At 41.8% G+C, this 40,967-nt stretch carries 40 protein-coding genes and 1 pseudogene (1 of these 41 only partly in view); 21 read left to right on the forward strand and 20 right to left on the reverse strand.

All coding sequences use genetic code 11. The features are described from left to right. The 3 genes from L6773_RS12835 to L6773_RS12845 all read left to right on the forward strand — a co-directional run. Positions 1–285, forward strand: partial view of an alpha/beta fold hydrolase gene (locus tag L6773_RS12835; protein ID WP_237854830.1) — the final stretch only. Its footprint begins 666 nt before the window's first position; 285 of the gene's 951 nt are visible here — the last part of the coding sequence; its start codon lies off the left edge, out of view; the stop codon is at positions 283–285. Positions 286–492: 207 nt separating this feature from the next. Next, positions 493–1,026: a hypothetical protein gene (locus tag L6773_RS12840; RefSeq protein WP_237854831.1), complete on the forward strand. Its 534-nt coding sequence runs from the start codon at positions 493–495 to the stop codon at positions 1,024–1,026. 590 nt (positions 1,027–1,616) lie between these two features. Beyond that, positions 1,617–2,072, forward strand: a complete 456-nt coding sequence (locus tag L6773_RS12845) for an SRPBCC family protein (protein ID WP_237854832.1) — start codon at positions 1,617–1,619, stop codon at positions 2,070–2,072. Positions 2,073–2,311: 239 nt separating this feature from the next. On the opposite strand, the gene nuoH is transcribed toward L6773_RS12845, so the two are convergent. The 10 genes and pseudogenes from nuoH to L6773_RS12890 all read right to left on the reverse strand — a co-directional run bounded on the left by nuoH (position 2,312) and on the right by L6773_RS12890 (position 12,738). Continuing rightward, positions 2,312–3,313 carry an NADH-quinone oxidoreductase subunit NuoH gene (nuoH, locus tag L6773_RS12850; protein WP_237854833.1) on the reverse strand — a complete coding sequence of 334 codons (1,002 nt, stop codon included), beginning with the start codon at positions 3,311–3,313 and terminating at the stop codon, positions 2,312–2,314. Between the two features lie 123 nt (positions 3,314–3,436). Next, on the reverse strand, positions 3,437–5,170 hold the full coding sequence (locus L6773_RS12855) for an NADH-quinone oxidoreductase subunit G (protein WP_237854834.1): 1,734 nt from the start codon (positions 5,168–5,170) through the stop codon (positions 3,437–3,439). Positions 5,171–5,215: 45 nt separating this feature from the next. Further along, positions 5,216–5,530: pseudogene (locus tag L6773_RS21755) on the reverse strand (four helix bundle protein); the annotation flags it as partial. A 109-nt stretch (positions 5,531–5,639) separates the two neighbouring features. Continuing rightward, entirely contained in the window at positions 5,640–6,935 is a 1,296-nt protein-coding gene (gene nuoF, locus L6773_RS12860; protein WP_237854835.1) for an NADH-quinone oxidoreductase subunit NuoF, read from the reverse strand. Positions 6,936–6,938: 3 nt separating this feature from the next. After that, complete coding sequence (locus tag L6773_RS12865) at positions 6,939–7,472, reverse strand: NADH-quinone oxidoreductase subunit NuoE family protein (RefSeq protein WP_237854836.1); 534 nt, start codon at positions 7,470–7,472, stop codon at positions 6,939–6,941. A gap of 5 nt (positions 7,473–7,477) precedes the next feature. Next, positions 7,478–8,770: an NADH dehydrogenase (quinone) subunit D gene (nuoD, locus tag L6773_RS12870; RefSeq protein WP_237854837.1), complete on the reverse strand. Its 1,293-nt coding sequence runs from the start codon at positions 8,768–8,770 to the stop codon at positions 7,478–7,480. Between the two features lie 11 nt (positions 8,771–8,781). After that, positions 8,782–9,294 (reverse strand): NADH-quinone oxidoreductase subunit C, encoded by a 513-nt coding sequence (locus L6773_RS12875; protein ID WP_237854838.1) that lies wholly within the window; start codon positions 9,292–9,294, stop codon positions 8,782–8,784. A gap of 7 nt (positions 9,295–9,301) precedes the next feature. Then, on the reverse strand, positions 9,302–9,784 hold the full coding sequence (locus L6773_RS12880; protein WP_237854839.1) for an NADH-quinone oxidoreductase subunit B: 483 nt from the start codon (positions 9,782–9,784) through the stop codon (positions 9,302–9,304). A gap of 1 nt (position 9,785) precedes the next feature. Then, on the reverse strand, positions 9,786–10,175 hold the full coding sequence (locus L6773_RS12885) for an NADH-quinone oxidoreductase subunit A (protein WP_237854840.1): 390 nt from the start codon (positions 10,173–10,175) through the stop codon (positions 9,786–9,788). Between the two features lie 196 nt (positions 10,176–10,371). Continuing rightward, entirely contained in the window at positions 10,372–12,738 is a 2,367-nt protein-coding gene (locus L6773_RS12890; RefSeq protein WP_237854841.1) for a glycoside hydrolase family 95 protein, read from the reverse strand. A gap of 182 nt (positions 12,739–12,920) precedes the next feature. On the opposite strand from L6773_RS12890, the gene L6773_RS12895 reads away from it, so the two are divergent. Next, a complete protein-coding gene (locus L6773_RS12895) occupies positions 12,921–13,676 on the forward strand; it encodes a hypothetical protein (protein WP_237854842.1) in 756 nt (251 codons plus the stop codon). 395 nt (positions 13,677–14,071) lie between these two features. Here the strand turns inward: L6773_RS12895 and L6773_RS12900 are convergent, their stop codons facing one another. The 3 genes from L6773_RS12900 to L6773_RS12910 are packed head-to-tail and all read right to left on the reverse strand — an operon-like array spanning position 14,072 to position 18,163. Then, the gene (locus tag L6773_RS12900; RefSeq protein WP_237854843.1) at positions 14,072–16,369 is read right to left on the reverse strand and encodes a penicillin-binding protein 1A; all 2,298 of its coding nucleotides are present in this window, start codon (positions 16,367–16,369) and stop codon (positions 14,072–14,074) included. Beyond that, positions 16,359–17,138, reverse strand: a complete 780-nt coding sequence (locus L6773_RS12905; protein ID WP_237854844.1) for a UDP-2,3-diacylglucosamine diphosphatase — start codon at positions 17,136–17,138, stop codon at positions 16,359–16,361. Before L6773_RS12905 ends, L6773_RS12900 begins: the two co-directional genes overlap by 11 nt. 8 nt (positions 17,139–17,146) lie before the next feature. Continuing rightward, the gene (locus tag L6773_RS12910; RefSeq protein WP_237854845.1) at positions 17,147–18,163 is read right to left on the reverse strand and encodes a polyprenyl synthetase family protein; all 1,017 of its coding nucleotides are present in this window, start codon (positions 18,161–18,163) and stop codon (positions 17,147–17,149) included. 130 nt (positions 18,164–18,293) lie between these two features. Here L6773_RS12910 and pfkA point away from each other — a divergent pair, with 130 nt between their 5' ends. From pfkA to L6773_RS12985, 15 genes are all read left to right on the forward strand, one after another. Continuing rightward, a complete protein-coding gene (pfkA, locus tag L6773_RS12915) occupies positions 18,294–19,262 on the forward strand; it encodes a 6-phosphofructokinase (RefSeq protein ID WP_237854846.1) in 969 nt (322 codons plus the stop codon). Between the two features lie 10 nt (positions 19,263–19,272). Beyond that, positions 19,273–20,565 (forward strand): glucose-6-phosphate isomerase, encoded by a 1,293-nt coding sequence (locus L6773_RS12920; protein ID WP_237854847.1) that lies wholly within the window; start codon positions 19,273–19,275, stop codon positions 20,563–20,565. A 1-nt stretch (position 20,566) separates the two neighbouring features. After that, a complete protein-coding gene (locus L6773_RS12925) occupies positions 20,567–21,202 on the forward strand; it encodes a deoxynucleoside kinase (RefSeq protein WP_237854848.1) in 636 nt (211 codons plus the stop codon). 41 nt (positions 21,203–21,243) lie between these two features. Next, complete coding sequence (locus tag L6773_RS12930) at positions 21,244–21,762, forward strand: YceD family protein (protein WP_237854849.1); 519 nt, start codon at positions 21,244–21,246, stop codon at positions 21,760–21,762. 12 nt (positions 21,763–21,774) lie between these two features. Continuing rightward, on the forward strand, positions 21,775–21,954 hold the full coding sequence (rpmF, locus tag L6773_RS12935; RefSeq protein WP_237854850.1) for a 50S ribosomal protein L32: 180 nt from the start codon (positions 21,775–21,777) through the stop codon (positions 21,952–21,954). A 15-nt stretch (positions 21,955–21,969) separates the two neighbouring features. Beyond that, positions 21,970–22,962, forward strand: coding sequence for a phosphate acyltransferase PlsX (gene plsX / locus L6773_RS12940; RefSeq protein WP_237854851.1), 993 nt, complete (start codon positions 21,970–21,972; stop codon positions 22,960–22,962). A 4-nt stretch (positions 22,963–22,966) separates the two neighbouring features. Further along, positions 22,967–23,953 carry a beta-ketoacyl-ACP synthase III gene (locus tag L6773_RS12945; protein WP_237854852.1) on the forward strand — a complete coding sequence of 329 codons (987 nt, stop codon included), beginning with the start codon at positions 22,967–22,969 and terminating at the stop codon, positions 23,951–23,953. Then, positions 23,953–24,840 carry an ACP S-malonyltransferase gene (gene fabD / locus L6773_RS12950; RefSeq protein WP_237854853.1) on the forward strand — a complete coding sequence of 296 codons (888 nt, stop codon included), beginning with the start codon at positions 23,953–23,955 and terminating at the stop codon, positions 24,838–24,840. Before L6773_RS12945 ends, fabD begins: the two co-directional genes overlap by 1 nt. A 6-nt stretch (positions 24,841–24,846) precedes the next feature. Next, entirely contained in the window at positions 24,847–25,593 is a 747-nt protein-coding gene (fabG, locus tag L6773_RS12955) for a 3-oxoacyl-[acyl-carrier-protein] reductase (protein ID WP_237854854.1), read from the forward strand. 121 nt (positions 25,594–25,714) lie between these two features. Next, entirely contained in the window at positions 25,715–25,951 is a 237-nt protein-coding gene (locus L6773_RS12960) for an acyl carrier protein (protein ID WP_237854855.1), read from the forward strand. Positions 25,952–25,975: 24 nt separating this feature from the next. Beyond that, on the forward strand, positions 25,976–27,220 hold the full coding sequence (gene fabF, locus L6773_RS12965) for a beta-ketoacyl-ACP synthase II (RefSeq protein WP_237854856.1): 1,245 nt from the start codon (positions 25,976–25,978) through the stop codon (positions 27,218–27,220). A gap of 3 nt (positions 27,221–27,223) precedes the next feature. Next, positions 27,224–27,982 carry a ribonuclease III gene (rnc, locus tag L6773_RS12970; protein WP_237854857.1) on the forward strand — a complete coding sequence of 253 codons (759 nt, stop codon included), beginning with the start codon at positions 27,224–27,226 and terminating at the stop codon, positions 27,980–27,982. Positions 27,983–28,078: 96 nt separating this feature from the next. Then, on the forward strand, positions 28,079–29,461 hold the full coding sequence (mgtE, locus tag L6773_RS12975) for a magnesium transporter (protein ID WP_237854858.1): 1,383 nt from the start codon (positions 28,079–28,081) through the stop codon (positions 29,459–29,461). Between the two features lie 114 nt (positions 29,462–29,575). Next, positions 29,576–30,424 (forward strand): thymidylate synthase, encoded by an 849-nt coding sequence (locus L6773_RS12980; protein WP_237854859.1) that lies wholly within the window; start codon positions 29,576–29,578, stop codon positions 30,422–30,424. Continuing rightward, positions 30,421–30,894 (forward strand): dihydrofolate reductase, encoded by a 474-nt coding sequence (locus tag L6773_RS12985; protein WP_237854860.1) that lies wholly within the window; start codon positions 30,421–30,423, stop codon positions 30,892–30,894. The genes L6773_RS12980 and L6773_RS12985 overlap by 4 nt, the downstream gene beginning before the upstream one ends. 287 nt (positions 30,895–31,181) lie before the next feature. Here the strand turns inward: L6773_RS12985 and L6773_RS12990 are convergent, their stop codons facing one another. Both L6773_RS12990 and L6773_RS12995 read right to left on the reverse strand, forming a co-directional pair. Continuing rightward, on the reverse strand, positions 31,182–32,429 hold the full coding sequence (locus L6773_RS12990; protein WP_237854861.1) for an HD domain-containing protein: 1,248 nt from the start codon (positions 32,427–32,429) through the stop codon (positions 31,182–31,184). Continuing rightward, the gene (locus L6773_RS12995; RefSeq protein ID WP_237854862.1) at positions 32,422–32,871 is read right to left on the reverse strand and encodes an acyl-CoA thioesterase; all 450 of its coding nucleotides are present in this window, start codon (positions 32,869–32,871) and stop codon (positions 32,422–32,424) included. The genes L6773_RS12990 and L6773_RS12995 overlap by 8 nt, the downstream gene beginning before the upstream one ends. 135 nt (positions 32,872–33,006) lie before the next feature. Between L6773_RS12995 and L6773_RS13000 the strand changes: the two genes are divergently transcribed. Then, positions 33,007–34,080 (forward strand): M42 family metallopeptidase, encoded by a 1,074-nt coding sequence (locus L6773_RS13000; RefSeq protein WP_237854863.1) that lies wholly within the window; start codon positions 33,007–33,009, stop codon positions 34,078–34,080. A gap of 105 nt (positions 34,081–34,185) precedes the next feature. On the opposite strand, the gene L6773_RS13005 is transcribed toward L6773_RS13000, so the two are convergent. The 3 genes from L6773_RS13005 to L6773_RS13015 form a co-directional block, all read right to left on the reverse strand. Further along, positions 34,186–34,638 (reverse strand): DUF6174 domain-containing protein, encoded by a 453-nt coding sequence (locus tag L6773_RS13005; protein WP_237854864.1) that lies wholly within the window; start codon positions 34,636–34,638, stop codon positions 34,186–34,188. A 168-nt stretch (positions 34,639–34,806) separates the two neighbouring features. Continuing rightward, positions 34,807–35,817: a phosphotriesterase family protein gene (locus L6773_RS13010; protein ID WP_237854865.1), complete on the reverse strand. Its 1,011-nt coding sequence runs from the start codon at positions 35,815–35,817 to the stop codon at positions 34,807–34,809. 38 nt (positions 35,818–35,855) lie between these two features. Further along, positions 35,856–36,923 (reverse strand): DUF3500 domain-containing protein, encoded by a 1,068-nt coding sequence (locus tag L6773_RS13015; protein WP_237854866.1) that lies wholly within the window; start codon positions 36,921–36,923, stop codon positions 35,856–35,858. Between the two features lie 142 nt (positions 36,924–37,065). On the opposite strand from L6773_RS13015, the gene L6773_RS13020 reads away from it, so the two are divergent. Beyond that, positions 37,066–38,118, forward strand: coding sequence for a DUF3592 domain-containing protein (locus L6773_RS13020; RefSeq protein ID WP_237854867.1), 1,053 nt, complete (start codon positions 37,066–37,068; stop codon positions 38,116–38,118). On the opposite strand, the gene L6773_RS13025 is transcribed toward L6773_RS13020, so the two are convergent. Beyond that, positions 38,115–39,266, reverse strand: coding sequence for a PAS domain-containing sensor histidine kinase (locus L6773_RS13025; RefSeq protein WP_237854868.1), 1,152 nt, complete (start codon positions 39,264–39,266; stop codon positions 38,115–38,117). The two genes, L6773_RS13020 and L6773_RS13025, sit on opposite strands and share 4 nt — an antisense overlap. A gap of 147 nt (positions 39,267–39,413) precedes the next feature. After that, positions 39,414–40,769, reverse strand: a complete 1,356-nt coding sequence (locus tag L6773_RS13030; RefSeq protein ID WP_237854869.1) for a DNA polymerase Y family protein — start codon at positions 40,767–40,769, stop codon at positions 39,414–39,416. Positions 40,770–40,967 lie beyond the last annotated feature (198 nt).

A 40,967-nucleotide genomic window follows, 5' to 3' on the forward strand; every position in this document is an offset into this window, starting at 1 on the left:
TTTTATATTCCTGAGGATTATATGGTTCGGAGCCAGCGATTTGGAAGTTTAATGGCTGAACTTTCGAATTATGATCTCTACGAGTCGTTGAGTTCGCTGCAAATACCAACACTTTTAGTGTATGGAAGCAGTGAACCGGCGGTTGAGATAAGCGGTCAAAAATTGGACTCCACTATTTCAAATTCCCATTTGTCAGTCATACAAAATTCAGGTCATTTTCCGTTTATTGAACAACCGGATCAATTAATGAACGAACTTCAGACTTTTCTTGGTTCGTTGGAGTAGTAACTGCGAACTTAAGCATCTAAACTGAATCTCAAAAAACCAGCACTCAGCACTTGTTGGATTTATGAATTAAAGAGGCCGAATACGATGGTCAACTTACTTCCTGAGAAAAGCGATACCCGTCAAACAGAAAAAGTTAAAGTAGAATTTATTAGGTGGAATTGGCTGAAGAATGTACTATGCTTGTTTCTACTACTGACGGTTATAATGATTTCATCGGCTGATGCCCAGATAAATAGAGTAGAAGTGGGCGATCGTGTACGAGTTACAGCTCCGTTTGTAGACCCTATGGAAAGAATAAAGGGTACCATATCTGAGATGTCAGGCACTGTTCTTGTATTATCTCACCAAGACTCACTTATTTATATTTCTGATTCATTGATCCAAAATTTAGAGGTATCGACCGGCAAGAAACGAACAATAGGAGAGGGTGTGTTGATAGGTGCAGTTGCCGGAACTATGATAATTGGTGCTCTATCATCACTTCTAAATGATCCCTGTAGACCGACGGAAATCAATTGCTCTTCTGCAAGTAGTAATGGGGATGCTTTTCTATCCGGTGCAAAAATTGGATTGCTAAGTGGTATTACAGCCGGTGCCCTAACTGGATTTTTTGTTAAAATTGATGTTTGGGAGAGAGGTCCGGTTCGCTTGGGGCTTGGCGTGGCACCCACTCAAAGTAAAGTTGATTATTGGGATTTGGAACCGAAACTTTCTCTAAAGATACCCTTAGGCAAGTAGCGAATGGTGATAAATCTAAATCATGACCTTGTCTGTAATCGGGATTGCCAGTTAATTTCTGAGCTTATCTTCTAATTTAATGCCCGTCAAAGGAGTTACTGACGGTTCATATCCCGAAAACTCTTTTTAACCAAAAAAGAAGTTGTTGATATGCCGCTACAACCAGACTTCATTGAACGTCAGCTTATCAAATAGGGAATGATTCCGGGACTTCTGCTGGATGGTGCTCTCCCTACCTGTTCCGTTAGTGTCATATTGGGAGCGGGAGAAATTCAGCTTTTAAAAACCTAAAAAAAATCCATTATCATTGAAACAGCTAACCGAAGAAACCAACTGCTGTAAATGAGTTGAAGGTTTTAAATTAATGGTGGCAATCCGGTAAAAACCAAAAATAATAAAGAAGGTCTGCTCATAAGAATATTGAGCTAAAGGTATCAAAATAATTTGATCATGATGCTAGTAAAAAACTATGGCGGAGTAAAACAATTCATACATACCTATTTGTAACAAGTAGCATTGTTTGGGAGTATATCAATGGAGTCGAATTGTATTAGAAAGAAACATAAAAGATCAATTAATATCTATTGGGTATGCCAAAAGTTGAGATTACAAAGCGAATAAACGCCCCTCAAAAACAGGTATGGGAATTTATTAGTGATATTGAAAAAGCCCCGGAGTGGGTCGTTGTGATGAAGTCACTTATTCATACAACAGAAAATCCAGTTAAGCTAGGTACTGTTTACCATGAGTCATCGAAAATTGGTCTTAAAAAATCGAAAACGGAATGGGAAATCACCTATTTTGATGCGCCTCATATGCAGGCTCATGAATGCAATGAATCGGATTTTAAAGCAACTCTGAAAATGCGAGTGGAAGATAATGGGGATGGCACCAGTATTCTATTTCACTCTACTGACTATCAACTAATGCCCAATTTTAAACTTTTAGGAAGGCTGCTGGAGACTATATTCATTAATAGATTGATGAGTAAAAATCTCAATCAATCTGTTATTAACTGTAAGCAAATGATAGAAAACAAGTATTAATGAGAAAAGCGATAAAATAATTCTATCGATCTTGTGCGGTCACATTTCTAATTATTTCGGTGTTTATCATATTCTTGCTTTGTCAACTCAATAGATTAGTTGAATAGAATTACAAAAATATGCGAATTATGATTCTCTCGAAATCGCAGAATTTTGGAAGAAGACTCAACTTTCCATTTTACACTTGCTAAGTTAGAATTCCACATAGCCGGATTTATAACTAACAGTGTTGTCCCCTGTTAATTGACTATAAAGAAGAGAATTGCCGCAATCACGATAAAGTTCGCGATACTAAGCGGAAGCAATCTCGACCAACCAAGTTTCATCACCTGGTTGTATTTGAAGCGTGGAATGGTCCACCGTACCCAAATGAAAAGGAACATGAAGAAACCAGTTTTGATGGTAAACACAGACACATCCAAAATACCTTTTACCAGAGGAGAAAGCTCGGGAAGCCAGTAACCGGCAAAAGGCAGGTGGTAGGCTCCGAAGAAGAAGGTCGTCATCAGCATAGAGTTGATGACCACATGCATATATTCAGCGAGGAAAAACATCCCGAATTTCATAGAACTGTACTCCGTATGGAATCCTCCCACAAGCTCCTGTTCAGCCTCGACCAGATCGAAAGGTGTACGATTACTTTCCGCAAATGCAGCAATAATGAAAATAATTGCACCCAGTGGATTCAGAAAGAAAAACCACCAGGTCTCCTGGTAAGCTGCAATATCAACGACTCGAAGAGAGCCAACAAAGATTACAACTGAAGCCACTGCCATACCCAGGGGAAGCTCGTAGCTAATCATCTGGGCAGCAGCTCTGAGTCCTCCAAGGAGAGAATATTTACTGTTGGATGCCCACCCTGCCAGAGTTACACCATAAACGCCAAGAGAAGCAACTGCTAACAGATATAATACACTCGCGTTAATATTTGTAGCGTACAGCCCTTCGCCAAATGGGATAACAGCTACCGTCATAAGAGCAGTTATCACGGGTATCATCGGGGCTACTGCGTGTATAAACTTGTTTCCTTCAGTAGGTGTTACATCTTCCTTTAAAAGAAGTTTTAGAACATCAGCAATCGGTTGCAATAAACCTGCCGGCCCAACCCTGTTTGGCCCCATACGATTTTGTATAAAAGCTGCAACTCTCCGTTCTGCGTATACAGCTATAGCTGCAGAGTTCAAGAGCATGAAAAGTGCCACACCCAGCACTATGAAAGATGATAATGTAACTTCTGCCATCCCCTAAAAGGTTTTGAATTATTTCAATTGTGTCATCCTGAACGCAATTCAGGATCTCCGTTCCAATTTTGAGTACAGAGGTTCTGAGTCAATCTCAGAATGACTTTTCATTAAAAATTATTATTATGCTTTCGTTTTTTTCGTGCCTTCAATTGAAAGCTGAATTCCATTGTTATCATCCATATCAGGATAACTTACACCAGAAAAAGCTTCATTTAAACCGGCAATTTCTTCTATGATTTCCCGTCCGGAATTATATACAACATCCACTCCGCTTTGATCAGAAACTTCTGCCATAAATCTCCAAAGTGGCAAACAATCCACCTTATTCTCTTCAGTTCGCCAATTATCGAAGTTGGTTCCGTAACGATCTAAGCGACCTTCAGACATCTCCAGGTCAAGCCGCCGGTTGGAATATTTGGTCTCCTTAGCAGGAAATGTACGTTGAATTCGTCCGTCGATATTAACATAGCTTGCTGCATGTTCAGCGGCAGTTGTAATTGGCACTACAAGATCAGCTGCTTTTGTTGTATCAGAGTGGTTCGTTGCAAAAACGATCACAAATTTATCGTCAAAATCTTCCTGTGACAAAACATTTCGATCCAATAAATGATCACTTAATACGATAACCAGTTCAGCATTTTTAACTGATTTCTTGATGGCTGAAGCTTTCTTCTCTTTAAGATTCAACAGTTTACAACCAGTTGTATTGGGAGCAAGATCATCCGTGATCAAAAAGCCATCACCTTTTCCTTCTTCGATGTTAGGCGTAAATACGGGCTGATCAATTCCCAGAAGGTTTGCATACTTGCTGAAGACATAATTCTCTTCAACGGATGCATGAGGACTGCCGATAATTAAAATCTTGTCTTTGTCCGTATCGGCTACTTGTTCATTAAATGTAGCGATTGCGTTATTCCAAGATGAAAGAATCTGTTCACCATCTAATTTCTGTATCGGCCGTGAAATTCTGTTCTCATTGAACAATTTATAAGCATCCCGAGCTTCATCAGGAATCCAATGATCGTTAACATCTTCATTGTGGCGCGGTGTAATTCTCAGGATGAGATTGTCACGCGTCCACAGGTCAATATTCGATCCTTTCCCATTCGTAATATCGATACTTGGAGTCTGGTTCATTTCCCAAACTCTCGCTTTAAACCTAAAATCAGATGATGTTAGTGCACCCACCGGACAGATATCCACGGTATTCATTGAATATGGATCATCAAAGGTTTCTCCCGGTGCTGTGGTCGGGTAATTCTTATCACCCCGCGAAGTGATCGTCAATTGATGTGTATTACTGATCTCCTGGGTAAATCGCGTGCATCGGGTACAGTTGATACAACGTTCAGCATCAAGTGTAACCCTGGGTCCGAGCTCAACTCTCTTGGGCTTATGAACTTTTTTCACTTCAAACCGGCTTCCTTCAGGACCATACTTGTACGTTTGAATTTGAAGCGGACACTCACCCGCCTGATCACAAATCGGGCAATCAAGTGGATGATTAATCAGGATAAATTCGAGGTTATCTTTTTGAGCCCGTTTTACTAAATCATCGGTTTCCTGAGTGTGAACCACCATATCATCAGACATAGTGAGATTACAGGAAGTCTGAAGCTTTGGAAACCAACGGATCTGTTTTTCACCGTTTTCGTCCAACTCATATTCTCCGGTCTCCTTGTCCTTCACATATTGTCCTACCTTCACCATACACTGGCGGCAGTTTGCAGGGATGGACATTGAAGGGTGATAACAGAAAAATGGTACCTCTTTCCCGAGATCCTGAATAAACTGGAGAAGCTTATGCTCTCCTTCAAATTCGTATGTCTGACCGTCAATGACTATTTCGGGCATTTTTTTAAATTGTTGATTTTTGATTGTCGATTGTTGAATGATCAATCATAGATTTTGTTGAGCTGTTTTCCTGGATTTGATAAAAATTGAAGTCAGTTCATATGCTTCTTTTCTTAAGTCTTCCACCATTTTATTGGATTTCAATTTTTCATCAATAATAAACTTTAACCAGAATTCGGACTCATCCACTTCTTCTATAACAATACCGATTTTGTGTATAAAAACTGCTTTCGTTTGACCATGACATGCTGCTCGATAGTTAGCTGCAACTGATGTACTACATCGTATTAACTGCCCTTTTATGTGATTTCCTAAAGCGGTCTTTGGTAAAGCGATAGCTAATTTTACACATTTATGGGCAAATGCTTTTTGTTCGTTTTATTAATTCATCTTTTCTCATGATGATTGAATTTTGTGATAATTTGATGAGTTTTAAAATAATCAACAATCACAAATCAACAATCATCAATCACGCCAGAGCGTGTACGCTTTTCTTACACCGGGCTTCAAACTCATCCCGGAAGCGATTGATAGTATGACGAACCGGCCATGCAGCTGCATCAGCAAGAGCACAGATTGTCCGTCCTTCCATCTGTGTGGTAAGGTCCAGTAAAAGATCGAGATCCTTCACTTCGCCTTCGCCATTTTTAATCTTCAATAATATTTTTTCAAGCCAGCCTGTACCTTCACGGCATGGAGTACATTGTCCACAAGATTCATGATGATAAAAGTGTGCAATTCGCCACAGCACATCCACCATATCTGTGTCTTCATCCATCACAACCATTCCGGCTGTTCCCATCATGGTACCAACAGTTCGAAGGGAATCGCTGTCCATTGTAATTCCATCAAGTTGATCTGCTCGTAATACGGGAGTGGATGAGCCGCCAGGAATAACAGCTTTCAGTTCTTTGCCTCCTTTAATTCCCTGGGCAACATCATGAATCAAGTCAAGAACAGGAACACCGGATGGTAATTCATACACGCCGGGTCGGTTTACGTGACCGGAAATTCCATAGAGTACAGGACCGGGATGATTTTTTGCACCAACGCCTTTGAACCACTCAGCACCTCGGTTAATCACCGCAGGTACATGCGCCAATGTTTCAATATTGTTGATGGTGGTTGGCCGTCCCCATAATCCTTTTTGAGCAGGGAAAGGAGGCTTCACTCGTGGATAACCGCGTTTACCTTCAAGGGATTCGAGCATAGATGTCTCTTCACCACAGATATAAGCACCTGCACCGGAATGAACATAAAATTCAATATCACGACCGGACCCTAAAATGTCTTTGCCGATATATCCTGCATCGTAGGCATCCTGGATTGCTTCCTCCATCATGTCGATGTAGGATTTATACTCGCCACGGATATACACGTATATTGTGGTAATCTCCATCGCATAAGCGGCAATCAAGGCACCCTCAATAAAAATATGTGGATTGTACTCAAAAATCTTGCGGTCTTTAAAAGTGCCCGGTTCAGATTCATCTCCATTACAAGCGAGATAACGTGGACCTCCGTCGGCAGGGGGCATGAACGACCATTTCAACCCTGCGTTAAAACCGGCACCGCCTCGTCCGCGGATATTGGCTTCCTTAACTTCGTTGATCACACTTTTGGAATCCGGCCACTTGTCGTTATCAGTGAAAACCGATTTCAGTGCAGAATATCCGCCGTTTTTTTCATAATTCTTAATCTGATCCAAATCAGGGATATCGGGAATCAGGACGGGTTCAAAATTTTTCCAGTCGGGTTTGCTCATAGTCTATTTAATATTATTTCGCCGTGGCATTCCGATTTTCTCATACTCCGGTTGTTCACCGTTTTTCAAAGATTCAATAAGGTTGTCTACTTTTTCTTCTGTAAGGTGATTTACATACTTATCATTTGTAACCTGTAACATCGGAGCATATCCGCAGGCACCTAAACATTCTACTTCATTCAGGGTAAACATTCCGTCATCGGTTGTTTCACCTTTTTTGATCCCGAGTTTATCCTCGAGGTAATTCAGAATATCATATCCCCCGCAAAGCTGGCAACTCAGGCATGTGCAAACGTCTAAGACGTGTTTTCCTTTCTCCTCCTTGTAGTATTGGGTGTAGAAAGTAGCAACACCGTGAACATGTGCTTCCGGCAGATCAAGTGTTTTTGCAACCAATTTTTGAACTTCCGGATTAACATGTCCAAAGCGGTTCTGAGCAATCCACAAGGCAGGTAAAGTGACCGGAGTTACTTCCGGGTACTTTGTTTTGAGTTTTTCTATTTCTTTGAGGTCTTCTTTCGTGAATTCGTATGCCATAATCCTTATTTGTCAGCTTCTCCAAGTACCGGGTCAACTCCACCAATAATCACAACGGTGTCTGCCACCATTTCTCCGTCCAATATATTTTCGAGAACTTGCAGGTTGGTGTAAGAGGGTGCATTGATTTTGAGCCTCCATGGATGACCGGTTCCATCGCTCTGGATGTAGTAACCGAGTTCTCCTTTTGGAGATTCAACAGCATGGTAGCTTTCCGCACCATCAGGCGGACATATACCGGTGTCTGTCATCATAAAATCGTGAATCATACCTTCCATGGAGTAGTACACTTCATCTTTTGAAGGGTATGATTTTTTAGCGTCGTCCATTCGGATGGGGCCTTTCGGGAGTTTTTCGAGACACTGTTCAATAATACGAATACTTTCATGCATCTCCTCCATTCGAACAAAATATCGTGCGAGGTTATCGCCTTCAAGCCGCGTTGGGATATCAAAATCTACTTCAGAATAACGTGCATACGGGGAGATTTTTCTTATATCTACCGGATAGCCACAAGCTCTTAAAACTGGCCCTGTCGCCCCGATTTCAATTGCATCTTCCGTTTTAAGGACACCGACAGCCTCATTTCTTTCAATAAAAATCCTGTTTCTGTCCAATAACTTATGATAATCCTTCAGCTCTTTTGGAAAGGTTTCAACAAACTCTTTAATAGCACCGGTTGCTTCATCCGTCAGGTCATTAGCCACGCCACCAATTCGGGCATGAGAAATCGTAAAACGGTGCCCCCCAATCCGGTCCATGATATCATAAATTTTTTCACGCTCTTTAAACGTCCAGATAAAGAACGATACCGCTCCGGCATCCATCACCATGGTTCCAAGCCAGAGAAGGTGAGATGATATTCGTGCGAGCTCACAACCGATCATTCGTATATAATGAGCGCGTTCCGGTACCTCTACGTTAGCAATTTTCTCAACAGCGGTACAGAGTGCCACATTATTGTTGTAGGGAGAGAGGTAATCCATGCGATCGGTGTAAGGCATGAATTCCTGGTAAGTTTTGTTCTCAGCAATTTTTTCAACACCACGATGAAGGTAGCCGATGTCTACTTTCGTTTTTTCAATGGTTTCCCCGTCAAGTTGTAGAACCAGTCGAAGAACACCGTGCGTAGCCGGGTGCTGAGGGCCCATGTTTAGAACCATCTTCGTGGTAAGCGGATCACCATCATCCATCTCCTCAATGGTAGTATGTTTATCTTCAAGGCTTTGATAGAGTTTCCTCTGGTGTTCCTTGAAAAAAGTGGGTTTTACCTTGCTTTGGATGTCTTTTAATTTCATAAGTGTACTGCTTAATCGGTATCAGGCGTTGTACTCGGTAGTTCAATTGAACCGGGTATCCCTAAAAGCGGAAACTCTTTTCTCAGTGGGAAATATTCAAAATCTTCCGGCATGTAAATTCTTCTTAGATCGGGGTGATTTCTGAAATAGACCCCAAACATATCATATACTTCTCTTTCAAACCAATTCGCAGCCTTCCAAATGGGTACAACGGAGTCTACCTCGGGATTTTCCTCCTCACATCGAATTTTTACAAACACACGCTGCTGATGCTTTAAAGAGAGTAAGTTATAAACAACCTCGAACCTTTCATCTGAGGTGTAGCGATCAATCCCAAATACATCACTCAAGAAGATATAGTGTAGTTCTTCTTTAAGATATTTGCTGATTTCCAGTATGGAATCAGCATCTACAATGATAAATGTATCACCGGATGATTGGTAAACATGAATCAATTTATCAGAAAAGTTTTCAGATAAATGGTCAACTGTTTTTTGAAGGTGTTCTGATAATTCTAAGCTCATAGATAGATCAGGTGTCAAGCATTATCGAATGCTCAGTTTTAATTTTGTCCTGTATTTTCATCAGTGCGTGGAGAACGGCATCGGGTCGCGGCGGACAGCCGGAGATATAAGCATCAACGGGGAGGAAATTGTCACAACCCTGAACAACACCATAACATCGATGCATACCACCTGTAGAAGCACAAGCCCCCATGGCGATACACCATTTTGGGTCGGGCATCTGATCCCAGATCCTTCGTATAGCGTGTGACATTTTATAGGTGCACCAACCGGCAACAATCATCACGTCGGCCTGTCGCGGAGAAAACCGCATAACTTCCGAACCGAAACGAGCCGCATCATATCGTGGGCCTGCAAATGCCATCATTTCGATAGCACAACAAGCCAGTCCCATAGGCATAGGCCATGCAGCGTTGGATCGTGCCCAGTTTACGAGCGTATCCATCCTTGTTGTTAAGTAACCTTTACCAAGTGCGCTTTCTATTCCCATATTACTTCTTCAAAGCCTCATATTTAAAATTTTTCATATCCCAGTCTAAAGTACCCTTCTTTAGAGTATATATAAGACCGATAAACAGTATTACAATAAATACTGTCATCGCCACAAACGTTCCTGTACCCATATCTAAAAAGCGAACAGCCCAGGGATATAGAAATACAACTTCAAGATCAAAAACGATGAACTCCATGGCTACCAAGTAGAAAGCGATTGAGTACCGGTCTTTCGCCTGGCCAACCGGATCCATACCACTCTCATAAGGTTTTAATTTTACCGTATTGGGGCGATAGGGGCCGAGAAATCGGGAAAGTGCCATGAAGGCGAGCGCCAACACAAATGCTACGCCGAGGAGTACAAAAATTGGTAAATATTGCTCAAACATAGATGCTAATTTCTTACAGATGCTAAATTACCGCCAGACAGTTGGAATGTCAACGTAGCAGCGGCAGGAATATAGCAGTTCTTAAGGGCAAAGTAGAACTGTTTTTTAAAAAAATGAGTTATTAAAATCTATCTAGACTGATTCTAAAATAAAGTCTTTTTTGCATGATCAATAATATATTTCATTTAAAAATAACCTAGTCCAACAATTGCAGGTTCTCGCCGGGGAACAGGTGAGCCTGAATTTTTTTATCATTCACAATTACATCTACTGTTTGTTCTACGGGTGAGCTAAGAACCACATCTATTGCCTTTCCATCTTTCCAACCAATCTCAACGGTAATGTTACCGCGGGCTTTGAGTCCTGAAATTGAACCTGATAACCAGGCATCGGGCAATGCCGGAAGAATTCTGATCAAACCTTCTTCATGAGATTGCAATAACATTTCAGCGATACCGGCTGTAAGTCCAAAGTTTCCATCGATCTGGAACGGGGGGTGAAGATCGAACATGTTCGGGGCCATTGATTTCTGAAGCAGCAGCATGATATTGTTGTGAGCGAGATTTCCATCTAAAAAACGAGCCTGGAGATTGATCAGCCAAGCCCTGCTCCAGCCTGTGTGACCACCACCATGTTCCATTCGGTACTGCATGGTTTGTTTTGCGGCCTCCACCATTTCGGGTGTTTTTTGATAAGTGATCTGATTACCTGGATGAAATGCATAAAGGTGAGACATATGCCGGTGACCGGGTTCAAACTCTTCATATTCGCGATCCCATTCCAAAATTCTCCCGTCACTCCCAACCTGAATACCGGACCTCAACTGCTCAATCTGTTCGCTGATTTTATGGGTCCATTCACTTTCGATATTAAGAATTTCTGCAGCTTGCAGGTAGTTCCTGAATACTTCATGAATGACTTGTTGATCTTTTGCACTTCCAAGTGTGAGTGCTACAGGTTCTCCATTTTCATGGATAAACCTGTTTTCCGGTGAAGAGGAGGGAGCTGATATTAGTTTGCCATCTCTCGGGTCTTCAATCAGCCAGTCGCTGTAAAATTTGGCAACTTCTTGCATCGCAGGGAATGCACGTTCACGTAAAAAAGTCTCATTTTGTGTAAACAGGTAGTGTTGCCAGTAGTGTTGCATCATCCAGCCACCTGCACCAAACGAAGCGCCCCAATATGCTGTAGTAGATCGAAGCCATGCCGGTGCCCAAAGGTCCGTTGCGTGAGGCAAAAAGGAACCGCCGGCCCCATAGTTTACGCGTGCTGTTTGTTTTCCGTTCTCAATAAGCCTGTCCAGGAAGTCGAATAAAGGCATATTCAGTTCATCTAAATTGGTAACATTTGCCGGCCAATAATTCATCTGAAGATTGATATTCAGGTGATAGTCCGCATTCCAGGGGGCCTGGATATGCCGATTCCAAATACCCTGTAGGTTTGCGGGGTTGGTTCCTTTTCGTGATGAACTGATCAAAAGATAACGTCCATAATTAAACAGCATCTCTTCCAGGCCAACATCATCCGCTCCATTAACAACTTGTTGCAGGCGCACATCCGTCGGTTGGGTTTTCTGCTCATGGTCGATTGAGAGATCTACCCGGTTATAAAGCTCCTGATAATCTTCATTATGAGCTTCCAACAATTCATTAAATGAAATTTCTGAAACTTCATGTAGATGAGACCTGCTTTCTTGTTGAAAATCATCAGAATAAAAATCTGTATTTGAGACAAGATATATCGTCAAATGTTGTACGTTGCTCAACTCTATTGAGTCCTCATGATATATTACTTCTCCTCCGGTATGATGGATTTTCAACCGGGTATCAAATTTTACTCCATGGGTAATTGGCCTTTCTTCACCTTTAAACTCACCACCGTGTTGTGTGACCTCTCCCTGCATCACCAATGTCTCATTTTCTACAAAAGTAGTAGCGGTTTGATGACCGTGGTCATCCGGCCGATTCATAGAGATCGTTGCTGAAAGTCCATCATCGGAGTCGGTGGAATATTCAATAAAAATTCCATCATGTGGGTGAGAAGCAATCGCACGTTGATTGACTGAATTTCCATCAGCTGTAAATTTCGATTCAACAACGGCGGTTTCCAAATTGAGCCATCTTCGATAATTGCTGGTGCTATCAATTTCAAAATCGATAAAGAGATCACCCATAGTTTGATGGGATCGTACGATATTCTTGTTGAGAAATTTATCTACAAACAGGGAATCTGCCTCTACATTGTTCCCATCTAATAACAGTTGACGAACTTTTTCAAGATCTTCCGGACCTCCGTCGGCGAGTCCCCAGTTATCATCGGCCGGCCAAAGGCTGTCTTCATTAAGTTGTATTCGTTCATTAGTTGGATTGCCAAATATCATTGCCCCGAAACGGCCATTTCCAATGGGTAAAGCTTCAATCCACTCCTCAGCCGGTTGTTCGTACCATAGAACATGTGAGTCATCAAACTCTGAACTTTGATCTGTCTGTACATCTACAGCACAAACAACATTACAGGTGAATAAAAATCCTAAGAAAAGAAAAAGGAAGTTTTTGATTTTCATGAAATGGTGGACTTTTTACAATTGAGCTTTTTGCGGTCGATATTCACACCGGATTCGAGCAGAATTATAAACAATAAGAAGTTGTTTGGAAATTTAAATCATTAAATTCCGTTTATTGTTCAGAATATAATTGGCGTATAAAATGCAACTTATTCAATCATTCACTTTTTTTCTCTTCTTATATGTACAGATATAGATCCACCATAGTTCTTTTAATCAGCATAGTTGTCCTGTCCATATTTTTGTTCTCCTGTAAATCGGGCAGTAGTGTAAATGTTGAATTCGAGGATGGTATCAGCATACCGGTTATTGATCTATTGGGCGAGGATCTTCTGAATGTGCTTGAAAACGATTTGGGTTTTCCCATCTACAGGGGTAATAATCCGCCAAACGTGGAAGCGCGTTTGTTATCAGCAAGCTCGGCAATTGGACAGGCAACTGTAATGATGCAACCCACAATACTGGAAACTACAAATGTTCCGAATGACGGTATACAACCCGGAGGCAGATTCAGAGACACATTATTTAGGTTCAGTAATCAGGACAACAAAAACCTGACGGTTGATTTTGATAGAATTGTACTGGGTTCAAATCCATTTCTTGGAGAAAATTCTCATATTATTGGGGAAGGGAAAAACTTTTCAGTCTTTGGTAGGCAACTGGATATTGTAGAGCAAGACACCGTGGTATCCGTAAATTTTCTTTCAGGTACGATTGATGATAATGGAATCCGCGATGCATTCGGCGGGATTATTGTGATTGATGATCAGGGTATTGGAATATTCATACCCAGTGGTACGGGGCGAGTATTTACCGATGGTGATGGATTTGCTGAACTTGAAAAATGGCCGTCAACAGGTGGTGTATCCATTCATAAGTTCGATGAGGGTATTGATGTTATGAACCAACAATCAAAAGAAAGTTTGAAAATAGAATAACATTACTATTGTAGCAGGGGCGATACACTAAAAAATCCAACAATAAATTTATCCTTCTATTTTCTCTTTTATTGTCAACCGATTCTATTGTGTCTACAATTTTTGCTCATCAAGCAGCTGATACGATTTTTACAATTAATCTCACCGATCCTGCCTATAAAATTGGAGAGGAGACAACGTTCTGAATCGACTCATCTCACAATAATTTCAAAACATTGGATGGCGGCTACGCACCAAATGCCAGGGCAAAATTGCATTGTTTGGTGAGTTTGCAATGGTTGCCGGTCATACAGTAACTACCGAACAGGTGACATTTAATGTTGGAATCAATTCACAGAGAATTACTCAGCAAAATATCTCTTTCCTGCTGAATGCTTCATTGGTCAGATGAATAATTACCACCCAATACGTTCCCGCTCACGGTTTTGATCCGTATTTGCAGGATCTTCCGGCATCACAAAACCCGGTGGGGGTTCAAATGCATCGTAGCTCCAGGGGGCTTCGGGATCATCCGTAACATTATTTATAAACTGTCCCACAATCGGTAAAGCTGTTCTGGCACCCTGGCCAATACTGTAAGAATTATCGGTTGGGAAGCGAATCCTGCGATCCTCTCCGCCAACCCAGGATCCCATCACAATATGTGGCATCATGGCTACAAACCAGTTATCCGCACTATTTTGGGTAGTTCCGGTTTTACCGGCTACATCCTGTTGGACGTTGTAAACGTTTCTCAATCGTACACCTGTACCGTGGTAATCTTCTCCTCCGCGAATCACCCCGCGCATCATGTCGATCATCATATAAGCTGTTTCAGGGCTAATGGCTTCCTGGCTATATTCCGGGTAATATTCTACCAACACATTTCCCTCTTTATCTTCAATACGGGTAATGGCAATGGGTTCAATGTGAACACCTTTATTTACAAAGGTTGTATAAGCACTTACGAGTTCAAGAAGAGAAACCTCAGCCGTTCCAAGTGCAATGGAAGGGTACGCTGGAAAATCACTAACATTGATACCAAGATTGCTTGCCATATCGCGAATCATTCGGGCGGCAGGTTCCAGCTCCCGGGTTCTGTTTGTTCCCGGCGCACCGGCAATCTCAGGCAACAGGCGAATTGTAACATTATTTAAACTTCGTGCAAGTGCTTCTCTCAAGGGAACCATTTGTGGTCCCGAGGGAACAGTCGGATCTTTCGGATCCCAAGTTTGGCCGTTTGGCTGAATAAAACTGCTGGGATACTTTGAAAATTTGTGATAGGGCATATAGCCATTGTCAATCGCAACGGCATATACAAAAGGTTTGAATGTTGAACCCGCTTGACGCTTGGATTGATGGACATGATCGTACTGCTGGGTGCCAAAATCCGCACCACCGACCCATGCAAGAATGTGACCGTTATCAGGTTTGATGGCTGTAAAACTTGCCTGCAATTTTGTTCTAACGCGTTTCACTGAATCTACAAAGACAGAGTCTGCCATCAGGTGATTAAATACCACAGATTCCTGGTCGGTTTCTAACTTGGAAAAAGCATTTTTATACCGGTCGGTCTCGCGGATAAAACTTCTCAGGAAGCTTGGGTATTTATCCCAAAGCTCGTCCATATAATCACCATTATAGGAGGTCCACTCATTCTCAAATGTTTCCTGGAACTCTACCAGCTTCTCTTGGACAGCAGCTTCGGCGTGTTTTTGAAGTCGCGAATCGATGGTGGTGTAAATAACCAAACCATCCGAGTAGAGGTCGTACCCATTTTCTTCAGCCCAGTCTTCTACTTGAAGACGCACATATTCTCCAAAATATCGACTCTCTCGGCCAGCTTTTGACGGAGGTTGATAATTCAGTGCGATAGGTTCTTCGCTCAAATTTATAAATATCTCCTCAGTCAGGAATCCATGCTTTTGCATCTGGCCGAGTACGATATTTCTCCGTGTTTTGGCTCTCTCAGGAAATAGTCTTGGATTGTAAGCATACACAGCCTGGAGTTGACCGATCAGGTTGGCCGATTCAGAGAGTGTTAAATCAATTGCCGGTTTGCCATAGTGGGTTTGTGCAGCCGATTCAATTCCAAATGCACTATTGCTGAATTCAACCGTATTCAGATACATCTCAATAATTTCACGCTTGGTGTAGTTGCTTTCAATCTGTACTGCGGTAATCATCTCACGCAGTTTTCGCGTTACGGTCACTTCAAAACCAATTTTCCGATATAGATTTCGTGCAAGCTGCTGACTAATTGTTGATCCGCCCTCAAATCTCTGCTGAAGCCAGTAGTAGGGAAGCCTCATTAAACTTTGAAAATCAACACCCCAGTGATTGAAAAACCGGTGGTCTTCAGTAGCGATGAGTGCATCTATAGCGTGAGGAGATATATTATCGATTGAAACATAGGTTCTGTTTTCAACAAAATATCGGTCCAGAACTACGCCATCACGGCTGCGAACTTCAGAAGCGATTGCAGTTTTGGGATTTTCGAGTTCCTGGATGGATGGAAGTCCCTGAAACAGGTAGTACACATAACCAAAAAGTGCAATAAAAAGAACCGAAAAAGTAATTAAGCCAATCTTTACAACTTTCTTCGAGAGCAGGTCTCTAAAAGATTTTTTCTTATTTCTTTGAGCTGAGATCTTCTTACGATACTCCCGGTCGTTGAAGTATCGGTCCATATCAATGTTGTTATTATTGTCCATTCAGGTCTGCTTTAGACTGATATTCAAATGGTTGAAATTCTTTTAGGCTGTCGTTCCAGCTAACGAGTTCAAAGGCCCCTTTGGTATATTTTAAAACGGTTCTGTGCTGATGAAAAGAACCGGTATTTATATAGGTTCCTTTGGGAAAAGTTTCCATTCTCGGAACATGATCGTGTCCTGACACAATTAAATCGAAATTAAATTTTTCGAACATAAACTCTGCCCAGTTATTAAGCCGTTCGGTATTGATGTAATTTTCATCCCGGGTAAAATTCGAGAATTTTTTCATCAGTTGAAGCCCATTTTTACCCGGCAATAGAAACTTATAGAATGTAACAAATTTTGGATGCCGAATGAACCTGTGAAGAAGAGGACGTTTTAGCTTAAACTGATCTTCATTAAGCCCGTCGCCGTGGCAGAGAAATAGATTATTTTGGCCCAGTTGAAGGTGTACGTATTCGTGCTCAACATTAAAACCGAGTTTTTCAAGGTGTGATAGGGTCCAAAAATCGTGATTACCGGTGATGAACGTTGTGTTGTTTCCCATTGCCTCATTGTAGCTTTCAAACCGGTCTAAAACTGATTGTCCCAAACTGGGTATGTAATCCGGAAACTCCATCCAGTAATCGAAAAAGTCGCCCAAGATATGGATTTGAATACTGTTGGATTGGCAATAGTCCACAAGCCTGATCAGCTCTTTTTCCAACTTACGGGTTTGCTTCTCATCATGGATTCCCAAATGGACATCAGACAAAAAAATATGCACCATGTGAACGGCTATTTTTTCCTTGTGATGATAAACTCGACGAGTGCTTTAAAGTCATCATATCCACGTTGGATAGGAAGGGTTTGTAGTATTTGAAGGGCCTCATCAGCATAGTTGATCATCTTAGTCTCAGCAAGTTCCAGGCCGTTGTGCTTGTGCACAAATTGAACAATCTTGTCGATATCTTTCTGCGTTTTATTTCGCTTTTTCATAATTCTGCGAGCATTTAACTGCTCGAATTTTGAAGCGTTGTCGAGAGCATATATAAACGGCAGTGTCACTTTTCTCTCCTGGATATCGTTCCGGGTGGGTTTGCCAACGTCTGCGAGCCCGTAATCAAAAAGATCATCTTTAATCTGGAAGGCAATTCCAATTTTCATTCCGGCTTCTTTCATCCCCTCAATAATGTTCTCGTCGTCCGAAGCGGCAATGGCTCCACATTGACAGCAAGCAGAAATAAGACTGGCTGTTTTTTCAGAAATAATCTGGAAATATCGCTCCTCCGTCATGTTGAACAGGTTGGAGGTTTTTAACTGCCGGAGTTCTCCTTCGCTCATGTCTCGAACTGCATCAGAGAGTACATGGAGTAACTGGTATTCTTTGTGATCGAGTGCGATTAGCAATCCTTTTGAGAGCAGAAAATCCCCTAAAAGAATGCCAGCTTTATTTCGCCAAATTTTATTGATACTTAAAAATCCACGGCGTTTATCGGCTTCGTCTACAACATCATCATGAATAAGTGTAGCCGTATGCAGGAGTTCAATCATGGTAGCGGCTACAAAACTTCTCTTGTCAATAGAGCCGAACATTCGTGCAGTCATAAAAACAAGTGTTGGCCGTATCTCTTTCCCTTTCTGGCGGAGCAGGTAACGTATAATTTGATCCAGTAGAAATACATCACTGCTGATCTCATCTTTAAAGAATTCACGAAAAACACTCAGGTGTTCCTGAACGGGTTCGGTAATCTCTTTCAGAGAACTTTTCTTTATGTTAGTATCACCGGTATGGTTTAATACCTCTTGCGTCATTCAATTACGTCAGGTTAAAACTTCAATCGTTGAAAATACAAATTATGCTCATTAATTATTTGCGCAAAGTTTTAGGGCTGTTTAGTTTAGCTAATAAAGAATCTAACTTTCGTATAAAAGGAATCAGCTTTTGAAAAAAATTGCCACGCTAACAAGTGGCGGGGACGCCCCTGGAATGAACGCTGCCGTTCGCGCAATCATTCGTGGTTCAAAGCATTTCGGCATTGAAGTTACGGCTGTTCGCCACGGATATAAAGGATTGATTGACGGTTCATTTGAAAATCTCCAGCACACTGATGTTTCAGGGATCATCCAACGGGGTGGTACCATTCTCAAGTCTGCGCGGTCTGATGAATTTCGTACTGAAGAAGGAAGGAAGAGAGCCGGTGATCAACTCAGGAAAGAGGGTGTTGAAGCTCTTATTGTGATTGGTGGTGACGGGACATTTCGTGGTGCCACTCTTCTCTCGGAAGAGCAAGGAATTAACACAATTGGTATACCTGCTACAATTGATAATGATCTGATTGGAACGGATGAAACCATTGGTTATGATACCGCACTGAATACAGCCATGGAAGCGATCGATAAGATCAGGGATACGGCAGATGCTCATGAACGATTATTCTTTATAGAAGTAATGGGGAGAGATGCCGGATTTATTGCACTTGAAACCGGAATTGCAAGTGGCGCTGAGATGATCGTTCTACCTGAATATTTGACAAGCTTATCGGAAATCAGGGAATCTTTGAATAAGGTTTTAAAAGCGCGTAAGCGAAGTTCACTTGTGGTAATTGCTGAAGGTGACCAAACTGGAGGAGCTGTAAAAATTTCAGAGGCACTCAAAAAAGATTTTGAGCAATACGATATGAAAGTTGCCATCCTCGGGCACGTTCAAAGAGGAGGAAATCCAACTGCACGAGACCGGGTGCTTGCAACTCGGTTGGGATTTGAGGCCGTTCAGGCAATTGATCAGGGAAAAAGTGACGTGATGGTAGGAATCATAAATAACAATGTGACATTCACCCCGCTTAAGGATACTTTTGGAAAGATAAAGGCGATCAACAATGATTTGGTTGCACTCGCAAAAATTTTGAGATAATAGTTACGATATGATTACAACAGATGTAAAAAGTGCACGCTCATTTGTATCGGATGATGAGTATGCAGAGGCCTTTGAATTGGCTGAGAAAACATACCAACAAGTAAAAAATCAAACCGGCGCGGGTAGTGAATGGCTGGGATGGCAGCGAATTTTGAAGGAGCCAAATGACGCCGAACTTGAAGAATTAACGAGCCATGCAGAACGAATCCGTGAAGATGCGGATATTTTTATTGTATGTGGTATTGGTGGATCGTACACGGGTGCGATGGCAGTTATTAAGGCATTGAACCCCTACTTTAAGAATAATGGTCCCGAGATTTTGTACGCCGGCCATCACATGAGCGGCAAATACCTGAAACAGTTGATGGAGTATCTTCAAACCCCAAAAGAGGATGGCGAACTGAAAAGTGTTTATCTGAATGGAATATCAAAATCAGGTTCTACTCTCGAAACAGCATTAGCGTTCAGAACAATTCGAGCCTGGATGCATGAGGTTTATGAAGATGCCGCCGACAGGATCATTGCAACAACCGGCAAAGAGGGTGGAGTTATGAACAAAATTGTGGCTGAGGAAGGGTATCAGAAATATATTATCCCGGATGACGTAGGCGGAAGATTTTCTGTGCTAACTCCGGTTGGTTTACTTCCAATTGCTGTGGCCGGTATCGACATTCAAACGTTATATTACGGAGCTGTTTCGGAGTATGAGGGTCGTGAGCAAGACCAGGAAACAATCCTTGAGTATGCTGCTCTCCGATATGCGCTGTTAAAGAACGGACATGCATTGGATGTGTTAACATCATTTGAGCCTGAATTGATTGGTTTCACGGCATGGATCCAGCAGTTGCTTGGGGAAAGTGAAGGAAAAGAGGGGAAGGGGATGTTTCCGGCGATGGCCGGCTATTCGACCGACCTTCACAGCATTGGTCAAATTATCCAGGAAGGCCGGAGAAATCTAATAGAAACGATATTGGTCGCTAAAAAACCCATTTCTGATTTTAAAGTACAGGAAACACAGGGAGAAGATATCGATCAACTTGGGTATCTTTCCGGGAGATCATTTCACCAGATTAATAAAAGTGCGCTCGACGGAACTGTTGAGGCCCATACTGAAGGAGGGGTTCCGGTATTGAAAATTATTATTGAAGAGTTGAACGCACAACAGCTGGGGAAATTGATCTATTTTTATGAGCTTTTCACAGCTGTGTATGTTTATATGCTGGATGTAAACCCATTCAACCAGCCTGGCGTGGAAGGTTATAAAAAAGCGATGTACAAGTTATTAGGTAAAGATGTGTAGTATGCCAGATCGAAAAGGGAAAAAATATATAGCGATTGCAGGTAACATTGGCGCGGGGAAATCGTCCCTGACTGAGCTGTTAGGTAAAAATTTTGGATGGAAAACGTACTATGAATCTGTAGATGATAATCCATATCTTTCTGATTTTTATGAGGATATGAGGCGTTGGAGCTTTAATCTTCAGATCTATTTCCTGTCGAGCCGTTTTCAACATCAAAAAAAGCTAATGGAGCTGGAACAAAGTCTTATTCAAGACAGGACTATTTACGAAGATGTGGAGATTTTTGCGAAAAACCTGCACGAAATGGGCTTGATGAGTGATCGCGATTATAAAAACTACTGTGCTCTTTTTGATGAAATGGCTTATTATCTTGAAGCCCCTGACCTGTTAATCTACTTGCGTGCAGAAGTACCCACACTTGTTAGACAGATCCAGCAGCGGGGCAGGGATTACGAAAATACGATTCGAATTGAGTACCTGGAACGGTTAAATCGGCTCTATGAGGATTGGATTGACCGTTATAACCAGGATAAGCTGATTATCGATACAGACAATCTTGATTTTGTAAATAACCAGGATGATTTAGGGAAAGTGCTTGAGCTGATTGAGCAGAGGTTATTTGGGTTGTTTAATTAAATTGCATAAAAAAAGAGTTCTGTCTATCTTTCAAAGCTATTGTGGAAACGTCAAAATTAACATTTGAATTACAGGAGATACCCGACGGTAAAAGTGAACGTGATGTTTCTTTATCTGAGGGCGATCTTGAATTAGATGATGAAATTACTCTTAAAGAGGGTAATGTTCATGTCAACTTCTTTAGAACGAATCATTTTATAGAAGTAGATTTTACTGTTGATGTGGATACAGAATTAATTTGTGATCGGTCGTTAAAACCATTTGTAAGACATTTGAATGGTTCCTATCACGTTCTTTTTGAGCCGGATAACGTTGAAGATACAGAATCAGAAAAAGGCGCTGTTCGGCAGATACCACCGGAAGATTTAGTGTTGGATATTGAAAAAGAGGTACGTGATACGATTATGCTAGAGATACCGGTCAGAAAAATACATCCAGATTATTTAGACTCTGAAGGAAACCCGGAAGATTTTGAAACAAAGCATTATGGACCGGAACCTGATGAGGATGAAATGATAGACCCGAGATGGGCTGAATTGAAGAAACTGAAGAACACTTAAAACGGAATATAAATGGCACATCCAAAACGAAAAACGTCAAAGTCTCGAAAAAATAAGAGGCGTTCTCACCATGGATTGTCGGAGGTTCAACTCACAGAATGCACGAACTGTGGCGCTTTACATCGGCGGCATCATGTGTGCATGGAGTGTGGATACTATCGCGGCAGACAGGTGATTAATACATCAAATTAATCTAAAGGTAACCACATGGTGATTGCTGTTGATGCGGTAGGAGGGGACCACTTTCCAAAAGTACCGGTACAAGGAGCAGTTCAGGCATTACAGGAAAATTCGGAAATAGAGATTCTCTTAGTCGGGCCTAAAGAGATGATTCAGTCGGAATTACAGGAAGTTGAGTACGATTCCGATAGAATTCATATTCTGCATGCTCCCGAGATAATCTCAATGAATGAATCGCCTGCTGCTGCCGTCAAATCTAAACAATCATCATCCATTGCCGTTGGACTCACGGCTCATAAAAGAGGGGAATGCGAAGCTTTTGTTAGTGCCGGAAATACCGGTGCACTGCTTGCTGCATCCACTTTTATGCTGGGGAAACTTGAAGGAGTGATACGGCCTACAATTGCCGCTACTTATCCCACATTAAAAGGTGTGAGTCTTCTGACCGATGCAGGAGCTAATCTTGAACTGAAACCAGAGATGTATCTCCAGTTTGCTAAGATGAGCAGAATACTTGCGAAGGAAATTTTAGAAATCAAAAATCCTACAGTCGGCCTTATGAATGTGGGTGAAGAACCTGAAAAGGGATTGGAACTCCATAAAGAAGTATATAATTTACTTTCAACATTGAGTTATTTCTCAGGGAATATTGAAGGGAAAGATATTTTGTACGGGAAAACAGATATCTATCTTGTAGATGGATTTTGTGGCAATGTTTTACTGAAGTTCGGTGAATCAATTCCGGAAATTCTACAACATTTGCTTAAAAAAACAATGGCAGAAGATGGGGTCGACCCCGAAATGCAAAAAAGGGTATTTGGAATCCTTTCAAAATCACTTAGTGCTTTTAATTATGAATATGTGGGCGGCATCCCTTTTCTTGGTGTAAATGGAATGAGTCTTGTGGGACATGGCGGCAGTTCGGCAGTGGCTATAAAAAATATGATATTTAACGCCGTGCATTGCGTGAAGCAACAGATAAACAAAAAAATTATAGCATCTCTAAACGAAAAAAACTGATTGAATGTCTGTAAAGCGAGCCAAGATTAGCGGGGTTGGTCATTTTTTGCCCGATTATATTTTGACTAATAAAGAACTCGAAGGGTATGTTGAGACAAACGATGAATGGATACGCACTAGAACGGGAATTTCGGAACGGCGTATTTTAAAGGATCCGGATAAAGGCACATCTTATATGGCAGAAAAAGCGGCTTTGGAAGCTCTTGAGGATGCCGAAGTGGATGCTAAAGATATTGATGCCATAATAGTTGCAACCGTTACCCCGGATTATATGTTTCCTGCAACAGCTGCACTTGTGCAAAAACGTATAGGTGCGGAAAATGCTTATGGATTTGATCTTTCCGCCGCGTGTTCAGGATTTCTATTCGCATTGTCGAACGGAAGTATGATGATTGAATCGGGCCGTGCAAAAAAAGTATTGGTAATTGGTGCTGATAAGATGAGTGCCATAGTAGATTTTACAGATCGCACTACTTGTATACTTTTTGGTGATGCTGCAGGCGCCGTAGTTTTAGAAGAAACCGAGGGCGATGGCATTATCGATTTTGTACAGCATACTGATGGTGACGAAGAATGTTTACTCTATCAACCCGCAGGTGGAAGTTTAAATCCTGCAAGCGAAGAGACGGTAAAAAATAAAATGCACTTTATTCGCCAGGACGGTCGTGCAGTCTTCAAGAAAGCCACCGAAGGAATGGCTGATGTTTCTCTTGAAATTATGGAAAGAAACAATCTGAGTGGCGATGATGTTGCCTGGCTTGTCCCACATCAAGCCAATCAAAGAATTATTAGTGCAACGGCTCGACGAATGGGACTTTCCGAAGAGAAGGTGATGGTAAATATAGGTAAATATGGTAATACCACTGCTGCTACGATTCCTCTTTGTTTATATGATTGGAAAGATCAGCTCAAGGATGGGGATAATATTATTCTTTCAGCATTCGGCGGTGGATTAACATGGGGAGCTGTTTACTTGAAATGGAGGAAGTAATGCGAACAGCTATATTATTTCCCGGCCAGGGATCGCAAAAAGTTGGAATGGGCCTCGAGCATTATGAGTCAAATCCTAAATTTCGGTCCATAATTGATGAAGCCGATGAACTGTTGGATTATTCTTTAAGCGAAATTATGTTTGAAGGACCGTCTGATGAATTAACTCAGACGAAGTACACACAACCGGCCATCTTTCTTCACTCCTATGCTCTATATACAACTCTTGATCTGGATCCGGATGTGATGGCTGGCCACAGCCTTGGTGAATTTACGGCACTGACAGCGGCTGGAGCACTCGAATTTGAATCAGCCCTGGAGCTGGTAGCCCTGAGGGGGCAAAAGATGCAGGAAGCCGGTGATGAAAATCCGGGAACGATGGCTGCAATTATCGGGATGGATGATGAAACTGTAGATTCAATTTGTGAAGAAGCATCCGATGAGATTGGAAAACCGGTAGTACCGGCTAATTACAATTGTCCGGGCCAGCTTGTAATCTCCGGGGATGTTGATGCTGTTCACAAAGCTGTAGATATTGCCAAGGAGCAAGGCTGCCGTTTAGCAAAAATTTTACCTGTCAGCGGCGCGTTTCATTCTCCGTTGATGAAATCAGCTTATGATGCATTGGAGGAAAAACTGGAAAACACCACATTTTTTCGCCCTCGTTACAAAGTATTTAGTAATTTTACGGCCGAATCCACAAGAGATATCGGTGAATTAAAAGATAATGTTCTCCAGCAGCTTGTGAATCCTGTACGATGGACGCAAACCTTGCTCAATATGGAAAAAGATGAAGTAAATTCGTTTGTTGAGGTTGGCCCCGGAAATGTCTTGCAAGGGTTGGTCAAACGAACACTGAAAGAAGTAAATATTGAAGGATATCAATAGAATAAAATGATCAATCTTAAAGAAAAAAATTGCCTGGTTACAGGTGGCAGTCGTGGAATTGGAAAATCAATTGCTCTTACGTTAGCTAAAGCCGGTGCTAATGTAGCGATAACATACGCAAGTTCAGCCGATGCTGCTGCCGAGGTTGTTAAGAATATTGAAAATGAAGGAGTGAAAGGAATCTCCTATCAAGCCGATGCCGTTCAATTTGACCGGGCAGAAGAAGTAATTTCTGATATTGTTGAGAATTGGGGATCATTGAATGTAGTGGTCAATAATGCAGGTATCACTAAAGATAATTTGATACTCAGAATGGATGAGAAAGCGTGGGATGATGTAATCACCACCAACTTGAAAAGTGTTTTTAACTACAGTAAAGCCGCTGCGAAACCAATGATGAGGGCACGAGGCGGATCAATCATAAATATCAGTTCCGTTGTTGGACTGAGTGGAAATGCCGGGCAGAGTAATTATGCAGCATCAAAAGCCGGAATTGTAGGATTTACCAAATCATATGCAAAAGAACTGGCAAGCCGTAATATTCGGGCAAATGTTGTAGCACCTGGCTATATTTTAACCGAGATGACTGAAAATCTCAACGAAAAAGTATTGGAAGCTATTAAAGAAGAAACACCGCTTGGAAGGGCAGGAACCCCCGAAGAAGTATCAAATGTGGTTGCGTTTCTTGCATCGGATATCAGTTCATATATTACAGGTGAAGTGATTCGTGTAGACGGTGGAATGGCAATGTAGCCCATTCTATTAAGACGAATGATTTGAGCGTGTTATTTTATGAACAGATGTTGTATTTTCACGTGTCTAAATAAATTTACGAACCTACTTTTAACTACTAAACTAAACAAAGGTCTAACTTATGTCACAGGACGTTGAAGCTAAAGTAAAATCTATTATTGTTGATAAACTCGGAGTTGATGAATCTGAAGTTGTTGCCGATGCAAACTTCACAAACGATCTGGGAGCTGACTCCCTGGATACCGTTGAACTCATTATGGAGTTTGAAAAAGAATTTGATATTAGTATTCCTGATGAAGATGCCGAAAATATTGCAACTGTCGGCGACGCTATCGAGTACATTCAGGAGAAATCGTAGATATAAACGAGAAGACCCCCTTTTATGACCGGACGAAGAGTAGTAATCACTGGAATAGGTGCATTCACCCCTGTCGGTAAAACCGCCCCTGATTTTTGGAACGGATTAATTTCCGGCAAGAGCGGAGTGCGAACAATTGAACACTTCGATACAAGTGATTTGCCCACAAAGTTTGCTGGCCAAATAGAAAATTACGATTCGAATGACTATTTCGATCGAAAGGAGGCCCGCAGGTTAGATCCGGTTACCCAATATGCAATGATCTCTTCAGGTGAAGCGATTGAAGACAGCGGCATCGATCTTGAGAAAGTAAATAAAGATCGGGTCGCTGTAATAATTGGAACAGGTATTGGGGGGATGCAAACATTTTACGAGCAGTCGGTCGTTCTTCATGAATCCGGCGCAAGACGGGTGAACCCGTTTTTTATTCCTATGCTCATTCCCGATATGCCGGCCGGACAGGTATCAATTAAATATGGATTCCGCGGACCCAATTTCTGTGCTGTGTCAGCCTGTGCTACAGGTTCTCACAACATAGGTCTTGCCTACGATTCTATCCGATATGGTCAGTCAGATATGGCACTGTGCGGGGGTACTGAATCTCCGGTATGGCGAATTGGTGTGGCCGGGTTTTCATCCATGAGAGCCCTTTCCCGCCGAAACGAGGAACCGGAAAAAGCCTCCAGGCCGTTTGACAAAGACAGAGATGGTTTTGTTCTAGGTGAAGGTTCAGCCATGTTTTTCCTGGAATCACTGGAATCTGCACTCGATCGCGGAGCACGTATTTATGGTGAAATTGTTGGCTATGGATTTTCTGCTGATGCACATCATATCACAGCTCCAGATCCGGATGGAAACGGCGTTTTACTTGCATTAAACAATGCACTGGATATGGCAGAAATAAGCCCCGAGGATGTGGACCATATCAATATGCATGGTACATCTACACCTCTGGGTGATATTGCTGAAACCAACTCCATTAAAAAAGTATTTGGTGATTACGCCTACAACATCAACCTGAACTCTACCAAGTCGATGACGGGGCATATGTTAGGTGCGGCCGGAGCGGCAGAATCGATCGCGACTCTTTTGGCGATCTACCACAGTATGGTTCCACCAACTATCAACCAGGATAATCCTGATCCGGAATGTGATTTGAATTACACTCCTAACGAACCGGTTGAGCGAGACATTAAATATGCTCTCAATAATGCTTTTGGTTTCGGGGGACATAACACCACACTTGTTTTCAAGAAGTTTGAAAAATAATTAATGCTCTATCGACTCAAAAAATGGTTGTGGAAAGATAAGGGTCCGATACAATCTGAGTCGAGAGAACGTTTACAAAAACTTGAGAACACCTTAGATCTTACTATTCCCAGCGAGTATCAACAGCTTTTTCAGAAGGCTCTGCGTCATAAGTCTATTGTAGATAATGACAAGTTCGAGTCTTATGAAACGTATGAAAGACTTGAATTTTTGGGGGATGCCGTACTTGATCTGATTGTCACTGAGATTCTATTCGAAAAATATCCCAAAGAAAATGAAGGATTTTTGACGAAGCTCCGTGCTAAAATCGTTCGGGGAGACACACTCTTCGAGATATCCAAGAAATTGGGTTTAAGTGAGTTCCTGGAGATCGGTGAAAGGGCTGCAGGCCAGGGGATCGAGTTATCAAAAAGCGTTCTTTCCGATGTATATGAAGCTCTAGTCGCAGCGATCTACATATCAAGCGGCTACGACAGTGCTCACAGATTTGTCTCATCTCATATCGACCGTTTTATTGATTTCAAGCAGGTTGTAAAAGTTATTGACAACTACAAGAGCCTGCTGATGGAATATTCACAATCTGAAAAGCTAAAACTTCCAAATTACCAGGTGATTTCGGAGGAAGGCCCGGGACATAATAAGACATTTTATGTGGCTGTTTTTATAGAAAATAAGAAATTGGGAGAGGGAACCGGCAAGAGTAAAAAGAAAGCGGAGCAGGAGGCTGCAAGGAATGCACTTGAAGCATTGGGTGAAAAATAATTTCCCAATTAGCAACAAATGCCTTTTATTTTTTTGATAAATTAGCCAAGCGTTAACACACGGTCATTTTTTTGAATCCATCCGAACTAATATTCCATGATCGCACATTTACTAAAACCGGAACTTGATGAACTCATCGAAAAGAAAGAGTGGGTTACAATTAAGGAAGTACTTGATGATGTACCGGCAGTGGACGTTGCTGAGTTGTTGGATGATCTAAATCCCGAAGTGGCCGTGGTAATATTTCGGCTATTGAAAAAAAGTAAAGCAGCCGATGTATTTACCTACCTGAGTTCAACAAAGGGTGTTGAGTTGTTGGAGACGTTTAGCCGTCAGCAGCTGAGTGATGTAATGAACAACCTTGAGCCGGATGAGCGCGTTGCTTTGATGGAAGAACTTCCGGGAGATCTTACGCAACGTGTGCTTAACTCCATGGCCCCGGAAGATATTGCCCAGGTCCGAAGATTGTTGGGATATCCACCCGAGAGTGTAGGCCGTTTGATGACCACGAATTATGTTCGCATTAAAAAAGACTGGACGGTAAACCGAAGTTTTGAACATATCCGTAAACATGGCAGAGACGCCGAAACAGTGAATGTGATTTACGTAGTTGACGAAGATGAAATACTGATTGATGACCTTCGCCTTAACCAGCTTATTCTTGCCGAACCGGATGGTAAGATTTCCGATATTATGGATAACACCTTTGAAGCTCTGAGTGCTTTTGATGACCAGGAGGAGGCGGTTCGTATGCTGAGTAAGTACGACCGAGTGGCTCTTCCGGTTGTGGATTCAGGTGGTATACTGGCAGGAATTGTAACGGTGGATGACGTTCTGGATGTTGCAGAAGAAGAAACCACGGAGGATATGCAGTTGATGGCCGGTATGAGTGCACTCGATACGCATTACTCTCAAACAGGTGTCACGGAAATGGTTCGTAAACGCTTGGGTTGGCTGGTACTTCTTTTTCTGGGTCAGATGTTTACGGTTACTGCAATGGCCAGCTATGAAGAAACACTCGCAGCTGCAACAGTTTTGGCCCTTTTTATTCCTATGATTATATCCAGTGGAGGTAATTCCGGTTCGCAAGCGGCAACCTTAATTATCCGTGCACTTTCAACAGATGATATTAAGTTTGATCAATGGAAACAGGTACTTAAGCGAGAACTGATGTCCGGGTTAATGCTTGGATTAATGCTTGGTGTTATGGGTACCATTGTTATCAGCACCTGGATGCTGGTAAGGGGTGAACCCTTTACGAGTGCAGTTTGGTTGCAGGCACTTACCGTGGGTACAAGTCTGGTTGGTGTGGTTCTTTTTGGAAATTTAAGTGGGTCGATTTTACCTTTTATTATGACGAAATTGGGACTCGATCCTGCTGTAACTTCGGCTCCTTTTATCTCGACCCTTGTAGATGTAACCGGAATTATCATCTATTTTACAGTAGCTGTTCTGCTGCTGCGAGGAGTCGTTCTTTAAGTAAACTGATTTTTCTTAATCATTCTGAGTACCTCTTAAAGTTTATAGTTAAAGTTCAAGGTTATGTAGCCGAACTTTAAACCTTAAACTAAAAACCTTAAACCTTATGTAAGCATGAAACAATATCACGACCTGGTTCAAAACGTAATGGATCACGGAGTTTGGAAAGAGAACCGAACCGGTGTAAGAACACTTGCAAACTTTGCTGAATTTTATAAAGTAGACCTGGCTGAAGGGTATCCATTACTTACAACAAAAAAGGTTTATTTTAGATCTGTAATTCTGGAATTATTGTGGTACCTGCGGGGAGAAGATCATATCAAATGGTTGAGGGATGAAAAAGATTGTCACATCTGGGATGCCTGGGCGGATGAAGATGGATATGTTGGCCCCATCTACCCGGTATTATGGCGGCGTTTTCCAATGGCAAAATCAAAAGATGGAGATGTTTACAAGCCTTTGGGAGATAAAAAGGAAAAAGATTGGCAGTATGAAGAGTTCGACCAGGTTCAAAATGCTATTCATATGCTGAAAACCAATCCCAATAGTCGAAGGATTGTTGTATCGGCATGGCATCCGGGATTATTAGGTGAAATGGGATTACCGCCATGTCACCTGATGTATATTTTTAATGTGGCTGATGGAAAACTGAACTGTCATCTAACACAACGATCCGGAGATATCGCTTTAGGAATTCCGTTTAATTTAGCCTGTTATTCAGCACTTACGATGGCCGTTGCACAAGAAGTTGGTTTGAAACCGGGAACGTTTGCTCACACGATTGTAGATGCACACATTTATGAAAATCACATGGATGGTTTGAAAGAACAGCTTACCAGGGAACCCAAAGAACTGCCAACGCTGGAGATTGCAAACAAACCGGTTGATGAACTCACCTTCGAAGATTTTACGCTGAAAAATTACGATCCAGACCCGGTCATCAAGTTTCCCGTTGCCGTATGAAGTTATCGATTATTGTAGCTCACGATCCAAATCTTGTTATTGGAAAAGATGGAGAACTTCCCTGGCATTTTAGCGAGGATCTGAAGTTTTTCAAAAAAACGACAATGGGTTCACCCATGTTAATGGGCCGAGGGGTTTTTGAAGAGTTGAACGAAAAACCACTTCCGGGAAGAGAAAATGTGGTTTTGAGCCGGTCTAAAAATTACGAACATGTACCGACGTTCAGCTCGATAGATAAGGCATTGGATTATCTGTCAGATCAAGAACAAGTTTTTATCATTGGCGGGGGTGAGATCTACAGGCAAACCATTGATCAGGTTGACGAGCTCATCATTACTCAAGTCAAAACAAAACATGAAGGAGACACCTATTTTCCTGAATACCGTGATGAAATTTGTGAAACATGGAAAGAAACCTGGAGAGAGGATCACGAAGAGTTCTCATTTGTGAAATACCAGCGAGTCGGTTGACAAGTTCAAGGGGCAACCTGCCCGTTACCACAAAAAGTATTTACGGTAATAAAAAGTGGTTTGGGGTAATTGCTTCGTTGAGTCCTTTATTCATAAATATTTTATGATGACTAGATACCGTACAAGCTGTATGGTTGGTGTACATTGTAGAACGGGTCGCCGACCCGTTACTGACGAATCCAAAATTCGAAGATAAGCGAGATTTGGATAATCATCTTTAAAAAGCCTATTGATTATTTTTAGTGAGCCAGCGATTGATCGTACCGGACAAGCTGTCCGGCGTACATTTATATCTCCTTCAAATGTACTAAATACGGTTTTACAACCGGCTCAGTCAGCGCAATGATATGCTTGGTATCGGCCGCTTTAGAAAACTCAACAGCTTTATTGTTATCCTCTAAAATCCAGATGCTTTCGTTTTCATAACGGTATGCCTCGCTGTAACTCTCATTGGCTTCGTAATAGTAGGAGATTGATTCATCATCATGCGGGAATCCCTGTTTCTTGAGATACTTTTTCGTTTTTGCCTGGATCTCTTCTTGTAACTTATCTCTTTCTTTTCGATCGGCAAACGTTGTTCGGAAAAGCTGACGGCTCAAAAACCGGTGAGACAAATCAGATAAAATCAGGTCCTCACTGGCTGCCCACCTTTTAATGCAGATGTACACATCATGATCATCCAGTGCAATATAATTCTCAAGCATTTTTTGAGTGATTCGCTTTTTGGAGGATGGATTCTTCGACAGAAAATAAGTTAGTGGCATCGACGGTATTTCTACATCCTCACCGGCGTCAATCAGATATCGAACTCGTTTGAAAATCTTTCTCAAAAGTGCGTCTGCACTCACTACGGTTTTATGCAAATACACCTGCATATACATCAACCGGCGGGATAGAATGTAGTTTTCAACCGCGTAGATGCCTTTCTTTTCAATCACTACATTTCCCTTGAACACACGCATTGTTTTCAAAATCCGGTTGATACCAACCGAGCCTTCTGAAACCCCGGTAAAAAAGCTGTCGCGTTTCAGATAATCCAGCCGGTCCATATCAAGTTGAGAAGAGATTAACTGATGAAGAAATTTTTTGGGGTATTGATCTTTGAAAATTTTGATCGCTGTATTCAGCTCACCCTCAAACTCCTTATTCAGATTCTCCATGATTTTGAGGCTCATCATCTCGTGATTGAAATCCTCTATCAGTGTATGTTCAAGGGTGTGGGAGAGAGGACCGTGACCAACATCATGCAACAAGATAGCAATTAGTGTTCCTGTTACTTCTGCATCACTGATAGTTGTGTCCTTTTCACGAAGATTCTTGAGGACGCGCTGACCCAATTCCAAAGCGCCAATGGCATGAGAAAAACGCGAGTGCTCGGCGGCCGGGAACACAAGATATCCCAGTCCCAACTGACGTATTCTCCGAAGCCGCTGCACATACGGGTGATCAATCAGCCGTAAAATTGTACCCTTAGGGATCGTTATAAATCCGTGGACCGGGTCACTAAAAATTTTATACTGACTGCTTTTATCCATTATCCGGAATCTTGTATAGATATTTATCGCGATCTTTGATCTCAGGTAATTTAGTAGGTTTTTGTGCCTCAAGATCAAACCAAACACCTGTCGTTTTTGCTACGGCTTTCAGCTCCGAATCTCCTTTTGAGTAGATCGCCTGGAATCCTTTGATACTCGTATTTCCATATTCTTCGATGGATGTTCCGATCAGCAGCATCTCATTCAGCTCAATAGGGCGAATGTAGTCCAATTCTAAATGGACAAGCATAAAACTTTTCCCCTCACTCATGGATGCCTGGAATTCCGGAACATCATTGATAAAGTTGATCCGGGCCTCTTCGAAATAGGTGTTAAAGACAGCATTATTTACGTGATTCAGCGCATCGAGATCTCTAAATCGAACAGGCAACTCTGTCCAGTGAGCAAAAGAATCTTTGTTATACTCAGGTTTTTCAGTCATTTGATCTTTCTTTTTGATGAAAGGTAAACAGAATATGGCAGGAATATGAAGGAGTTTTTGATTTCGAACGAATCAGTTGTTTTTGATGCTTATATTCTTTGTTGGAATTCATCCTAATATAAATTCAGATATAAAATGTTCGATACGGAATCACGTGATTTTCTTGAAAAATTAATTGTTACGCCGAGTCCCACCGGTTATGAAAGCGAAGGACAGAAAGTTTGGAAAAAGTTTATTTCTCAATATGCTGATAAAGTAGAATCCGATGCATATGGATCTGCGATGGCCAGGCTTAACATGAATGCAGATCTGCCCACAATTATGCTCGAGGCTCATGCTGATGAGATCGGGATGGTGGTTCAGCATATATCTGATAATGGATTTGTAACATTGAATAAATTGGGCGGTAGTGATTCAACCATTGCACGAGCCAAACGAGTTGTGATTCACTCGAAAAAAGGCCGAGTTATCGGAGTCGTTGGGAATACAGCAATTCACTTGCAAGACAAAAAGAATGGTGGTGGCAAGCAACCGGAATGGAAAGATATCTATGTGGATATCGGGGTTTCATCAAAAGAAGAAGCTCTTGAGATGATTCAAATAGGAGACCCGATCACTTATGCAGATGAATTGGAATATTTGAATGATGATATCATCACCGGCCGTGCGTTAGATAACCGGATCGGCGGATTTGTGATTGCTCATGCTATGAAGCAGCTGCGAAGCAGGAAAAAAGATCTGAAAGTTAACGTGATCGCTCTCAACTCCGTGCAGGAGGAGGTGGGTGGTTTTGGTGCACGAATGATGAGTTTCCGCCATATGCCTGATGCGGCATTGGTGACCGACGTTACACATGCTACAGACACACCTGGCATCAACAATAAAGAACACGGAACTGTGAAACTGGGCAAAGGACCGACGGTTCAGCATGGCGGGGCGAATCATCGGGCAATTGTAGAACTGATTGAGCAGACGGCAGACAAGCAGGAGATCGATATTCAGCATGAAGCCACAAGTGTGAGAACGGGAACGGATACCGACAGTATTTTCTATCAAAAAACAGGGATTCCGAGCGCGCTGGTATCACTGCCATTGAGATATATGCATTCACCGGTTGAGACTGCATCGTTGAGTGATGTAGAAAATCTCGTGAAACTGATGGCCGAAACAGTTCTGGCGATGAGAGAAGATCAAGTTTTTGAGGTTTAGATTTCTGAATAAAATTTGAGTTACCGGATGAGTATCATTGCTCTCAAGGGAAGTATTTATGCTAAAAATACTCATCCGATGATTTTCGATTACGTGAGCAGCTACCTACTGTTCGGGTTCAAATTTGTCGACTCTATACGTCACTTCATCATCAATCGCCTCTTTGATAAAGTCGATCTCAATGTACTCGGGATAGCCTGTTTTCTTGTTGTACTCAACAATCAGTTTATCCGCTTTTTGGCGTGCATTTTCAATGATATCAAAAAGTTCATTGATGGTTCGGAATGACTCGGAATACATTGGGAATACCAATTCATCAGTCTGCGGATCACGAAGGGGTTCGCCGGTTTCGGGATCAAGAACGGCATGAATCGTATCTGTTTTCACCACAATGATGGAAGGGTTAAAGAGGCCGCCGCAGTAACAAAATTTGCTGAACTCAAACGAGTAGTTTTCTACACTCTGCTCTTTCCATAGATTTAGATTCGTCCTGAAATTATCTCCTTTTCTACCATCACTAATCGAATCGCACGATGAGATGAGAAATAGGGCGGACAAAAAAATGAAAAGGGTCCTGGTCCGGCTCAAAATTCTCCTGTACTTGAATTAAATACTATTTGTTAAAAGTACACTTTCGTGAACTCTGATACCTATCCTTTGCTTGGAATTATTTTTATAGGGGAGGGACGTGATCTCTGGATTTTTGACAATCGAGGTAAAAAATTATCAGAGCTTTCGGATTTTAATCGAGAACGCATTTTTCGGATTTTCTACAAACAATTGGTCGATCTCCTTATCGGTAAAATCATTTTCTTGAAGTGCCGGTATGAGTTCATTCATCGCCGCTTCAAAAGGCCTGAGCTCTCCGCCACCGGGAAACCCGTTGCCATCGTGAGAAAGCAGAATCTTGTGAAGTAATTTCTCTGATTTAAATCGTTGCAGCCAATCAACTGTACTTTGAATATTCGATGAATTTACGCGATCAAGGGAGATCCAGGCTCCTTTTTGGGCTGTTTCAATCAACAAATTGAGATCGTTACTTGTATGTGCGTGTGTCCAGATCCATGCTTCGGGACTTACATCAAATTGTTGAAGCAGACTTAGCTGGGTATCAACTGCTTCCGGATTATCTGCGGTATGAACCGCAAGTGTTAAGCCTGTTTCTAAATGGGCCATAATTCCGGCCTCAAATAGTTTTTTATCTATATCCGATGGGGTTCCGTTGTCAAACGCCAGTTTAATAAATCCCGGTTTTACATTGGTTCCATCAATTCCATTTTCAAACTCATCAACCCAGCGTTCAGAGATCTCTCGGGTTGTAGAGTTATATGCTGTTTGTGGGACATACTTGTCATCTACGGCACCGTAGTAACCTGTGTTTGTGACTATTTGAAGGCCCGTGGAATCGGCGATAGTTTGAAGAAGATCAACCCGCCTGCCAAAATGGGCAGTGGTACAATCAAAAATGGTATCCACACCTAGCAACTTTATTCTTCGCAGATAGGGAACTACCTGGTTTGCAAGCGCGGCCTCATCATACTCAGAAGTCTCACTGATATCCTTGCCGAAATTTGACATGATATGTTCGTGTGAAAGAGCAAAACCCATCTTTTCAACTGCAATAGAACCATTCACTGAATGGAAAATAGTTCTGTTTTGGTCTCTGCTATTATGATTTCCGTTGATCAATAAAACAGTGGCAAGTGACAAGAAGATCAAAAAAGTGTATTTACTCATAATATTTATCTGATATTTTCAGATTCAAATAAAAAGGATCAGTGTTGATGATTCACCCGATGCTCACGAAGAAGGTCTGCACCAAAATCATTCCCTTTTTCTCGCCAAATGGTGTGGATGTGATTTCCGTCATTATTGAAACCTACATTATCATATTCAATCAGGAAATCAGGTCCATTAATTGCATAATAGTGGGGATTCATCCGTTGATAACTTCCAATCCACGCAAAATAGATCTCATCGATTCCTGAGCTATCAATTTTTTCAAGGTAGTACTGATATTTTTCATGTTCAAGATTTCCGATATACTCAGAAATCAACCTCTTTAACAACTTTTTTTGAGTATCGGTCAATTCACTTGCTTTGATTCCCTGATACTCCAAAAGTCTCTGAGTACTTGATGGATTCGTTAAAATATCCCCGGGTACATCTTGGCTTAGTGTGGCATTTGATTTTTGTTCATCATCCAGCGCATTGATCAGTTTTATCCCATAATCTTCCTCTTTGCTCAGCACACGAATTCCCGCATACTTGGAGATTTTGACCTCAGCGGGATCCGAACCGAGAAAAAGTGGTGTCATCGAAAAATCATCACCTGTCGCTGTGAGGTTGTAGGAGATATGATGTCCCTCAAACTTTATGCCCCATGGTTCTACCGGCCCGGGTTCCCCATAAAACGAAATGTAATAATTTTCGAGCGACCAGTCCAAATTTCTGATCTGTTCGATTGCCTGATCCGGAATATCTCCGCGTTTATATGCAGTCTCGTACACAACGTTTAGAATATCATCCAACTGCAAAATACTTGTGGTTTTCAGATATCCTTGCGAGCTAAAAAGTGTGGTTAATAGGTGATGGAATTCAATTCTGCTATCCTCAGAGAGAGCACCATACCTTAAACCCGGGCGTGTGGCCAATCCAACAGGTAGATTTGTCCACTGAGTTCGCGACGAATCATCGAAGGCATGGTTAACAGTTGCCAACTGATCGTCCGTCAAAGTAGTTAGAAAATGATGTGATACCGTTCTGATCTGTTCTATTGATTGAGCTGTCAAACTGGATGAGATCAGGAACAGAAGGAGAGTCAGGGCATAGAGTTTTGTCATATATTTAAATTTAGTGATAGGTAAGTCCCCGATTTTTGTTAATGTGCTGAAGTACACTTCAAATTCAAAATAATGACTTCAGTGGTTTAAGGTCTCTTTTTTTTGTTAATTGATTCAGGGACTCAACAAACCATCTATTCCTATGCAAGTAATACTACTTCTAATTGGTCTTCTATTGATTCTGATAGGAGTTTTTTTGATTTGGGATCAACTTCAAGCGAGGCTTTCGTACGAAAAAGTGCTTGGAACAATAACCGGATACAGGAAAAGAATGGATTATAAATCCGGTGATAACCTCCGCATGATGTTTTATCCAATTATTGAGTATGTGGTTCAGGGACAGAAAAAGAAACTTAACTCCACTCTTGGTTCAAGCTTTCCTTCTTATGATATCGGTGAATCAGTATATATCTACTATTCAAGCAAAAATGATGAAGCAAAGCTGAAATCTATAGCTCCTTTTTATGGTGGGATGCTATTCTTACTTGCCGGGGGATATCTCGGTTACATCTTTTTTGCCACCTTTTCGTTTTCCTTTTTTTCTGTGCTGTTCGTTTTGATAATTCTTACAGTTATTTTTTGGATTCTTTTCAAGCAACTGAAGAAATTTGAAATTAAAAGTGGCTCAGAACTTATTGAACGTATTAGAAACAAGTTGGCGGGTATGTCAAAACTTCGAGAGGCAGATGAATCTGAGCTCATTACCACACAAGAAGAACTGCTGAGTACAGATCTTTTTGTAAATAAAAATATCCAATATGCCGGGCCGATTATCCTTCTTATTGGATTTGGATTAATTTTTCTGGCCGGTTATTTCTGGATTGAAAAGATAGAATTCATGGAGGTTGCTTTATCTGCGGAAGGAGAGGTTGTTGATTACGAAGTGAGAGGCTCGGGAGAGGATGAAACATTCTACCCGATCATTGTTTTTACGACAAAAAATTCCAAGGAATATGAATTTACTCACGAAGCCGGTTCAGGAACAGATCCTTATTACACGGTAAACTCTACGGTTCAGGTACTTTACGACCCTGAAACCCCATATGATGCAATTATCGATCAGGGAGCCTGGAATTGGCTTTGGCCGGTACTTATCTCATTCATTGCATTGGCATTCTTTGGTTCGGGAGTCAAAATGGTTTTCCAATGGATGAAGATTAAACGATTTAAAGAGAAGCTGAAAGAGATTAACTAACATCCGGTTTTTTGAGGAATCATGAATGTGAACTTGCTGCCTTTGTCGAGTTCACTTTCCGCCCATATCCTGCCTCCGTGCGTTTTTATAAAATCTTTGCAAAGAAGGAGGCCCAACCCCGTTCCTGTTTCATTGTAGGTGCCTTTTGATGAATGCCTTTTATCGACATTGAATAAATCTTCAATATTATCTTTTGAGATTCCTACACCATTATCTATAACTGATATTGATATTTCACCTTTGTTTTTTTCCGATTCAATATCAATTTTTCCGCCGGGCTGGGTAAACTTAACTCCGTTCGATACCAAGTTTCGTAATACAAGAGTAATCATCGGTTTATCAGCATATACCAACGTTCCGGGAGGTATCCCATTTGTCAGGGATATAGATTTTTGGTGGGATGAATCTCTTAGCAAATCAATGACCTCATCAGCGACTTCATCTATTTCAAAATATTCTGGATTAAACTTGGTTTTACCCGTTTGGGATTGAGCCCATGCCAGTAGATTGTTTAACAGGTCCATCACTCGTTTTGAGGAGTGCTGAATCATCTGGGCAAGCTCCAAGGAATCGTCGTAGTGTTTGTTTTTCAATTGGTCTATCAAAAGTTCACTAAATCCCAAGATGCCGGAAAACGGATTTTTTAAATCGTGCCCGATAATGGAGAAAAACCGGTCTTTTGTGGCAATCAGTTCACTTAACCGTGTTTCACTATCTTTCAGGGCTTTCTCGGCTTTCTTTCGCTCAGTGATATCCCGAACATTCAGAACTACAGCTTGAATATCCGGATTATGAAGTTGATTATTTCCATATGCTTCAAGGTATACCCAGTCACCATTTTTGTGCCGGTGCCTGTATTGTGTGCCCCCATGTTTTGAGTGTTTCACAATATCCAAGAAGCCCTGTTTGGTTTTTGCTTGATCGTCCGGATGAATCATACTCTCGATGACTGAAATATCCGTTAGCTCCCGGGGATCATATCCAAGGATTTTTTTACACGATTCGCTAACATATCGTTGAACACCATCCGAGTCTAACAGGACAAGCATATCGAATGAATTTTTAATCAGTTGCCTGAAAGTCTCGTCTGATTTTAAAAATTCATCAGCTGTGACTTCTTTATTTGGATAGGTTGATCCATTATTCATACAGCCTCTTGATTAAGATTCCGGGTGCCTTAAGAATCCTCTCATTAGATTTTACTTCTTATAAATTACAAAATAGATGTTGAAAATATTAAGATTGTTCACCTAAGCTCTCTCGTTATGAACCAAATATTATTGAGTGGGAATGGATTATCGATTCGATGTCAATGACTCATTTGGACTCCGGTTCACAAAATGGGTATTTCCGGGTACACTTTCCTGAATAGCTGCCGGGGTTACGACATCCGCTTTATAAAAGTTATTGAGAGTATCTACCGCATTATAGAGCTGACGAACCTGGTCTTTTTCATTAAAAAACAGTTCAAGCTGTTCTGTAAACTGCATTTCGATGGTATGAAAGCCGATCCCCCGAATTTTGATATTTTTTCGGAGTGCATTTTTTACCCGTCGGATCGCTTCCGGCAAAAAAGCGTTTAACACATATTCGTCCAGGTTGGTAAATCCGGGGGTGTTGAATGCAAAACTGTCGCCGTCCCACTTGTTGTCCTGGTAACGGATGTAGCACCCCCAGCGGCGTGCTTTTCGTTTATAGCCACGCATCCGGTAACATACTTTCCGAACGGCTTTGATGATCTCACCCTTTACCTGGATGGGATCGTCCGTCCAATCCGAAAACGTATGCATATAGCTGACTTCGTCCGGCACGTGATCGTCATTATCCAACACTTTGGCCTTATCTCGGCCGGTCACTGTCTCCCAGAAAAGCTGCCCCTGCATCTCCCCAAATATCTTTTTGAACGGAGCTGGGCCCGATTTATGAGCATCCGCTATGGTGTGTAACCCATATTTTTTGAGATGTTCGTATCGCCGTCGTCCGATTCCCCATACCTCATCCATCGGGAGGGGATAGATATATTGAGCGGCATCGTCGTGGGTGAGGATCAGCGTTAATCCATTGGGTTTTCGGAGATCGGAAGCCAGCTTGGAATAGGTTTTACTGTGGGCCATTCCAACGGAGCAAACCAACCCGAGATCATTATAAATTGCCTGCTGAAGTTTCTTTCCAAACGCTTCCAGGTGTTGCCGCGGTTTTCCCAGCAAAAAGGTGAGATCCATGAAATATTCATCCATCGAATATTTTTCTACCTCGGGTGAAAAGTTGTCGAGGATTTCTCGTAACCGTCGGCCAATTTCTGTGTATTTGGAATAATCGATCTGTTTGAACACCAGGTAGGGGCAGATTTGCGACGCCTCGAAAGCGCTCATCGCTGTTTTAATACCCAGCGCCCGTGCTTCGTAACTGGCTGTTGCCACAATTCCGCGGGCCGTTCCATCCGGCTTACGCCAACCGCCCATCGCCACGGGGAGTCCATAAAGATTATAAGACTGCTGCTCCACCTGTGCGTAATAACAGCTCATGTCCAGGTGCAGGTACAGCCGCTTTTTCCGGGACGTATGCTGGTGATCCTTCGCCACAGAACTGTACAGCGTGATGCGATGCACATCCTGGTCAAGGTCGTAGTCGGTATGTTGGTTCGGGTCCATTAAACGTATTATAACAAATTACACATATATTGTACATAATATTTGGTTTGGTGTTTAAAGTTTCAGGTTTGTGGTTGTGGTTTGTGGTTTGTGGTTTGTGGTATGTCAATCCCTGGATTGACTTGACCGTTTGTTAAGGTTATTAGTTTAGATGTAGGGTACAGTATGGATATTGACATGAAGTGTCAATTGCGTTGG

This window comes from Rhodohalobacter sulfatireducens, assembly GCF_022012475.1.
Lineage (GTDB): Bacteria > Bacteroidota > Rhodothermia > Balneolales > Balneolaceae > Rhodohalobacter > Rhodohalobacter sulfatireducens.

Coding starts and splice junctions, on each gene's coding strand:
- L6773_RS12910 (WP_237854845.1), bottom strand. CDS start 18,163: ATGACGCAAGAGGTATTAAACCATACCGGTGATACTAACATAAAGAAA.
- L6773_RS12995 (WP_237854862.1), bottom strand. CDS start 32,871: ATGACTGAAAAACCTGAGTATAACAAAGATTCTTTTGCTCACTGGACA.
- fabF (WP_237854856.1), top strand. CDS start 25,976: ATGACCGGACGAAGAGTAGTAATCACTGGAATAGGTGCATTCACCCCT.
- L6773_RS12875 (WP_237854838.1), bottom strand. CDS start 9,294: ATGAGCTTAGAATTATCAGAACACCTTCAAAAAACAGTTGACCATTTA.
- L6773_RS12980 (WP_237854859.1), top strand. CDS start 29,576: ATGAAACAATATCACGACCTGGTTCAAAACGTAATGGATCACGGAGTT.
- fabG (WP_237854854.1), top strand. CDS start 24,847: ATGATCAATCTTAAAGAAAAAAATTGCCTGGTTACAGGTGGCAGTCGT.
- L6773_RS13030 (WP_237854869.1), bottom strand. CDS start 40,769: ATGGACCCGAACCAACATACCGACTACGACCTTGACCAGGATGTGCAT.
- nuoF (WP_237854835.1), bottom strand. CDS start 6,935: ATGAGCAAACCCGACTGGAAAAATTTTGAACCCGTCCTGATTCCCGAT.
- L6773_RS13025 (WP_237854868.1), bottom strand. CDS start 39,266: ATGAATAATGGATCAACCTATCCAAATAAAGAAGTCACAGCTGATGAA.
- L6773_RS12990 (WP_237854861.1), bottom strand. CDS start 32,429: ATGGATAAAAGCAGTCAGTATAAAATTTTTAGTGACCCGGTCCACGGA.
- L6773_RS12845 (WP_237854832.1), top strand. CDS start 1,617: ATGCCAAAAGTTGAGATTACAAAGCGAATAAACGCCCCTCAAAAACAG.
- L6773_RS12855 (WP_237854834.1), bottom strand. CDS start 5,170: ATGCCCGAAATAGTCATTGACGGTCAGACATACGAATTTGAAGGAGAG.
- L6773_RS13010 (WP_237854865.1), bottom strand. CDS start 35,817: ATGAGTAAATACACTTTTTTGATCTTCTTGTCACTTGCCACTGTTTTA.
- plsX (WP_237854851.1), top strand. CDS start 21,970: ATGGTGATTGCTGTTGATGCGGTAGGAGGGGACCACTTTCCAAAAGTA.
- nuoH (WP_237854833.1), bottom strand. CDS start 3,313: ATGGCAGAAGTTACATTATCATCTTTCATAGTGCTGGGTGTGGCACTT.
- fabD (WP_237854853.1), top strand. CDS start 23,953: ATGCGAACAGCTATATTATTTCCCGGCCAGGGATCGCAAAAAGTTGGA.
- L6773_RS13020 (WP_237854867.1), top strand. CDS start 37,066: ATGCAAGTAATACTACTTCTAATTGGTCTTCTATTGATTCTGATAGGA.
- L6773_RS12885 (WP_237854840.1), bottom strand. CDS start 10,175: ATGTTTGAGCAATATTTACCAATTTTTGTACTCCTCGGCGTAGCATTT.
- rpmF (WP_237854850.1), top strand. CDS start 21,775: ATGGCACATCCAAAACGAAAAACGTCAAAGTCTCGAAAAAATAAGAGG.
- rnc (WP_237854857.1), top strand. CDS start 27,224: ATGCTCTATCGACTCAAAAAATGGTTGTGGAAAGATAAGGGTCCGATA.
- L6773_RS12920 (WP_237854847.1), top strand. CDS start 19,273: ATGATTACAACAGATGTAAAAAGTGCACGCTCATTTGTATCGGATGAT.
- L6773_RS13015 (WP_237854866.1), bottom strand. CDS start 36,923: ATGACAAAACTCTATGCCCTGACTCTCCTTCTGTTCCTGATCTCATCC.
- L6773_RS12905 (WP_237854844.1), bottom strand. CDS start 17,138: ATGGTGCATATTTTTTTGTCTGATGTCCATTTGGGAATCCATGATGAG.
- nuoD (WP_237854837.1), bottom strand. CDS start 8,770: ATGAAATTAAAAGACATCCAAAGCAAGGTAAAACCCACTTTTTTCAAG.
- L6773_RS12900 (WP_237854843.1), bottom strand. CDS start 16,369: ATGGACAATAATAACAACATTGATATGGACCGATACTTCAACGACCGG.
- mgtE (WP_237854858.1), top strand. CDS start 28,079: ATGATCGCACATTTACTAAAACCGGAACTTGATGAACTCATCGAAAAG.
- L6773_RS12840 (WP_237854831.1), top strand. CDS start 493: ATGATTTCATCGGCTGATGCCCAGATAAATAGAGTAGAAGTGGGCGAT.
- L6773_RS12895 (WP_237854842.1), top strand. CDS start 12,921: ATGTACAGATATAGATCCACCATAGTTCTTTTAATCAGCATAGTTGTC.
- L6773_RS12925 (WP_237854848.1), top strand. CDS start 20,567: ATGCCAGATCGAAAAGGGAAAAAATATATAGCGATTGCAGGTAACATT.
- L6773_RS12960 (WP_237854855.1), top strand. CDS start 25,715: ATGTCACAGGACGTTGAAGCTAAAGTAAAATCTATTATTGTTGATAAA.
- L6773_RS12985 (WP_237854860.1), top strand. CDS start 30,421: ATGAAGTTATCGATTATTGTAGCTCACGATCCAAATCTTGTTATTGGA.
- L6773_RS12865 (WP_237854836.1), bottom strand. CDS start 7,472: ATGGCATACGAATTCACGAAAGAAGACCTCAAAGAAATAGAAAAACTC.
- L6773_RS12890 (WP_237854841.1), bottom strand. CDS start 12,738: ATGAAAATCAAAAACTTCCTTTTTCTTTTCTTAGGATTTTTATTCACC.
- L6773_RS12880 (WP_237854839.1), bottom strand. CDS start 9,784: ATGGGAATAGAAAGCGCACTTGGTAAAGGTTACTTAACAACAAGGATG.
- L6773_RS12945 (WP_237854852.1), top strand. CDS start 22,967: ATGTCTGTAAAGCGAGCCAAGATTAGCGGGGTTGGTCATTTTTTGCCC.
- L6773_RS13000 (WP_237854863.1), top strand. CDS start 33,007: ATGTTCGATACGGAATCACGTGATTTTCTTGAAAAATTAATTGTTACG.